The organism is Hansschlegelia zhihuaiae, from assembly GCF_004103825.1.
In the GTDB taxonomy this organism is placed as follows: Bacteria; Pseudomonadota; Alphaproteobacteria; order Rhizobiales; family Methylopilaceae; genus Methylopila; species Methylopila zhihuaiae.
The window spans coordinates 1-54757 of record NZ_RYFI01000012.1 but is presented as its reverse complement, the minus strand read 5'-3'; the positions used below and the strand labels follow the sequence as shown (position 1 = coordinate 54757).

Sequence of the window (54757 nt, the reverse complement as noted above, 5' to 3'; positions counted from 1 at the left end):
CGCGCCGTCTTGAGGACGATGGGCCGGAGGTCATCGGCCCCGGCTTCGAATGGCAGATGCCGCAGGGCGGGATCGACGAAGGAGAGGACGCCGAGGCGGCGGCCTTCCGGGAGCTCGAGGAGGAGACCGGCGTGACGCGCGCCCGGACTCTCGACGCCCATCCGGACTGGCTGACCTACGATTTCCCGCCTTATTCCGGTCCGCCGCACAGGCTCGCGGCGTTCCGGGGCCAGCGTCAGCGCTGGCACGCGATGCGCTTCGAGGGCGAGGATTCGGAGATCGAGGTGTCGCGCGCCTCGCCCGGCGCGCCGCCCGAATTCTCGGAGTGGCGGTGGGAGCGGCTGTCGACCGCCGTCGACCTCGTGGTCCCGTTCAAGCGCGCGATCTACGCCGAGGTCGCGCGCAGGTTCCGACCCTTCGCGGCCTGACGCGCCGCCGCTCGGCCTGGCCGATGGGCCGCCTGCGATGCGAAGCCGGCCCTGTTCCGGTCGCCGCGCCCGCTCACGCCGTCGGCGAAACGCCAGCGACCGGCTGAGGCAGGCCAATAGCGGGTTTTCAAACTGCTCAGCGCGTAAGGCTCAGATTCGCGAAAAAGGACTTCACGTGGTCGTTGAACGTCCTCACCGCACGGCGCGCCGCCGAACCGGACGGCGTCAGCAGGCAGATGCGCAGCGGCCGCAGCTTGTCGGTGAGCGTGACGTAACGGATTTGCGTGCCGTCATAGTTCATCGCCGTGCGGGTTTCGATGTTGAGGAGCGAGTAGCCAAGCCCATTGCCGGCGAAAGCGCGAATGGTCTCGAACGACGCCACGGGGATGACCTGGGCGGGATGCATGTCGAGCGTGTGGAAGAGCGAGAGGAAGTAGTCCCGGCTGTGCGGCAGGTCGAGGAAGATGAAGGTCTCGGACGCGACGTCGGCGAGCGAAGCCGTCGCCCGTTGCGCGAGCGGGTGACGGTGCGACACGACCAGCCGCGGCGGCAGTTCCGTAACGATGTCGACCGAGTGGTCGTTGGTGAGGTTGAGGTCGAAGGTCAGCGCCGTCTCGTAGAGGCCGCTGTCGATGCCCTCGAAGATGTCGCCCTGATCGACGACATGGCAACGCACCGCAACGTTGGGATGGCGCTCGTAGAACGAGCGTAGGATCGCCGCCAGATAGACCGAGGCGATGTTCACGAAGCACGCGACATGGATCTCGCCTGCGATCGCGTCGGCGAGGCTGCTCGCGGCGGCGTCGAACTCTTTGGCGTGGTTCAGCAGCAGCCGGGCGGCGCGCATCAGGTCGCGCCCGGCGGCGGTCGGGACGACGCCGACGGGCCGCTTGCGCAGCAGCAGTTCGACGCCGACCTCCCGCTCCAGATGATCGATCGCGGACGACACGGACGGTTGCGAGATGTTGAGGTCGCGGGCGGCCTGCGAGATCGAGCCCGCCTCCACCGCCGCCACGAAATATCTCAGATGCCGCAGCGTGTAGTTCATGGCGAGGCCCTGCTCCCGAGTGAGGCGATCATAGGCCGGCCCTATGGACAACCTCCAAACTTAATATTTTGCGTTGGTTCGACGGCCTTCCAGACTGCCCTCCTGTTCGAGGCGCACGAGGTCCGCGATGACGAAATACCGGCAGTTCAAGGCGGCGGCGATGCATGTCGCGCCGGTGTTCCTCGATACGCCGCGGACCGTGTCGAAGGCCTGCGCGCTGATCCGCGAGGCCGCCGATAACGGCGCCAAGCTGGTGGCGTTCTCCGAGACTTTCGTCTCCGCTTTCCCGATCTGGAGCGCCTTTGGGGCGCCGATCCACAACCACGCCTGGTTTCGCCGGCTCGCGGCGTCCGTGGTGGAGGTCCCCGGCCCGGAGATCGCGCGGATTCGCGCGGCCGCCCGCGACAATGACGTGATGGTCTCGATCGGGATCAACGAGGGTTCGGCGGCCAGCGTCGGCTGCATCTGGAACTCGAACCTGCTGATTGGTCAGGACGGCGCCATCCTGAACCACCACCGCAAGCTGGTCCCGACCTTCTGGGAGAAGCTGTCCTGGGCGAATGGCGACGGCGCCGGCCTCAGGGTGAGCGACACCGACCTCGGCAAGGTCGGCATGCTGATCTGCGGCGAGAACTTCAACCCGCTCGCCCGCTTCACGATGATCGCGCAGGGCGAGCAGGTCCACGTCTCCTCCTATCCGCCGGTCTGGCCAGCCTACGACCCGAAAGAGATCGCCTACGACGTCGCCGAGGGCATCCGCGTGCGGGCCAACGCCCACTGCCTCGAGGCCAAGGTGTTCAATATCGTGGTGTCGTCCTTCATGGACGAGGCGATGATCGAGGACATGGCCAAGGACGACCCGGAAGCGCGCCGGGTGCTCATGGACAGCCCGCGCGGCGTCTCGATGGTGATGTCGCCGACCGGCAAGGTGATCGCCGGACCGATGCAGAATGAAGAAGGCGTCCTCTACGCCGATATCGACACCGAAGCCTGCGTGGAGCCCAAGCAACTCCACGACCTCGCCGGCGCCTATAACCGCTTCGACGTGTTCAAGCTCACCGTCGACCGCTCCGCGAACCGCCCGGTGCGGTTCGAGGGCGTCGACGACGCCGACGACGCGCGACGACACGACAACGCTCCGCTCGCGGACGACCGCGGGATCGTCAGGGAGAGCGCCTGGGGCGCAGAACGCCTGCTGAACGGCGCGCCCTGACCGTTGAAGGTCCGGACCCCGCCGCTCCTCTCATTCGAGCACTGGGACATGAAGGGACGCCACCGATGACTTCGACGACGCGCCTGAGGACGAAATTCGCCGCCTGGACGCTGGCCGCGATGTCCGGCCTTCTCCCGCATGCCGCCGCCGCGCTCGACTACGGCAAGCCCGGGGAGCCGATCCACCTCGTTGTCGCGCATCCCTGTTGCTACGCCGAGGTGTGGTCTGTGTTCGCCAACGCCGGCAAGGAGCTTTGGAAAAAGTATCTGCCCGCCGGCTCGACCGTCGAATACATGGTCGGACTGCAGGGCGCGGTGGTCGTGAACCAGATGCTCGCCGGCAAGGCTCATGTCGGCTACATGGGCGACCTTCCGGCCTTCACAGCGACCACCAAGACCCAAGCCGCGGATGTGCGGATCGTGGCCTCCACCGCGATGGCCTACGACCAGTGCTACGCGTTTCTGGTGCGCAAGGACGCGCCGGAGTTCAAGACGGTCGACGAGGCGCTGAAGTGGGTCGACGGCAAGACCGTCGCGACGCCCAAGGGCAGCTGCACCGACGACTTCGTCCAGAAGCTGTTCAAGCGGACCGGGACGGAGCCCAGCTCCTACCTCAACCAGAACATCGAGGTGATCAGCTCCGGCTTCAAATCCGGCCGGCTCGACGCCGCTGCGGTCTGGGAGCCGAACGCGTCCAATCTCGTGGCTGAGGGCCTCGCCCGCCGGGTCGCATCCGGCGCCACCATCGGCGAGATGGGCGGCGGCTTCGTGGTGATGCAGGCCGATCTGATCAAGCAGCGCCCCGACGTGGCGAAGGCTTGGCTCGAGGCCGAGCTCGACGCGCAGCTCTGGATGGCGGAGGTGAAGAACGCCCGCGAGATGATCGGGATCATCAAGAGCCGCGTGAACGGCTTCACCGACAAGGGCCTGCACGACGCGATCTACGGGGCTTACCCGAAGGAGTGGGGCGGCAGCGACGTCCGGCTCTTCCTGCCCTACGCCATCACCAAGGACGTCACCGACCTCGTCGACCGCGGCGTGACCTTCCTCAAGGCCAACAAGGTCATCAACGTCGACAAGCTGCGCGACGACGCGATCGAGCCGACCCTCACCGCCGAAGTGTTGAAAGGTCGCGGCTTGGTCTCGCCGGTGGGCGAGGTGCGAGCCGCAGCCTCTAATTGAGGATGCGGGCGACGGCGGGCGGGAAGGTCCGCCGTCGCTCTACGAGACCCCGCATGGATCGAATGACGCATGACCGAGATTGACGCCAAGGCGCTGGGCGCGGACGGCGCCGTCAGGACGGCGAGCGCCTTCCCGCCTACTCCGACGACCGTGGCGCGGCGTCCGTTTCGGGCGTCGCCGAAACTGCCGTTGTCCCTTGTCGGCTTCGCTGCGTTCCTGCTCGCCTGGCATCTGGCGGTCGAGGTGTGGCGTCTGCCGCGTTTCGCGAAGCTGCCGGGCCTGGTCGAGGTCTTCGTCGAGTGGACGAGCACTGACCCGATGTATGGCGTCTCGCTGTTCACCGCCGAATATTACCAGCACATCCTCGTCAGCCTGAAACGGATCGTCGCGGCGTTCTCGGCCGCGACCCTGCTCGGCGTGCCGCTCGGGCTGCTGCTCGGCTGGTCGCAGCGGTTCCGGGAGTATGTCTTCCCGGTGTTCGAGACGCTGCGGCCGGTGCCGATCCTGGCCTGGGTGCCGATCTCGATCATCCTGTTCAGCGGCGCCGAGACCTCGGTCGTGTTCCTGACCTTCATCGCGGCCTTCTTCGTCACGACGCTAAACACAATGACGGGCGTGCAGTCGATCGATCCTTCGGTGGTGCGCGCTGCGCGCTGCCTCGGGGCCAGCCCCCGCCAGATCTTCCGCCACATCGTGGCGCCCGGCGCGCTGCCGCACATCTTCACGGGACTCCAGGTGTCGATGGGCGTGTCGTGGTTCTCGCTGGTCGCGGCCGAGATGGTGTCCGGCGAGTTCGGGCTCGGCTATCTGATCAACACCGCCTACGCCAAGATCCAGTATCCGACGATCGCCATCGGGATGATCACGCTTGGCGCGGTCGGCTATGCGTCCTCCGCGCTGGTGCGGTTGGTCGGCGCCCGGCTGATGGCGTGGCGGTTGCGCGAGATCGGAGTCGGGCGATGACCGACCTCGCTCTCGAGCCCGCCTCTCGGGGCGCCCCGCAGACCTCCTCCCGCGGCGCCATCAGCATTCGCAACGTGGTCAAGACCTATGGCTCGGGCGCCTCGCAGGTGACGGCCGTCGACGACTGCTCGTTCGAGGTCGCGGCCGGAGAGATCTGCATGGTGGTCGGCCCGTCGGGCTGCGGAAAGACCTCGCTGCTCAACGCCATCGCGGGCTTCCACGACATCACGTCGGGCGAGATCCTGATCGACGGCGAGACCATCTGCGGCCCAGACCGCCCGATGGCCGCGCCCGGCCCGGACCGCGTCGTGGTGTTCCAGAACGGCGCCCTGTTTCCGTGGAAGACCAACCTCGAGAACGTCGCCTTCGGCCCCACGATGCAGGGGACCATGACGGAGGCCGCCGCAAAGGCGCGAGCCCGGAGCCTGCTCGCGGAGGTCGGCCTCGACGATGTCGCGGAGCGCTTCCCGGGCGAGATCTCGTCCGGCATGCGGCGACGGGTGGAGATCGCCCGCGCGGTCATCAACGAGCCGCGCGTGCTGCTGCTGGACGAACCCTACCGCGCGCTCGACGCCTTGACCAAGCAGGTCATGCACGAGGCGCTGCTCGAGCTCTACTACCGCAACAAGGTCACGATCTTCTTCATCACCCACGACCTCGAAGAGGCGGTGTTTCTCGGCCACAAGCTGGTGATCTCGACGGCCCGGCCGTGCCGGCCCAAGACCATCATTGAGGTCGACATCCCACACCCGCGGGACCGTTCCGTCATCACCAGCCCGCGCTTTCGCGAGCTGATGGAGGCGGCCCACGAGGCCGTGCGGCAGGAGGCGGTCGCCGCCTTCCAGGCAGGCGACAAGGAGGGCTGACGCGATGGCCGCAGGACCCACCGGCGTCGCCGTCGCCCGCAGCCCCTACGCGCTCCGCCGCGCGGTCGTCGCGCTCGCCGCCTGCGCGGTGCTCTGGCAGCTCGGCGCGCGCCTCGACGACTGGACCGGGGTCGGGGCGCCGGGCGTCGGGGCGCTGCCGTCGCCGGTCGAGGTCGCGATGGCGGCCGGCCGCGTGGTGGTCGAGCCGGGGTACTGGATTAGCTCGGCGCTCAGCTTCGTGCGCGTCATGGGCGGCTTCCTGATCGCGCTCGCCGCCGCCGTGCCGCTCGGCCTGCTGTTCGCCACCAACCGAACCTTCCGGGCGATCGCCTTTCCGGTGTTCGAGGTGATCCGGCCGATCCCGCCGCTCGCCTGGGTGCCTGCGGCCATCATCTTCTGGCCGACGCAGGAAGCTGCGATAACCTTCATCACCTTCCTGGGCGCGTTCTTCACCATCACCATCAACGTGCTCTCGGGCGCGCTGTCGATCGATCCGCGCTTTGTCGAGGCGGCGCGCTCGCTTGGGGCCTCGCGCATGACGGTGTTCCGCCGCATCGTGCTGCCCGCGACGGCGCCGTCGATCGTGGTCGCCTCGTCGATCGCGATCGGCCTGTCCTGGGAGGTCGTGGTCGCCGCCGAGATCATCTCGGGCTCCTCGGCGATGGGCTCCAACAGCGGCGGCCTCGGCCACTTCATCTGGGCCTCCTATCTGGGCGGATCCTACGACGACATCATCGTGGGCATGATCAGCATCGGGATCGCGGGCTATCTGTGCAGCGCGGCGGTCCGCAAGGCGGGCGCGCTCCTCACCCCTTGGATCAACGCGCGATGAGCGCCGTCGCGGAACGCAGAGCCTCGGACCAGACGGCCGCGCCGCGCGGCCGGATCGATCTTCACCGCGTCGCCAAGACCTACGGCCAGGGCCGGCTGGCCAAGACGGTCATGGAGGACTGCAGCCTCACGATCGAACCCGGACGGCTCAATGTGGTGATCGGGCCATCGGGTTGCGGGAAGTCGACCCTGCTGCGGCTGATTGCGGGATTCGACCAGCCGGACGCTGGCGCCGTCACGGCTGACGGCTCGCCGGTCCGCGGACCGGCGTCCGACCGGCTCATGGTCTTCCAAGAATCCGCGCTGTTCGACTGGATGACGGTTTACGAGAACGTCGCCTTCGCGCTGCGCGCGGCCGGCCGTGGCTCCCGCGATATCGCGCCGCTCGCGAAGGACGTTCTGGAGCGGGTCGGCCTCGCGGCGTTCAAGGAGAAATATCCGGGCCAGCTCTCCGGCGGCATGCAGCGCCGCGTCGAGCTCGCGCGCGCCTTGATCAACGATCCCGCCGTGATGCTGCTGGACGAGCCGTTCCGCGGCCTCGACGCCATGACGAGGGGGCTGATGCAGGAGTATTTCCTGCGGCTTTACGCCGACAATCCGCGCACCGTCGTGTTCGTCACCACCGAGATCGACGAAGCGATCCTCATCGCGGATCGTTTGATCATCCTGTCGAACGTGCCGGCGCGCGTGCGATGGTTGGTGGAGATCGACCTGCCTCGTCCTCGCACGGTCGCCACGCTCTACGAGGATGACCGGGCGAACGACATCAAGCGCGAGGCGATCGAAGTTCTCCACGAGGAGGCGATGAAGTCATTTCGAGGCGCGTTTCGTGAGCGCGCTTCCAAAGAAGCGGTGACCGCTGGCTCCAAGTAGGCCGCCCAGCCCTGTGGGGAGCGGCGCACCACTCAGTCAGCCGCATCTACGCGCCGATTCCACGTTCTCGAAGAATCGCGACCACCGCTTCCATGAGGCGACCTCCTGCGCGGGCTGTTCGAGATCGCCGTCCGGCGACCGCGGTCCTGCCCTTGAGGCCCATTTCCGGCGTCCCTTGCTCCCGCGGCTCAGGAGCGCTCGTCAAAGTCGTCGTAGATCAGCTCGCGGAGCCGCCGTCTGAGAGCGATGTAGTCGGCGTGGTCCTCGTCGCGCGGCCGCTCGAGCCCGATCTCGACGACGTCTTTCACGCGGCCGGGCCGGCGCGACAGCACGACCACCTTGTCGGCGAGCTTGATCGCCTCGTCGATGCTGTGGGTGACCAGCATCACGGTCTTGGGCTCGCGCCGCCAGATGCGCACCAGTTCGTCCTGCATCGCGCCGCGCGTCTGGGCGTCGAGCGCCGCGAAGGGCTCGTCCATCAGCAAGACCTCGGGACACACCGCGAGCGCCCGGGCGATGGCGACGCGCTGGCGCATGCCGCCGGAGAGTTGGCGCGGATACTTGGTCTCGAAGCCCTGCAAGCCGACGAGGTCGACATAGGTCCGCCGCGCCTCCTCGCGCTCCTGCTGGGGCAGCTTCTTCATCTCGAGGCCGAACTCGATGTTCTCGGCCACGTTCATCCAGGGGAACAGCGCATATTCCTGGAAGATCATGGTGTTGCGCCAGCCCGGCCGCGACACCGGCTCGCCTCCGATCGACACCTCGCCGAAGGTCGGGCGCTCGAAGCCGGCGACCATGTTGAGAAGCGTGGTCTTGCCGCAGCCGGAATGGCCGAGAATGGCGCAGAAGGCGTGGTCCGGAATGTCGAGGCTGACGTCCCGGAGCGCCACCACGGCGCCCTCCGACGCCGGGTCGCCGTAGATCTTGCTGACGTTTTCGATCGATAGTCGTCCCATGGGGCCGGCCTCGCTTGGCGCTTCACTTGGCGTTCGAAACCGACCACGGCAGCAGCTTCCGGGTCGCGAACCGCAGCAGCATGTCGATGACAAGTCCGACGAAGCCGATCGTGATCATGCCGACCACGATGATGTCGGTCCTGAGCACGCTCCGCGCGTCGTTGATCATGAAGCCGAGACCGGAGCTCGCGCCGACGAGCTCGGCGGCGACCAGCGCCATCCAGCCGACGCCGAGGCCGACCCGCACCCCGGTCACGATCTGCGGCAGCGCGGCCTTGAGGACGACGCGCTTGATGACCTTCCACTCGCCGGCCCCCAGACTCCGCGCCGCGCGCACGAGCACCGGCTCGACCTTGGCGACCCCGTCGATCGTGTTGATCAGGATCGGGAAGAACATGCCGAGAAAGATGATGAACTGGTTCTGCGCGTCGCCGATGCCGAACCACAGGATGCTGAGCGGGATCCAGGCGAGCGGCGGGATCGGCCGCAGCACCTCGACGATGGGGTCGAGCTGGGCGTGGATCGGTCGAAACCAGCCCATCAGCAGTCCGAGAGGAACGGCCGCGAGCGCGAACAGGAACGCGACCGCCTCGCGCTTCAGGCTGGCGAGCAGATGGAAGCCGAGCTCGCCCGACCGGATGAGTTCGACCGCGGTCGTGAACACCTGCGTCGGCGGCGGCATCAGCGTCGCCAGGTAGGGATCGGAACGCGGCAGCCAGACGCTCGCCACGAACTCCCAGAGCAGGATCAGTCCGACGAGCGCCGCGAGGTTCGGCAACCGGAACAGCGCCCGGAGAAGCCAATGCCTCGCCGGATCGGGCGCCGTCACGACGGACGGCCCGGCGAGGGCGGCTGGAAGGGGGCGCGCCTCATGGAGCGAAGGACTTGCCGTCGAATGACCATGCCCGCGTCAGATCGCCGGCTTCCGGCCAGATCTGAGGCTCTTTCAGCGTCTCGGCATTGGGATAGGGCGGATAAGGAAGCTTGCCGATCTCGCCTTTCCAGTCCGCCGGGATGAACGGCGGCGCCTTGGGGATGGTCCAGCCCAGCTTCTCATACGTCTTGCGCATGAAGCGGTCGTCGAACGAGTTCGCGTAGTCCTCGGCGGTCAGGGGCCGCCGGATGCGGTTGCGGTCCTTCAGCCACTTGGCGATGCGGGCGTCCTCCTCGCCCCAGAACTTCGCGTGCGGGAAGCTGTAGGTCGGCTTGTAGAGGTTGTTGTAGGTCCTGACCTGTTTCACCAGCAGGTCACGCCCGTAATTCTTGAGCAGCGGCTCGGCGGCCAGCATGTCGGCCGCCTCGTCGGGCTTGAGACGGATCCAGAGCGAGGCCTCCATGAAGGCGTCGCTGATCGCCTGCGCGACGTCGGGCGCCTCGTCGATGATCTCCTGCCGTACGTAAAAGCGCCCCTCGTAGAAATTGTATGGGAAGATCGTGTCGATCTCCTTCCCGGCCTTGCGCTCCTCGGTGATGATGGTGACCGTCGGCTCCCAGGGCGCGACCGCCGCGACGCCGCGCGGCAGCGTGATCTGCTCGGAGGGCGGCATGTTCTTCAGCACGACGTCCGTGCCGATCTTCAGCCCGACCGTCTCGGCGGCCTGCGTGAAGTAGAACTCGCTCGACGAGCCGGTGACGATGCCGATCACCGCCGGCGGATTGCTGCCTTTGAGGTCGGCCAGCGATTTCAGCGGGCTGTCTTTCGGCGCGACGGTCGAGTGCTTCAGGTTAGGCGCGACGACCGCGAGCGCCTTGACCGGCAAGCCGCGGTCGATCAGCGACGTGAACGGGAAATTGCCGCCATTGCCCACCTGGACGCGGCCGGACGCGACCGCCTCATTGACGTCCGGGCCGGACGCGAAGGCCTGGAACTTGGTCTCGAGGCCGCGTTTCTGCAGCATGTCGGTCTTCGACAGCACGACGTTGATCGTGTTCTGGCCCGAGAACGGGCCCTGCCAGCCGAAGGTCAGCGGCCACCAGCCCTTCTCCTTCAGCCAGTCGACCGACTTCTGTGAGACCTTCTCATAGGGCTGCGGCCAGCCCCATTGCGTGAAGCCGCCGCCCTGCGCGACGGCCGGCGCGGCGAACGCGCCGGCGAAGCTGAACGCTATGAGCGCGGCCAGGACCGCGCGGCGAACATGATGGGTCATCCCCGTTTCCTCCCGGCGACATGATCTTGTTTTCGTTGGCGGTCATGCGATCCAGGCTTTCGGATCAGGCTCCTTCCGGCTCGATGACGAACAGCACGGCGCCGTATTCGACGAGCTCGCCATTGGCGGCGCCGATCTCGGCGATCGTGCCTGCGACTTCCGCATGCAGCGTGGTGAAGAGCTTCATCACCTCGATCACGCAGAGCGGCTGGCCCACCGTGACCCGATCGCCGAGATCGACGAAAGGCGGCGCCTCCGGTGACGGGGCCCGATAGAACGTTCCGACCATCGGAGCGCGCATCTCGCGACCCGCGCCGCCCGCGGCTGCTGGAGCGCCAGGCGGGGCCGCCGGCGAAGGCTCGCCGCTGGCGGGCGCCTGAGCGACTGCGGCCTGGCGGGCCGGCTCGGCCGGCCGCGCGGATAGGGCGGCGTCTCCCGCTCCACGACGCCTCAGCGACAGCTTGAGCTCGGCGGTCTCCAGCACGAAATCGTCGCACGCGCTGGCGTCGATGATCTTGATCAGTTCCGCGACCTGGTCGTAGCGCAGGCTCATTCTTCGCCTCCCCGACGCTTCTTACGTTCGTTGGCGCCCTGCGCGGTCCAGTCCCCGAAGGTCGCGCCAAGCTGCGCCGCGGCTTCGCGCAGCAGCGGCGCGCAGCCGCGAGCCTGTTCGATCGACATGCGCGCCACCGGGGCGGACACCGCAAGCCCGGCGACGACCTTGCCGTTCGGCGTGCGGACCGGCACCGCGGCGCACACCACGCCGGCCAGGAACTCCTGATTGTCGATCGAGAGGTCCTCGGCCCGGATGCGCGCGAGTTCGTCCTCGAGCGCGGCCGGATCGGTGACGGTGTTCTCGGTGTAGCGGTGCAGCGACGTGAGGCTGAGCAATCGGCGGCGCTGGGCGGTAGGCGTCGCGCTCAGGAACAGCTTGCCCATCGAGGTGCAGTGAAGCGGCACGCGCGAGCCCGGCTCGAAGCGCAGCCCGAACGGCCACTTGGCCTCGACGCGGTCGAGATACATCAGGTGGCCGCCGACCCGGATGCCGAAATTGCAGGTCTCGCCGATCTCCTTCGAGACAGCCTCGAGGATCGCGCGGCGTGGCGCGGTCCGGGCCGAGATCGCCACCACGCCGAAGCCGAGCCGCACGAGCCGCTCGCCGGGCGCATACTTCCGGACGCCCGGCTCGCGCTGAAGAAAGCCCTCGCTCTCGAGCATGTGGACGATGCGGTGCGCGGTCGGTTGGGGGACGTTCAGGAGCGCGCTCAGTTCGGAGACGCTCAGGGGCCGCTCCACCTGGGCGATGCATTCGAGAAACGCGAAATGCTTCAACGCCGTCGCGCCGCCGAGCGCCTCGTCGAGGCGCACGACGGAGCCGCCCTTCGCGGCGGCGGGCTCGGGATCGGTGGGTTGGGATGCGCCGCGTTTCGCCATCAAACTATCAAATGCCGATACGAAAAAACTTCCAATATGAATTTTCGGATCATAATGAAAGAGTGAACTGGCTCGAAAAGAGGCCCGAGGGAGTGAAACGCGTCCTCATCGCAAACCGGGGCGAGATCGCGCTCAGGGCGGCCAGGACCTGCCGCAAGCTCGGACTGGAGAGCGTCGCGGTCTATTCGTCCGCCGACGTCAACGCGCCGCATGTCTGGGCGGCCGACCGGGCGGTGTGCATCGGTCCTCCGCCCCCGAAGGCGAGCTATCTCAAGTCCGACGCGCTGCTCGAAGTGGCGCGGGCGACCGGATGCGACGCGGTCTATCCGGGATACGGGTTCCTGTCCGAGAAGGCCGACTTCGCGGTCGCCTGCGCCGATGCGGGCGTCGTCTTCGTCGGCCCGAGCGCCGAGGCGATCGCCACGATGGGCGACAAGGTCGCGGCGCGACGCGCCGCGGCGGCGCTCGGCGTCCCCGTGGTCCCCGGCTCGGAGACCGGCTTCGTGCGTGCCGAGGACGCCGAACCGCTCGCGCTCGAGATCGGTTTTCCGCTGCTCCTCAAGGCGAGCGGCGGCGGCGGCGGGCGCGGCATGCGGGTCGCAGCCCACGCCGGGGAGTTCCGCGCCCAGTTCGAGCAGGCGACCGCCGAGGCCGACGCGGCCTTTGGCCAGGCGGACGTCTATCTCGAGCGCTTCTTCCCGCGCGTCCGGCACATCGAGATCCAGATCTTCGGCGACCGCCACGGCGCCGCCGTGCATCTGTGGGAGCGCGATTGCAGCGTCCAGCGCCGACATCAGAAGCTCGTGGAGGAGGCACCGTCCCCGGCGCTGCGCCCGGAGACGCGCCGCCGCATGGCGGACGCCGCGCTTTCGCTGGTCCGGGCGCTCCGTTACGAGGGGGCCGGGACGGTCGAATTCATCTACGACGTCGAGACGGCTGAGTTCTTCTTCATCGAGATGAACACCCGCATCCAGGTCGAGCATCCGGTGACCGAGATGCTGACCGGGACCGACCTCGTGGCCGAGCAGTTCCGCGTCGCCGCCGGCGAGCCGCTGTCGTTCGGAGCCTTCCCCGAACCGGACGGCCGCTACGCGATCGAGTTCCGCATCAACGCCGAGGACGCCGCCCGCAACTTCCAGCCGGCTCCCGGGACCCTGACGCGCTGGCGGCCTCCGACCGGCGCCGGCGTGCGGCTCGACAGCCATGTCTACGAGACCTATCGCATCCCGCCCTTCTACGACTCGATGCTCGGCAAGCTGATCGTGACGGCCGAGAGCCGGGCCAGGGCGATCGAGACCGCGCGCGGCGCGCTGGCGCGCTTCGAGGTCGCGGGCGCGCCGACCACGATCCCGTTCCACGCCGCGCTCATCGGAACACGCGCCTTCGCCGAGGCGACGGTCCATACGCGCTGGGTCGAGACCGAATTCCAGACCATGGAGGCGGCCGCGTGAGCCAGAAAACCGTCAGGCTGATCGACGTCACGCTGCGCGACGCGCATCAGTGCCTCTGGGCGACGCGCATGACGACCGCGATGATGGCCGACATCGCGCCGCGGCTCGACCGGGCGGGCTTCGAGGCGATCGACCTCGCGGGCGGCGCGGTGTTCGACGTCTGCGTCCGCTACCTGCGCGAGGACCCGTGGGAGCGCATGCGCATCCTCAGCCAGTGGGTCACGCGGACCCCGCTGATTGTGATGACGCGCAGCCAGAGCCTCTTCACCTTCGAATTCTTCCCCGACGACATCGTGGCGCTGACCGCCGAGCGGATCTTCGCGAACGGGGTGCGCTACCACACCCCCTACGACGCGCTGAACGACATGCGGAACATGCAGGTGCCTGTCCGCGCGGCGAAGCAGGTCGGGCTTTATGTGGCGGGAGGCGTCGTCTACACGCTGAGCCCCGTCCACACCGACGAGTATTTCGCAAGAAAAACCAAAGAGCTGATCGCTCTCGGCGTCGACGCCATCTACATCAAGGACGCAAGCGGCCTGCTCACTCCCGAGCGCATCGAGACGCTCGCGCCCGCGATCAAACGCGTCTGCGGGGAGCTGCCGCTGCAGATCCACACGCACTGCCTGACCGGGCTCGCGCCCTATGTCGTGACGCGCGCCGTCGAGCTCGGCGTCGACGTCGTCCACACCGCGACCTCGACGCTCGCCAACGGCGCCTCGCATCCCGCGACCGAGCATTTCGTGGCGAACGCCCGCCGGCGCGGCTTCGACGTTCCGATCGATCTGACGGCGGTCGAGGAGGTCGCCGAGCGCTTGCGCTACATCGCTCGGCGCGAGGACAAGCCGCTTGGCGACATCGTCGAGTACGACGCCTTCCACTACGAGCATCAGATGCCCGGCGGCATGATCTCGAACATCAAGTCGCAGCTCGCGGCCATCGGGCTCGAGAACAAGCTGCCGGCCGTGCTCGAAGAGGCCGCTCGGGTCAGGGCCGAGCTTGGCTACCCGATCATCGTCAGCCCCTTCGCCCAGTTCGTCATGACCCAGTCGGTGCTGAACGTCATGGGCAAGGAGCGTTACGCGACCGTCCCCGACGAGGTGCGAAAATACGTGCTCGGCCATTATGGCGAGATCGCCGGGCCTGTGGACCAGAACGTGTTCGACCGCGTCACGCGGGGCGAGGCGCCGAACACGGAGCGTCCCGGCGACCTGCTCGAGCCTGCGATCCCGCGGCTGAAGCGCGAGCGCGGCCCCTTCGCGTCCGACGACGACCTCCTGCTCGCCGCGTTCTACGCGGAAAGCGAGGTCAAGGCGCTGCGCGCCGCCGGCCCGATCAGGACCGACTATCCGCTCGCCGAGACGCCGCTCGCGACGCTCCTGAAGGAGATCGCGCTGCGGCCCGACATCGCCTCCTTCCATCTCATCGAACGGGCCGCGTGAGCCCGTCAAAGGTCACGACATGAGCGAGCCCGTCATCATCACCGTCGCGATCACCGGCGCGCTGCCGCGGAAGATCGACTCCCCCGCGGTCCCGGTGACGCCGAGCGAGCAGATCGAGTCGACCCATGAGGCCTACGAGGCGGGCGCGACGCTCGCCCACATCCATGTGCGCGACGCCAACCAGAATCCGAGCTCGGACCCGGACCTGTTCGCCGCCGTGCAGGAGGGCGTGCGCAAGCATTGCCCGGGCATGATCGTCCAGCACTCGACCGGCGGGCGCGGCCGCGAGCAGCGCGAGCGCGGCCGCTGCGTCGCGCTGAAGCCCGACATGGCGTCGCTGTCGACCGGCTCGGTCAACTTCCCGAACCAGATCTACGAGAACCCGCCGCAGCTGGTGGAAGGCCTCGCCCAGAGCATGCTCGATCATGGCGTGAAGCCCGAGATCGAGGTGTTCGACTCGGCGATGCTCTACAACGCCAAGAACCTCCTCGACCGCGGCCTGCTGAAGGCGCCGCCCCATGTCCAGTTCGTGATGGGCGTGCCGAACGCGCTGCCCGCCCGACGCAGGATGCTCGAATTCCTCGTCTCCGAGCTCAAGGAGCTGATGCCTGACGCAACCTGGACGGGCGCGGGAATCGGCCGCCACCAGCTCGAGATGAACGAATGGTGCCTCGAGCTCGGCGGCCACTGCCGCACCGGGCTCGAAGACAATCTGCGCTTCGACAAGAATCGTCTCGCCAAGAGCAACGCGGAGCTGGTCGCGCGCGTCGCCGAGATGTCGGCGCGCTTCGGTCGCCGGCCGGCGACGCCCCAGGAGGCGCGGCGGATTCTGTCGCTCGCGGCATAGACAAAGATCGGGGGAGCAGCCGATGAGCGACGCGAGCGAGATGGACGAGGCCCCGCCTTCGATCAGGAAGGTCGCCTTCGCGAGCGCGATCGGCGCGACCATCGAGTGGTACGATTTCTTCCTCTATGGCGTGGTGACGCCGCTCGTCTTCAACAAGCTGTTCTTTCCGAACTTCGATCCGGTCGTCGGGACGATGCTGGCCTACACGACCTTCTTCGTCGGCTTCGTGTCGCGTCCCGTCGGCGGCGTCATCTTCGGCCATTTCGGCGACCGTTTCGGGCGCAAGAACGTGCTCGTGCTGACGCTGCTGATCATGGGCGTCGCGACCTGCCTGATCGGCGTGCTGCCGACCTACGAGTCGATCGGCGTCTGGGCGCCGGCGCTGCTGCTGCTTCTGCGCATCTTCCAGGGCCTCGGCATCGGCGGCGAATGGGGCGGCGCTGTGCTGATGGCGGTCGAGCACGCGCCCGAGAACCGCCGCGGCTTCTACGGCAGCTGGCCGCAGATCGGCGTGCCGGCGGGCCTGCTGCTCAGCGCCGGCGCGGTCTCGCTGCTGTCCTTCCTGCCCGACGAGCAGTTCTTGAGCTGGGGGTGGCGCGTCGCCTTTCTGATCAGCGCGGCGCTGCTCGCGGTCGGCCTCTATGTCCGGCTCAAGGTGCTCGAAACCCCCGCCTTCGCGCGGATCAAGGAGCGGGGCGAAGAGGCGGCCGTGCCGTTCCTCGCGCTGCTCAAGCATCATCCGCGCAACGTGCTGCTCGGCCTCGGCGCCCGCTACATCGAGGGCGTCACGTTCAACATCTTCGGCGTCTTCATCATCGCCTATGTCACGACCGCGCTCGCCCTGCCGCGGCAGACCGCGCTGCTCGGCGTCATCATCGCCTCCGCCCTGATGATTGTCATGCTGCCGATCTGCGGCCTGCTGTCCGACCGCTTCGGCCGCCGCGCGGTCTTCATCGCCGGCTCGCTCTCGATCGGGGCGCTGACCTTCCCGGCCTTCTGGCTGATGCAGACCAGAGAGCCGGAGATGATCTGGCTCGCGATCGCGCTGCCCTTCGCGTTCTGCTACCCGCTCGTCTACGGGCCTCAGGCGGCGCTGTTCTCGGAGCTGTTCGACACGCGGGTGCGCTACAGCGGCGTGTCGTTCGTCTACCAGTTCTCCGGAATCTTCGCGAGCGGACTGACCCCCCTCATCGCGACGGAGCTTCTGCGCGTCGGCGACAAGCAGCCCTGGCTCATCTGCTCTTACGTGCTGGGCGTGAGCCTCGTCAGCGCGGTCTGCGTCTTCATGATGCAGGAGACGCACCGGCGCGACATGGCGGTCGACGACGCTCGCGCCGCGCCCGGCGGCGCGCCGGGTTCTTAGGCGTGGATCTCGGATTGAAGGATCGCGTCGCCGTCGTCACCGGCGGCGCTGCCGGCATCGGCGCCGCGATCGCGGAGACGCTGGCTCTGGAAGGCTGCCGGGTCTGGATCGCGGACCGGGATTTCGACGCCGCCGGTCGGACCGCCGCCGCCCTGCCCGACGGAACCTCTGACCGGGCCGTCCGGCTCGACGTCGCCGAAGCGGTCGGCGTGGAGGAGGCGTTTCAGGAGATCCTGCGCGCAGAGAAGCGGCTCGACGTCGTGGTCTGCAATGCCGGCGTGCTGCGCACGCAGAGCTTCGTGGAGTCGTCCGCCGCGGACTGGGAGGCGGTCTCGGCCGTCAACCTCACGGGCGTGTTGAATTGCTGCCGCGCCGCCTCCAGGCCGATGCTGGCCGCGGGCCGGGGTCGCATCGTCAATATAGCGTCGATCTCCGCGGCGCGGGGCGGCGGTTCGGTCGGCAACGTGCTCTACGGGACGAGCAAGGCGGGCGTCGTGGCGTTGACGCTCGGGCTCGCCCGCGAGTTCGGCCCATCCGGCGTGACCGTGAACGCGATCGCGCCCGCCATCGCCGAAACCGCGATGACGCGTGAGAGCCTGACCGAGGAGACGCGGGCGCGCATCGTCGCGCGCGTGCCGCTGCGGCGCCTGGCGACGCCGTCGGACATCGCGGACGCGGTGGCGTTCCTTGCCTCCGATCGCGCGAGCTTCATCACCGGCGCCGTGCTGCCGGTCGACGGCGGGCTTCTGACCACGTGAGCGTCCCATGCCGTCGCAAGGCGGCAGTCAGCTCAGTCGCAGGCCGACCCGTAGCGGTCATGAGCTCGATCCCGGCTCCGACGGTCCCTACCGCCGCGGGTGCTCGCTCTTGTCGCCAAGATGTCGCTCATTGAATGACCGCAAAATCCAGCGTCGACCGTCGGCGACGAACTGCGACGCTCCCAGGGCGGTTGCGTCGACACGACCGAACGAGGTGGCCGGGGCCCCAAGGACTGCAATGAGGCTGGCCTTGACGAATGACGCCGGCGCGACAGCGACCGACATTCCCCTCAGCGCGCGGATTTCGGTGAGCCAATTGCCGACTCGATTGAGCAGATGCGCGATAGTTTCGCCGCCGTGGGGAGCAGAAAACGGGTCGTCGACCCACAGCTGGACCGCATCCGGTTGGGAGGTGGCGAGGTCGTCCAACGAACGTCCACGCCACGAGCCGTAGTCGACCTCGGCGAGCGCCTGCTGAAGCGTTGGGTCGAGGCCGAGCGCAGCCGCGCTCCTTCGCGTCATCGCGTCGGGCCCGCACCATGTCCGATCCGCCGCCCGGAGACGCGGGTCTGCGACGCCGATGCGCGCGATGGCGGTCTCGTCCAGACTTTCGGCGCCGGGGAACACCGGACGCCGCAGCCTGGCGGCGCAGATAAGTGTGAGCCTGTGCATCGAGCCGAATGTTCGGGCCATGCCGACCTTGCGTCGAGCGGCCTGGTTACGATGGTCGGAACTGCCGCTCCTTGCTCCGGCTCGTCTTCCGTCGGGTGGCGGTGAAGGCCAAGCCCAGCCCAAGCATGGCCAGGAGCCCTCCCGCTCCGACGAAGCGGGTCGCCGGATCCGCGACGACGTCCGAGAAGGCCGGCCTGACGATCGCCGACGTGTTGAAGCCTTGGTCGCTCGACGAACAGATCGCGCCGGCTTCCGGCATGGCCTGTCGGCGCTGTTCGAGGCGCGAAAGAATGTCGGCCGCCGGCCCCTGGCTCGCCGGTTCCTTGGCCATCATTAGGAGCAGCGCCTTTGCGGCGGCGAGATAGGCGTGAGCGCAGGGGTTGAACGGGCTCTCCTCGCGCAAGACGCCGCCGGGCGCCAGCCCCCAGAAACAGTAGGCGAGCTGGACGTTGTAGTAATTGAGGAGCCGCCGGACCGGCCCGTCGCTCGCGGTCTGGACCTTCGCAAGCGAGACGATCTCCTGCAGGTGCTCGTCGATCAGCGCCATCTCGCCATGAGAGATCGCGGCGATCGCCAGCCCCGCTCCTCCCGCCGGCGACGCGCCGCCCGAATGGGCGAGCGCGAATGTCGGAGCCGTCAGCGACAGAACGAGCGCGACGACCTGAGCCAGACGCTCAGGCCGTTTGAACAGCCCGCTGAGGATCGAACCGGTCGTCATCGCGAGGCGGCCGCTCCGACGACCTTGCCCGGAACGCTTCTGTGACGGGCGCTGAACTCGGCGACCGCGCCAAAGCCAAGCCCGATGGACGCCCAGAGCACCGTCTGGACGCCGATCGACGCCACCCGGAAGTTCCAGAGCGCCCCGGGCGAGAAAGACGCCGGGATCTCCTCGATGTTCGGAAGGGCGGCGAACATCACGGTCATGATGGCGAGGTAGACGCCCGCCGCCACCGTGGCGCCGTTCCATCCGCCGAAGCGTTCCGAAAGGCGCCGGCCGAACATCGCCGCCGCGATCATCAGCGCGACCGAAAAGGCGAGCATCACGAAGAAGAGCTCCGTGCGCGCGACGATGGTGTCGGCGCTGCCGACCGCCGGCGGATTGGCCGGATATTTGAGCTGGGGGACGAGCACGATCGCCACATACCCAAGCGCTGCGATGACGGCCGCGACGGACCGCGAGCTGAGCCGCCCGAGCCGCCCGTCGGCGAAGGCGAAGGCGAGCGCCAACAGGCCCCCGATCGCTGCGCCGTAGACGAGCAGGCCGGTCAGGAGCCCGAAGCCCGCCTGGGTCTGCCGGCTCACGATCTCGGGCTCTTCGGCCGCGCCAGCCGCGGCGTGGCTCGGGTGCTCCTCGAAGGCGATCGCGTAGTCGACCCACGGTTCGCCGAAGGTCTTTGCGAAGCAGAAGGCGAGAAGGCCGGCGAGCACGCCGATCATCATGCCCCTTAGCAGGAGATTGCCGACCATCTCGCCCTCCTTCAGTGACAGGGGAAGCCGAGGAGGTGGCGGCCGTCGTGCACGAATTCGTGCACGTAGGATCCGCCGATCAGCGACGTCGCGCCTTCCTCGGCGCCGACGAAGTAGACGGCGAGGAGAAGCATGAGACTGGCGAAGACCGCCCAGGGCAGGATCGTTCCGACAGGGATCGGCTCTGCGCGGGACGTCGCCGGCGCGGTGGTTGCGAATGCGGCGTTGCTCATTGTCGAACTCCGGAATGTTGCGTTGCAGGTGACCACGCGAGCTCGCGCCGGTGGGCGACGCGAGTTTTGCGTCAGGAGGCGCCGGCGGTTCCCTTCGGCGCGAACTGGTGGATCTTCGCGGCGAGGAGGGCCGAGGCGTAGGCGAAGCAGGCCCCGATGATCATGGAGAAGGGCACGATCAGCAGCGCGTTCCGGCCGGAAGCCGAAAGCATGACGGCAGGCGTGAAGGCGTCGGCGTTCTGCGTGAGAAACGAGAACGTGCAGGCGTAGCCGTAGGTCACGGCCGGTATCGACGAGAACGCGGGGATATAGGCGGCGAGGATGTAGATCGCGATCGAGGCGGCGACGATCGTCGCGCCGAGCGCAGGCCCCGGGGCGACCGTCGCAAGAACCAGTCCGGCCGCCCAGGCGATGAATACGCCGAAGAGGTTCGAGACGATGGTCGTCCGGAACGCCGCGGCGTCGCCGCCCGAATGATAGAAACACGCCCAGGCCGCGAAGGCCGCCCAGATGAGGAAGGCGTCGGTCGCGAGGAACAGCCAGGTGCAGACGCCCCCGAGCAGGCCCACGCTGATGGCGAGAGGAATGATCATTGCGGTGCGCCTTTCCAGGCTGCGAGAGGGCAAGGTGCTCCCGTTCCGGCGCGCGCGCGGCGCGCCGGTTGGAAGAAGCCGGAGCGCCGAGCTCCGGTCGGTTCAGATCACTTCGTCGCGGGTCCGGCGCAGGAACTCTTCGGTCCGGCGATCAAGCTCGTCGGAATTGATCAGGCCCTTGTCGAGCGCGAGCTTCTCGAACGCCGCGAGCCACTGCTGGTAGTAGCTCCAGGTCTCGTCGCCGGGCTCATGGGTTTTGTCCCAATCGCCGATCGTGCTGATCAGGCTCTGGCGGAAGTCTTCGTACGGGTAGGACTTGGCCTCCGCGAGCGCGAGCACCATGCCGAAGGCGCGGCCCTGCCACGGCTCGTCGAACTTCAGGCTCTCGCAGTTCCGCGGAATGGCCTCGCGGCCGGTGAGCTCGTCGACATAGGCGTCCATGACTGTTCCTCCCGTCAGGCCGTCGCCAGGCCGAGACCCTGCATGGCCTCGGTCGAGACCAGGGCGGCGAGCTTCTCCTCGGTCCAGCCTTCAGTGCCGGCGGGACGCTCCGGGATCACGAAATAACGGACCTGCGCGCTCGAATCCCAGATCTCGATCTTGTGGTCGTCCGGCAGCGTCACGCCGAAGTCGGACAGGACGCCGCGCGGCTCGCGGACGACGCGGGCGCGGAACACCGGATCCTTGAACCAGTAAGGCGGAAGGCCGAGCAGCGGCCATGGCCAGCAGGAGCACAGCGTGCAGCAGACCACGTTATGCGTGCCCGGCTTGTTCTCGACGACCTTGAGGTTCTCTCCCTCGATGCCGTCGCGCATGCCGAGCTCCGCGATCGCCTTGTTGGCGTCGGCGAGCAGGCGGCCCTTGAAGGCCGGATCGGTCCAGGCCTTGGCCACGACCTTGGCGCCGTTGAACGGCCCCATTTCGTGTTCGAAGAAGTTGATGACCCGGTCGACAGTGTCGGTCCCGATGAGCCCCTTCTCACGGAACAGGGACTCCAGCGCCTTGGTGCGCGCGGCGTAGTAGCTCTCGCTTTCGCGAAGGTGGTGATGGTGGTCGTGGTCGTGATCGTCACTCATGGATCTGGCCTTGTTCGACGGATAGTATCCGCCTGCGTTCACTGGATGAGGTGATGTAAGGGGACCGGTTACGCCGCCTCGAGGTAGACCTCGAAGCAGTCGTTGTAGAGAACGTCCCCCTTGTCCGGGATGTCGTTCCACAGGTCGCGGGTCTTGAACTTGATGAGATAGACCGGCTGGGCGGTGCAGATGCCGTCGGTGGGCACATTGTCCGCGTAGAGATACGCGCCTTTGTAGACGGTCTCGACGACGCCGACCTTGTTGCGGAGGTAGCCGGGCAGCCGGGTGTGCACGACCGGCGGCATGTCCTTGACCCGCACAGTGTCGCCGACCTTGAAGATCGGGTTCACCGCGACGTCGCGATAGGGGTTGGCGCCCGTATAGAAGTAATTGATCACCTTCTCGGTGATATCGCCATTTCCGGCGTTCGGCTGCTTCGCCTCTGGATTGTCCAGATAGTATTTCGTTTTTTCCTCGAGCTCCTTCTCCGAGATATAGTTTTTGGAGACGAGGAAGTGGCACATGCCGCCCAGCCATTTGATATAATAGCGATACTTGAAGTAATCGAGCGGATTCATCGATTCCGCCAGGACGCGCAGGTCGGGCCAAGCCCAGATGCCCGTGCCCATCATGGTCGTGTGGACCGCGAAGAGCTGGGCCTCCCAGGGCTCCACGAACACGCGTTTTTCGACAGAGACGGGTCCGAGGTTTTCGATGCCCCCAAGGAAATGCTGGATTTTCACGCTGTAGCCTCCGCGGTCGATCGGCGCTGAACGGATCCCACCGGAGCCGCCGCCTCACTTGAAACAGGACTGCGGCCGAGCGCATTGGGCGCTGCCGGACGCAGGCGAGTAAAATCCAAGATGCCCGGCTCTCTTGCGGCGGTGCTTGCGACCGTCAGACGCAAAAAAGCCCGTCAGCATCTAGCTGCGGGCGACTGTGCCGAATTCCTATGATGAGCATGACTTGCGTCTACATGAGCAGCCTTGCTCGACGCATGAAATGAGATTGGCGGCGGCTCAAAAAACTGTCAAGCACATATTTTAACCCGATCTGCGCAGGACCTTGTCGTCTGTCGGCGCGATCGGCGCTTGACAAGTCGAACGCGTGGGTGGAGCCTAAGTGTTAGGCGCAGAGCAAAGCTGCTCAAATGAGCGCCAATTCTTCGAGAATATCATCGGCGCGAGCTTCTGCTCGCGTTAGGCAGCGACGCCCTCAAGCCTCACCGGCTCGAGGGCTTTTTTGTGCGACGCGCAATGACAAACCCGACGTTCCGCATCGGTCTGATGTTCTCGACGACCGGGCCTTACAGCACCGTGGCGTGCTCGATGCTGAACGGGGCGTTGCTCGCGGTCTCCGAAGTCAACAGGGGCGGCGGCGTCCGGCTTGAACCGGAGATCGTCAATCCGGAAGGCGACCTCGCGCGCTACGGATCTCTGAGTTCGAAGCTCCTGACAGGCGGCATCCGTCAAGTCGTCGGCTGCTACACCTCGTCGAGCCGGAAGGAAGTCATCCCCGTCTTCGAGAAGCACGATGGAATGCTCTGGTACCCGTCTCATTACGAGGGGTTCGAGAGCTCGGACAATGTCGTCTACACGGGCGCAGCGCCGAATCAGCACATCCTGCCGCTAATCGATCATTTGATGTCGTCTTTCGGGGACCGGGCCTTCTGCGTCGGCTCGAACTATATCTGGGCTTGGGAAAACAACCGGATCCTGCGTGAGGTCGTCGCCGCCCGAGGCGGCGTCGTGGTGGCGGAGCGCTATCTGTCGGTCGGCGAGACTGATTTCGACAAGACTGTCGATGCGATCCTGGCGGCCCGGCCGAGCTTCGTGTTCTCGTCCCTGATCGGCGTAAGCAATTACGTTTTCATCCGCAGGCTCCGCGAGGCCTGCCTTGCCCAGGGGATCGACCAGCCGTCGGTCATGCCGATCGCGAGCTGCAACCTCTCCGAGCCGGATCTCATCGATATCGGCCTCGGAGCGATGGACGGCCATATCAGCTCAAGCGTCTATTTCTCGTCGCTGGCGACCCCGGAGAACGACGCGTTCGTCGCGAACTACGCCGCCGCCTATCCGGACAAGCCATGGACGTCGGCTGACGGCGAAGCCTCGTACATCGCGGTGAAGCTCCTCGCGGCGGCGGTGGCGCAAGCCGGCTCCGACGAAGTCGGACCGGTGCGCCGGGCCCTGGCGAGCCAGCGTCTCAATGCGCCACAGGGCGAAGTTCTCGTCGATGGCGAAACGATGCACCTCCACCTGACGCCCAGAATTGGTCGTTCGCGCTCCGACGCGACCTTCGACGTGATCAGGCAGCAGCCCATAGCGATCCGACCGGACCCGTACCTTGTCCGGTTCAACGCGACAGACGCATGGGGCGCGCCCGCGTCCCGCCTGCGGGTGGTGAGCTCATGACCCCGGCGCTTCTCCAGAATTTTCGCGGCATGAACGCCACCATCTTCGCGTCTCGCGAAGGCGGAATCGACACCCTGGCGTCCGTGCTGACGAAGCTCGGCCTTGTCGTACACGGGCCGGCGCTTCCTTCGGTCGAGGGCGCCGTGCGCGTCGCGGACTTCGCGTTCGATCGTGACGTTCTTTTCATCGACGGCGATCTCGCCGCGGTGCTGTCGCCGGACCGGTTCGTCAACGGGCTGCCGCCCGCGGCCGTCATTGGACTTGTGGGCGTCGAAGCCCCGAGCCGCCTGAAGGCGCTAATGAACCAAGGCGCGACCGCCTTCCTGCGCAAACCGGTCTATGCCGGCGCTGTCTACACCACGCTCTTTCTCGGCGTGAACCAGTTCCTTCAGCGCAAGACCGTCCTGGACCAGCTCGGCGAGCATCGGGATCGGCGCCGACGGCGCCGGTTGGTGATCAAGACGATCGTCCGGATCATGGAGTTGCGCGCCGTCGACGACGACGAGGCGTACGCGATCCTGAGACGGGACAGCATGCGGAGCCGTCTCAGTCTCGAGGACTACTGCGAACAGCATCTCGCCTGCCGATCAGAGCCGACCGGAACTGCCCCGGACGCCGACGAACCGACGCTCGCGCGGCGCTGACGTTCACCGAAAACGACGACGCAGTCGCCTGACGCCCGTGGTCCGCACGGGGCGGCGTTCTTGCGCTTCAAGGACGACGGCTGCCACCGACGCCAGCCCGCCCTCCCCAACAGGAGACCGGTCAAATGAACTGGCTTGAAACATCGATCATGACCAAGCGCGGCCTGGCCAAGGGACAGCCCGGTCAGAGCTTTTCAATCACGGAGACCTCACAGGGCAAATACCATTACGTCTACGGCCCCTACGTGGAGCCCGTGCTGCGGGTTGATCCGGGAGCGGTGGTTTCCGCTGAAACCCACGACGCCATGGAAGGGCGGATCAAGACAGAGAGCGACAGCCCGAGCGCGATCCTGAACTTCCCCTTCCTCAATCCGCAGAACGGTCCGATCCACGTCAACGGCGCCGAGAAGGGCGACTGCCTCGCGGTCCACATCCAGAAGATCATCCCCCGCGGTCCGCAGCCTGTCGGCACGACATGCATCATGCCGGAGTTCGGCGGCCTCGTCGGCACTGGCGACACGGCGATCCTCAACCCGCCGCTGCCCGAGATCGTGAAGAAGGTCGAGGTCACGACGGAGAGGGGCGTGGTGTGGAACGAAAAGATCACCCTACCATACCAGCCCTTCATCGGGACGATCGGGACTTCGCCTGAGATCGAGGCGATCTCGTCGCTCGTCCCGGACTATTACGGCGGCAACATGGACCTGCCGGACGTCGCGCCGGGCGCGGTCATCTATCTTCCAGTCCACGCGCCAGGCGGGTTGCTCTACCTCGGCGACTGCCACGCAACGCAGGGCGACGGCGAAATCTGCGGTTTCGCAATCGAGCACCCGACCGTAACCACAATCCAGATCGACCTCATCAAGAACTGGACGTTTCGTTGGCCACGGCTCGAAACCGAAGGATCGATCATGACGATCGGATCAGCCCGCCCGATGGAGGACGCCGCAAGAATCGCCTACCGCGAGCTCGTCCGTTGGATGGCGGCCGATTACGGGTATGACGAACTGGACGCCTATATGCTGCTCACCCAGGCCGGTAAGCTGCGTGTCGGGAACATGGTGGATCCCAAATACACTTTGGGCGCTTCCGTATCAAAAACCTTGCTGGTTTAGAACGTCGAACAGCGTCGGCGAGGGCTCCTCGGCCCAGGCGGCAAAGCCCATGCTGACAGAGAAACTGCGCTGCCGAGCCGCCGAGCGATCGGCATGCTCGGCGCTTTGCATGGCGGTCGCGCTTCGGTAGCCCTTTGAGCGCTAGCTTACCTATTCGAAACTGCGACATGCAGGTCGTTCGTGCTTCTGGGTCTGTTTCTCCTTCTTTTCTGTCAGCTCATAGGCGAGGCGGCCGCGCGCGCCCTTGGCCTGCCGGTTCCAGGGCCGGTGATTGGCGTTCTGCTGCTGCTGTCGGCCCTGTTCGTCCGAAACCGTCTTGTCCGTGGCCGTGACGACGAGACCGTCGCCGATGATCGCCAGGGCGCGGTGGGCGAGGCCGCGGACGGGTTGCTGCGTCATCTCGGTTTGCTGTTCGTGCCCGCTGGCGTCGGGATCGCGCAGAGCTATCAGGCGCTCGACGGCCAACTGATCGCGGTGGCGGCCGCGCTGGTCGGCTCTACGGTCATCACCCTCATCGTCACGGTCGCGACCTTCCGGCTGGTGGCGCGGCGCCTGCACAAGGACGGGCGCCCATGACGAGCCCGACCCCGGAGCGGTTCTTCGAGCTGTGGGTCTTCCTCTCCACGAACCCGCTGCTGTGGCTCACCGTCACGATCGGGGTGTTCCTGGCCGCCCAGCGGCTCGCGGCGCTCGCGCGCTTCAATCCGCTCGTCAATCCGGTGCTGCTGTCGATCATCGCGATCGTCATCGTGCTGCGGCTCACCGAGACGGACTACCGGACCTATTTCGAAGGCGCGCAGTTCGTGCATTTCGCGCTCGGCCCCGCGACTGTCGCGCTGGGCGTCTCGCTCTACCGCAACCGCCATCTGGTGCGGCGCGACGCGCTTCCGATCGCAGCGGCGCTGCTGGTCGGCGCGCCGGTCGCGTGCCTGTCCGTGATCGGGCTCGCCACGCTCTGTGGCCTCGACGCCGGCATCGTGGCGGCGCTTGCGCCCAAGTCCGTGACGGTCAGCATCGCGCTCGGAATCGCGGAGCAGATCCGGGCGGATCCGGGCCTCACGGCCGTCTTCGCGATCTCGACCGGCGTCACGGGAGCGATCATCGTGACGCCGTTGATGAACGCGCTCCGGATCAAGGACTTCGCGGCCCGGGGCTTTGCGGCGGGGCTCGCCTCGCACGGCATCGGCACGGCGCGCGCGTTCCTGGTGAACGACGCTGCTGGCGCCTTTGCGGGGCTCGCCATGGCGCTGAACGCGGTCCTGACCGCGCTGATCGCCGCGCCGCTGATGAAGCTGCTCGGTCTCTAGAGATCGCCGTCCGATCAAGTCTGTTGGCCGCTGTCGCTCACTTGCCGCCGGTGACATCGAGGAACGTGTTGGTGACGAACGAAGCCTCGGCGCTCGCCAGCCACAGGATCGCGCGCGCTACCTCTACAGGCTGACCGCCTCTTCCCATGGGGATCGAGTCCTTGATGCGATCCACCCGTCCCGGCTCTCCGCCGCTCGCATGCATGTCGGTGTAGATGTGCCCAGGGCGAATGCAGGCGACGCGTATCCCCTCCCGCGCGACTTCCTTGGCGAAGCCGACAGAGAATGTCTCAAGGGCGCCCTTCGAGGCGGCGTAGTCGACATATTCGTTCGGACTGCCGAGCCGGGCCGACGCCGAGGAGATGTTGATCACGACGCCGCCCCGCCCGTTGTGACGATACGACATGCGCTTCGCCGCCTGCTGCGCACAGAGGATGGGGCCGATCGCGTTGACCGCGAAGATGCGCTGCAACCGCTCGAATTCGAGATCTTCCAGCCGGGACTGCCGTGCGATTATCGCCGCGTTGTTCACCAGCACGTCGATCCGGCCGAACGTCCGGTCGATCGCGGCGAACAACTGGGCGACCTGCTCCGGATCCGCGCTGTCTGCGCGCACGGCCAACGCCCGGCGCCCGACAGCCTCCACATCTGCCGCCACCGCAAGGGCGGCGGACTCGTTGGAGACGAAGCTGATCGCCACGTCGTAACCTCGTGCGGCGGCGAGCCGCGCAGTCGCCGCGCCGACGCCACGACCTCCGCCCGTGATCAGAATGAGCGGCGCCTCCGGGACGGTGTTCATCTAGCGAACCTTCGTGCGGTTGGGGGGACGACTGGCTGAATGCCGGCGGCTCATTGCCGGCTTTTCGGCGCCGCCGGCTTCGAGATCGTGGCGATCGTTCCTCCGAGCATGAGAGCTGCGGGCAATGTCAGCAGCGCGGTTCCGCCTGCGCAGGCCATGCCCCAGCCCCAACCGCCGGCGTCGCCGACCACGCCGAAGAGCACCGGCGCGAGCGCGCCCGCGCCGATGACGGCCGTGTAGAAGACCGCAAAGGCGTTCTCGACCCGCCCGGCCGGCGAAAGCTCGGGCACGGCGCCGTAGAGGACCGACGACGTCCCGTTCAGCGCGACGCCGACCACCGGCAGCAGGAAAAGCGACGGCGCCAGAGGCAGGGCCATGGCGGCGAATATCAGGACCACCGTCGCGCCTTCGGTCAGCAGCACGGTGCGCGTGACGCCGAGGCGCGCCCCGAGCCAGCCGCAGGCGAATTTGCCGAGCGCGCCGCCGATGAACACCGCCGTGAACGCGGCCCCGATGGTCGGCAGCGTCGCGCCCTTCGACTGGAGCATGAACGGCAGGAAAGTCAGGAAGCCCATTCGCGCGGCGGTGTCGAGCGAGCCGATGAAGCAGAGAAGCGCGAAGCCGCCCCGGACCTCGACGCCGCCCTGAGAAGACGTGGAGGTTTCGCCGCCGGTGGAGCGAATGGCCGGCATGAAGGCGATGGCGGCGGCCGCGATCAGCCCGAGCACGCCAATCAGCCAGAGCGCATGCCGCCACGGCGTCAGCGTGACCAGCAGGGCGGTCAGCGCCGGCAGCGCCGCCTTGCCGAGATCTCCGCTGAAATTGTAGGTCCCGATCGGTCCGCGAGCCGCCGCTCCCCCATAGGCGCGCGACACCGCGGCGGACGCGATGGGATGCTGCGCGCTCGACCCCGCTCCGGAGAGCGCCAGACTTGCGCAGAGCCCGATCGCCCCGCCGGACAGGCCCGCGAGCATGTATCCGAGAGCCGCCAGGATCGTGCCGGCCGCGAGAATGGCGCGGCCGCCGAACCGCTCCGAGAGCCGCGCCGCCGGCACCTGGAGCAGCGCCATCGCGCCCGCATAAAGGCCCCGAAGCAGCGCGAGCAGGCTGTAGCTCAGCCCGAACTCGGCCTGCCAGACCGGCAGGAGGACGTAGATCAGGTCCGTGTAGCCGTCGTGCAGGGCGTGCACGAGGCCCGCCACGACCAGCGTGCGACTCGCGTCTCGCCGCCGCGGCGCGCCGGCGGTCGACAGGGGCAGGGTCATGGGCTTCAACTGCGATGACGATTCGTCACACGATGCGCTGCGCCCGAGCCTCGGACAAACGATGAATTCTGACCCAATGCGTGAGAAAAGCTGACGCAGATGGACCGCCGCCTCCCGCCGCTGAACGCCCTTCGCGTTTTCGAAGCCGCCGGCCGGCGCCAGAGCTTCACCCTGGCGGCGCGGGAGCTGAACCTCACGCATGGCGCCGTCAGCCGACAGATCCGGGCGCTCGAGGACTGGTTCGGACGACCGCTGTTCGTCCGCAGCCATCGGCGCGTCACGCTGACCGAGAGCGGCGTCGCCTATCTCGCCGAGATCGGCGCCGCGCTCGATCGGATCGCCGCCGCGACCGCGCGGCAGATCGAGCAGCGCTCCCGTCGCGTGCTGCATGTGAACGCCCTCGCGACGTTCACGCTGCGCTGGCTGATCCCGCGCCTTTCGGCGTTCCAGCTCGCGCATCCGAGCATCGAGATCCGGCTGACGACCTCGAACGCGCCAATCCGTGATCTGAACGATCCTTACGACGTGGCCATCCGCGGCGGGCCCGAACAAATCCCCGGCCACGTCGCCCACCCGTTCCTGTCGGAAACCCGCATACCCGTCTGCAGTCCCGGGCTGCTGGAGCGTCTGCCGCTGACGACCCTCCACGATCTCAGGCGACACACTCTGCTGCACGCCGCCACGCTGCCGGACGTGTGGTCGCAATGGCTTGTGGCCGCGCGCGTTCCCGACCTGACGACGGCCGGCTCCGTGACGTTCGAGCACTTCTACCTGACGCTGCAGGCGGCTCTCGACGGCATAGGGGTCGCCATGGGTCCGACGGCCCTCACCGAGGACGACGTCAAGGCCGGCCGTCTGGTCTTCCCGTTCGAGGGGCCGGCGCTGCCCGCCAGGAGCTATTTCGCCTATGTGCCGGACGCCCGCGCCGACGATCCTGCGGCGCGATCCTTCTGCAATTGGCTTCGCAGAGGCGATTGGGCGGCAAGAAACGGCGCCGACCGCTGAACCGGTCTTGAACCTCCCCCACGATCTTGACGTCCGGCGCGACTGCGGCCGCGGCCCGCAAAGGATCGCCGGGGAAATGGCGGAAGGATTTCCAAAGCCAGGCCGTTTCCCGCCCCAGAGCGATTTTCGGCCTTTGAGCCGAAACCATGACGCCAGGAAAGTCTTGGCGTCCCGGAAGGGATTCGAACCCCTGACCTACGGTTTAGGAAACCGTTGCTCTATCCTGCTGAGCTACCGGGACACTGGAGCCGTCGGCCCCGTGGGGCGTAGGCCCTGAAGGCCGTCGCTGACCTATCATGGCTCGCCTCCCGCTCCAAGCGCAGGCGCGCCTCAATTGCGAACGCCTCTCAGCCGCGAAGATATCGGTTGCCGGGGGCGTTCCGGCCCGCTAGTCGCACGGCCGACGGGGATTTCGGCTCGCGAGGTGGAGCATGGACGGCGCGCAGAGGATCGCGCTGGGCAGCGTCGCGGTCGGTCTCGTGGTGCTGGCCCTGAAGACCGCGGCCTTCCTGCTTACCGGCTCGGTCGCGCTCTATTCTGACGCCGCCGAGAGCATCGTGAACGTCGCCGCCGCCGCCGCCGCCTTCATGGCCGTCCGGCTCGCCGCCGCCCCGCCGGACCGCAACCACCCCTACGGTCACCACAAGGCGGAGTATGTCTCCGCCGTGGTCGAGGGCGCGCTCATCATCGTGGCCGCGGCGGCGATCCTCCACGAGGCCTGGGACGCCTTCCAAAATCCGCGAGAGCTCGCCCTGACGCCGCTCGGGATCGGCGCGAACGTCGCGGCGAGCGCGATCAACGGGCTGTGGTGCCTCGTGCTGTTCCGTAAGGGTCGTACGCTGCGCTCGCCTGCGCTGGTCGCCGACGGACGTCATCTCATGACCGACGTCGTGTCCTCGGCGGGCGTGCTCGCGGGCGTCGGCGCGGTCGCGGTCACCGGCCTGCAGTGGCTCGACCCCGCGCTCGCCTGCCTCGTCGCGATCAACGTGCTGTGGTCCGGCGCCGTGCTGGTGCGCAGCTCGGTCGGCGGACTGATGGACGAGGCCGCGGCTCCCGAGACGCTCGATCGCATCCGCGAGGTGATCGCGGTCAACGCCGACGGCGCGATCGAGGCGCACGATCTCAGGACCCGCAACGCCGGCCGCCTCACCTTCCTCGACTTTCATCTCGTGGTGCCGGGCGACATGCGGGTCTCGGCCGCCCACGACATCTGCGACCGGATCGAGCGCGCGCTCCAGGACGAGGACGGCGACATGGTCGTCACCATCCATGTCGAACCGGACGACAAGGCCAAGCACGCCGGCATCGTGGTTCTGTGACCGGCGCTTAACCGCTCGTCCACCATAGGCCCGTCACCATCGGGCGGCGCCGGATGGGCGCTCATCGGGTCGCCCGGATGGCCCTCGGCCTTCGCATATGGACATGCTCGACGCTCGCGGCGCTCGCCGCGGCGCCGGCGCACGCCGCGCCCTGTTCGCTCGCCGCCGCGCCCGAGGCGGTTGCGGTCGAGCGGGCGCTCGACGGCGACACGGTCCGGCTGGACGACGGACGCGAGGTCCGCCTCGCAGGGGTGGCCGCGCCCAAGGCGCCGCTCGGAACGAGAGATGACGACTGGCCGATCGCGGCCGCCGCGCGTGAGGCGCTCGAAGCGCAGGCGGGGGGGCGCGTGCTCGAGCTCAGGCTCGCGTCGGCCTCGCCCGACCGCCACGGCCGCGCCGTCGGCTATCTGGCCGAGATCGACGAACGCGACCATGCGGGTCTTGCGGTCAGACTGTTGGCGCTGGGCCATCTCAGGGTCCTGGCCGACGCCGCAGGGCGTGACTGCGGCGCCACGCTCGCGCAGGCGGAGAGCGCGGCGCTCGGCGCGCGCCTTGGTTTGTGGTCCGATCCGTATTACGAGGTCCGGAACGCTCATGACGGCGCGGCGCTGGCTTCGCTCTCCGGGCGGTTCGTCGTCGCGGAGGGCCGCGTGGCGAGCGTGAGGACGTCGGCCGGGCGGGCCTATGTCAATTTCGGGAGGCGCTGGCGCGAGGCGCTGTCGCTGTCCCTCTCGGAGGCGGCCCTGCGCAAGCTTGGCGGATTCGAGCGTCTGGGCGTCAGATCGGGCATGCTGGTCAGGGCGAGAGGCGTCGTCGAGATCCGGCGCGGCCCAGTGATCTATGTGACGGACGCCGCCCAGGTCGAAAGCCTCGACGGTCGGAAGCGGTGATGCGGAAGCTGTTCGCGTTGTCTCGGTGGGGTTTGCGGCTCGCGGCGGCGGGCGGCATGGCGGCGCTCGCCGGCTGCGCCAGCGTGACCCAGCAGGAGCGCGCCGCGCCCGAGACCACGGCGGCCGCGCCGCCGGCGGCCCCAAAGGTCGCCCCGCCGCCGCCGAGCGCCGTCACCCAGGAGCAGGCGCGCATCGCCGGCGCCTATGGCGGCATCTACGACAAGCCGCTCCTGACCGCGCATCTCAACCGGATCGCCGACCGGCTCGCCACGGCCTCCGAGCGCCCGGACCTGCGCTACCGCGTCACGCTGCTCAACTCGCCGCTGGTCAACGCCTTCGCGTTGCCGAACGGCAATCTCTACGTCACGCGCGGGCTGCTCGCGGTCGCGAACGACTCGTCCGAGGTCGCGGCCGTGCTCGCCCACGAGATGGCGCATGTCACCGCGCGCCACGCCATCCAGCGCGCCGACGAGGAGCGCAAGGCGCTGCTCGTCAGCCGCGTCGTGTCGGACGTGCTGCAGGACCAGCAGGCCGGCCAGGTCGCGCTCGCCAAGGGCAAGCTCTCGCTCGCGAGCTTCTCGCGGGCGCAGGAGCTCGAGGCCGACCGGATCGGCGTCCAGAACGTCGCGCGCGCCGGCTTCGACCCCTACGGCGCCTCGCGCTTCCTGCTGTCGATGGGACGCCAGGCGGATCTCAGGATCGCGGCGCTCGGCCAGAAGCCGTCGCAGCCGGGCCTCGACTTCCTGTCCACGCACCCGTCGACGCCGGAGCGCGTTCAGCTTTCCGTCGCCGCCGCGCGCCAGGTCGCGGCGCCGGGCCTCGGCGACCGCGACCGCGACGGCTTTCTCGACGCGATCGACGGCATGACCTATGGCGACGATCCAAGCCAGGGTTTTGCGCGCGGCCGGCGGTTCCTGCATCCGCGGCTCGGCTTCTCGTTCGAGGCGCCGGAGGGCTTCGCGTTCGACAACGGGACCGAGGCGCTGCTCGGCGTCGCGCCGGACGGGCGGGCGCTCCGAATGGACGCGGCCAAGCTCGCGCCGGGGCAGTCGCTCGAAAAATACGTCTCGGAGAACTGGATCGACGGCACCGAGCCCGGCGAGGTCGAGCGCCTCAACCTCAACGGCATGGAGGCCGTGACGCTGCTCGCCAAAGGGCGCGAATGGACGTTTCGCTTCGCGGCGATCCGCTTCGGGCCGGATATCTATCGCCTGATCTTCGCGGCCCGCGACCTCACGCCCGAGATCGACCGCGGATTCCGCGACTCGCTCCTGAGCTTCCGGCGGCTCTCCCAGGAAGAGATCAACGCCGCGCGCCCGCTCAGGCTCTCGATCGAGCGCGTCCGCGACGGCGACACCGAGGAGTCGGTCGCGGCCCGCATGGCGGTGTCCGACCGCGCGGTCGAGCGCTTCTCGGTGCTCAACGGCTTCGCGCCCGGCGAGTCCCTGCCGCAGGGGCTCAAGGTCAAGGTCATCGACGAGTAAGGCGCCTCTATCCCTCCCCTTTGCAAGGGGAGGGATAGGCTGCTCCGACGCGACTTCTCCGCCCGCGGACCTCGGCGCCGAAAGCTTGACCGGCGGCCGATCAATTTTTGCTGTCCGCCGAGGGTCTTGAGCGGCTTTAATGGGCTCCGCCGTCCCCGGACGGCTCCCCGCGCCTCTGAGAACGTCTGGACCGCTTGATGCCGCACGCCACGCCGCTGATCTCGACCATCGTCGCGGGATTGGTGCTGGCCTTCATCCTCGGGGCGATCGCCCATCGACTGCGGCTGCCGCCCCTTGTGGGCTATCTCATCGCCGGCGTGCTGGTGGGGCCCCACACCCCGGGCTACGTCGCCGACCAGCAGCTCGCGCCGGAGCTCGCCGAGATCGGCGTGATCCTGCTGATGTTCGGCGTCGGGCTGCACTTCTCGGTCAAGGATCTGCTCTCGGTCCGCGGAGTCGCGATCCCGGGCGCCGTCGTCCAGATGGCCTGCGCGACGGCGCTCGGCTGGGGCCTCGGGCGGCTGATGGGCTGGACCGACGGCGGCGGGCTGGTGTTCGGCCTTGCGCTCTCCGTCGCCTCAACGGTCGTGCTGCTGAAGGCGCTGCAGGAGCGCCGGATGATCGACAGCGAGCGTGGCCGGATCGCGGTCGGCTGGCTGATCGTCGAGGACCTCGCGATGGTCCTGGCGCTGGTGCTGATCCCGGCGGTCGCAGGCGCGGCCGGTGGGGCTCACGGTCCCGATCCCGTCGCCGCCATGGTCGCCGAGGCTCTCGGCCTGGAACTCGGGGTCGCGGGCCTTGTCGGCGTCACGCTGCTCAAGGTCGCGATCTTCGTGGGCCTGATGATGGCGGTGGGCCGACGGCTGATCCCGATGCTGCTGCATTTCATCGCGCATACCGGCTCGCGCGAGCTGTTCCGGCTCGGCGTGCTGGCGATCGCCCTCGGCGTCGCGTTCGGTTCGGCGAAGCTGTTCGGCGTGTCGCTCGCGCTGGGGGCCTTCTTCGCCGGGATGATCCTGTCGGAGAGCGAGCTCAGCCACCGCGCCGCGCAGGAAAGCCTGCCGCTCCGTGACGCCTTCGCGGTGCTGTTCTTCGTCTCGGTCGGCATGCTGTTCGACCCGACCGTGCTGCTGCGCGATCCGGGGCCGGTCATCGCGACGGTGTTCATCATCGTGATCGGCAAGTCGGTCGCGGCCTTCCTGATCACGCTCGTCTTCAGACGAACGGTCGGCACGGCGTTGACGATCTCGGCGAGCCTCGCGCAGATCGGCGAGTTCTCCTTCATTCTGGCCGAGCTCGGCGTCGGGCTGAAGCTGCTGCCCGAGGCCGGCCGCGACCTGATCCTGGCCGGCGCGCTGATCTCGATCATCCTGAACCCGCTGGTCTTCATGGCGGCCGAGCGCATCAAGCCGGGACTCGAGGCGCGGCTGCTACGGCGCGCGCCGCAGGCCGCCGCTGAGCCGACCGACGAGCCCCACGAACTCGCGGTCGACCGCACGATCCCCCCGGCCGAGATTCCCGCCGCCTCGGCCCAGCAGCAGGCCGAACCCGAGCCCGCCGCCGAGCCGAGGAAGGCCGAGGAGGACGGCGATGTCCGCCCGACCGAGCTCGTCGATCACATCGTGGTCGTGGGCTACGGCCGCGTCGGGAGCGTCGTCGGTCAGGAGCTGAAGGCTGCGGGGCGCCCCTACCTCGTCATCGAGGACGCCGATACCCGAGTCGCGGCGCTACGCGCCGAGGGCGTCGAGACCATCGTGGGCAACGCCGCGAGCGGCGACGTCCTGAAGCTCGCCAATCTCGCCAAGGCCAAGGCGCTGCTGGTCGCGATCCCCGAGGCCTTCGAGGCCGGGCAGGCGGTCGAGCAGGCCAAGGCCCTGAACCCCACCATCGTGGTCGTGGCGCGCGCCCATTCGGACGCCGAGATCGAGCATCTGACGAAGCTCGGCGCAGACGAGGTGATCATGGGCGAGCGTGAGATCGCGCTCGGAATGGTCGAGTTCGTGACGCGAAATCCCGCCGGCGCCGGCGCCGGCGCCGCGCCGGCCAAGGTCTCGCCAGAAGAGCCGTCTCCGCCGGCCGACCCTGCGTCGCCGCAAGCCGAAACTGCGCGAACGGAGGAGGACCCGGCGCGTTGATGGCGCGAGCCAATGCGCGGGGAGACCTCACATGATCGTCGGATTCATCGGACTGGGCGGCATGGGCGCGGGCGTCGCCCGAACCCTGCTCAAGGGCGGCGAGTACAAGCTCAAGGTTTGGAACCGGTCGACCGGGCCGGTCGAGGCGCTGGTCGCCGAGGGAGCGGAAGCAGCGGCCGACCCCGCCGAAGCGCTCGACGCCGACGTCACCTTGTCGATGCTGAGCCAGGACGACGTCATCGAGGAGGTCGTCGTCTCGTCGGGGGCGCTCGACCTCGCGCGCAACGGCGTCGTCCACGTCAATCTCTCGACCGTCTCGGTCGCCTTCGCGGACCGCATGGAGCGGGTGCACAGGGAGCGCGGCCTCTTCTATGTTGCCGCGCCGGTCCTTGGGCGTCCCGACGTGGCCGCGGCCGGCCAGCTCAATGTGATGTGCGCCGGCGCGCCTGAGGCGGTGGCGAAGGCGATGCCGATCCTGGAGACCTTCTCCAAGAAGGTCTGGCCGCTCGGCGACGAGGCGAAGCGCGCCAACGTCGTCAAAATCGCCGCCAATTTCGCGCTCGCCAGCATGATCGAGACGCTGGGCGAGGCCGGCGCGCTGGTCGACGGCCACGGCGTGCCGCCGGCTGCGCTCTACGAGGTGATGACCAATTCAGTGTTCGCGTCGCCGGCCTACAAGACCTATGCGGGGCTGATTGCCGATAAGGCGTTCGAGCCGGCCGGCTTCAAGATGCCGCTCGGGCTCAAGGACGTGCGGCTCGCGCTCGCCGCCGGCGAGGCCGGCGGGACGCCGCTGCCGATCGCCTCCCTGCTGCGCGACGCCTTCATCGAGGCGATCGCCTCCGGCGACGGGGCCAAGGACTGGAGCGCGCTCGCCAGAGGGTCGTTCAGGCGGGCCGGTCGGAGCTGGGGATGATCAGCTCTCGCCTCCCTCGGAGATGAAGGCGGGCGCGGCGATCGTGACCGCAGGCCCGTCCGCCATATGCCTTCGGGCGCGACCGCGGGCCGGGCCCCGCTCCGGCTTCGCGGCGCCGGTCTTTTCAGCCATTATAGCGCTCCGAATTGTCTCCGCCTTGTCACCAAGGGGGCGTCAACTGGCCAGTCCAGAGATTCGTCGAGGGGGCGCGAAGCGGCCGTCATGCCAGATGCCGAGGGTCCGGAACGTAAGCCGAACGCGCTGAGAGAGGCGCGGACGCGGTTTCACGAGCTCAGATGGCCGCTCGGCGCCGCGGCTTTCGTGCTGCTCGTTTTCGTCGGGGCCGGCCGCATCGGGCCGGGCGAGGGCGCGCTCGCCGCGGCGCTGATCGCGCTCGCCGTGATCGTGGCGCCGCGCCCTCACGTGTCGAAGGAAGACTCGGCCGGCGGCGCGGCGCTCTCGACGGTCGTCACGCCCATCCTGTCCGGCCTTCCCGATCCCGTTCTGGTGCTCGACCGCCGCGGCGCGGTCGCGGCCTTCAACGAACAGGCGCTCGCCGTGCTCGGCGAGATCAAGGTCGGCGAGCCGGTCTCATTCGCGCTTCGCGCGCCCGAGGTGCTGGCGGCGGTCCGCGGTGCGGGGGCCGTCCCGCGCACCGTCCTTTATGTCGAGCGCGTGCCGGTCGAACGCTGGCGCGAGGCGCATGTGGCCCGCGTGAAGCTGACGCCCGAAGGGCCCGAGGCGATCGTGATCGGGCTTCGCGACCTGACGGAGCAGCGCCGCTCCGAGCGGATGCGCGGCGATTTCGTCGCGAACGCCAGCCACGAGCTCAGGACGCCGCTCGCCTCCCTGCTCGGCTTCATCGAGACGCTGCAGGGCCCGGCGCGCAACGACCCCGGCGCGCGCGACCGTTTCCTCGAAATCATGCGCGCCCAGGCCAACCGGATGTCGCGGCTGATCGACGACCTGCTGTCGTTGTCGCGCATCGAGCTGAAGGCGCATGTTCGGCCGCGCGCGGTCGTCGACCTCACGGCGGTCGTGAGCGGCGTCGTCGACGCGCTCGGGCCGCTCGCCCACGAGCGCGCCGTCGAGATCAAGGTCGGAGCCGGCGAGCCGCCCGTGCTGGTGCGCGGTGATCGCGACGAACTCATCCGCGTCGCCGAGAACCTGATCGAGAACGCGATCAAATACGGCCAGTCCGGCGGGCGGGTCGACGTCACGGTCAGCGGCGGGACGGGCGAGGAGGCGGCCCGCCTCGTCGTCCGCGACTACGGGCCGGGCGTCGCGCCCGAGCACCTGCCGCGGCTCACCGAACGTTTCTACCGGGTCGACGTCTCCGACAGCCGCGACAAGGGCGGCACCGGACTCGGGCTCGCGCTGGTCAAGCACGTCGTCCAGCGCCACGGGGGACGGCTATCGATCGACAGCGCGGCGGGCGAGGGCGCGACCTTCACGGTCGTGCTCGACGGCGCCGAGGCCGACGGCGAGCCATTGCGTCGGGTAGGTTGACCCGCGAAATCAGCGGCGAAGCGCAGTCATCCAACTGTCATGGAGGCGTCATAGAAGGTCATCCGCGGGCCGATAGGTTTCGCCGCGTGACCCGCCGCGAAGAGCGAGCTCGAGCTTCTTCATGGCCGCCCGAGGCGTGCGGCGCATGACCGACAAGACAGTCTCAAACAGGAGAGACAACCGTGAAATCCCTCACGCTCACCAGCGTCGCCGCGCTCGCGCTCGCGTGCGGCATGCTGACGTCCGGCGCCGCGAACGCGCAGTCGCGCGACCAGATCCGCATCGTCGGCTCCTCGACCGTCTATCCGTTCACCACCGCGGCCGCCGAGCAGTTCGGCAAGGGCGGTCAGTTCAAGACGCCGGTCGTCGAGTCGACCGGCACCGGCGGCGGCTTCAAGCTGTTCTGCGCCGGCGTCGGCGCGGGCCATCCCGACGCCTCGAACGCCTCGCGCGCGATCAAGAAGAGCGAATACGACGACTGCAAGAAGAACGGCGTGACCGACATCGTCGAGCTCAAGGTCGGCTTCGACGGCATCGTGATCGCGAACTCCAAGAAGGGTCCCGACTTCAAGGTCACCCGCCAGCAGCTCTTCCTGGCGCTCGCCAAGGAAGTGCCGGGCAAGGACGGCAAGCTCGCCGCCAACCCCTACAAGAGCTGGAACGACATCGACCCGTCGCTGCCGGCCGAGAAGATCGAAGTGCTCGGCCCGCCCCCGACCTCCGGCACCCGCGACGCCTTCCTCGAGCTCGTGATGGAGAAGGGCGCCGAGAAGGTCGAGGCCGTCGCCGCGCTGAAGAAGGCCGACGCCAAGGGCTTCGAGAAGGTCTGGAAGACGCTGCGCGAGGACGGCGCCTATATCGACGCCGGCGAGAACGACAACCTGATCGTCCAGAAGCTCGAGGCCAACCCGAAGGCCGTCGGCATCTTCGGCTACTCGTTCCTCGAGGAGAACGCCTCGCGGATCAAGGGCGCGAACGTCGAGGGCAAGGCTCCGACCTTCGAGGCGATCGCCGACGGCTCCTACAAGGTCTCCCGTCCGCTGTTCGTCTACTTCAAGAAGCAGCATGTCGGCGTGATCCCGGGCCTCAAGGAGTTCCTCGCTGAGTACGCCTCCGACAAGGCGATGGGCGAAGAGGGCTACCTGGCCGAGAAGGGACTGGTGCCGCTTCCCGCCGCCGAGGCCAAGAAGGCCGAGGACGCCGCGAAATCGCTCAAGACCATCGACGCCCCGGCGTCGTAAGGTCCAGCGAAGCCTTGAAAGGGCCGCCCGGAACGCGCATTGCGTGCTTCGGGACGGCCCTTCGGGCCTCCTCGGCATGAGGAGCGTTGGCGGGAGCTTCGCGCTCTCCGCCAGGCCGAACCTGCCTCATGCCGGGGAGCTCCGGCTCTTGCCGGAGCGTCTCGAAGCACGCAGGCGGCGTCCGCCACCCGTCTACGGTTTTCTCGAGCGCCGATCGGAGCGTTCCTCTCCATGATGCTCATCTACGTCATCGGCATGCTGCTCGTCGCCGCCGGCGCCTATATGGCCGGGCGCCAGCGCAGCGCGAGCTTCGCGGTCGCCGGCGGCGGCCTCGCGCGGCTCCATTCGCTGCCGAGCTATCACGGCTTCTACGTCGCGCTCGCCGCCGTCGCGCCGATGCTGGTCTGGCTCATCGTCTGGCTGTTCGCCGCGCACCGCATCGTCGACGCCCAGGCGATCGCGGCGCTGCCGGACAATCTGACGCCCGTCGATCCGCTGACCTACGGCGCGCGCATGCGCGAGATCTACCAGGCGGCCTCCGGCTCGACGCAAGGGCTCGAGCCAGGCGTGGTCGCGGCCGGCGAGACGCTCGACCTCTGGCGCACGGTCGCCGACTGGGCGCTGCTGATCGTCGGCTTCGCGCTCGCCGTGCTCGGGTTCTTCTGGGGCGCCCGCCAGCTTTCCCCCGAGTTCCGCGCCCGCAACGGCGTCGAGCGGTGGGTCAAGGTGATGCTGATCGCCTGCGCCTCGGTCGCGGTGCTGACCACGGTCGGCATCGTGTTTTCGGTGCTGTTCGAGACGCTGCGCTTCTTTTCCAAGGTGCCGTGGTACGAGTTCCTGTTCGGCCTCCAGTGGTCGCCCCAGACCGCGATCCGCGCCGACCAGATCGGCTCGTCGGGCGCGTTCGGCGCTGTGCCGCTGTTCGCCGGCACCACGCTGATCATGCTGATCGCCATGCTGGTGGCCGGTCCCGTCGGCCTGTTCGCGGCGATCTACATGGCCGAATACGCCTCGCCCAAGGTGCGGGCCGTCGCCAAGCCGGTGCTCGAGGTGCTGGCCGGCGTGCCGACCGTGGTGTTCGGCTTCTTCGCGGCGCTCACCGTCGCGCCTTTCATCCGCTCGACCGGCGAGTCTCTCGGGCTCAACGTCGCCTCAGAGAGCGCGCTCGCCGCGGGCCTCGTGATGGGCGTGATGATCATCCCCTTCGTGTCGTCGCTCTCCGACGACGTCATCAACGCGGTGCCGCAGTCGCTGCGCGACGGCTCCTACGGCATGGGCGCGACCAAGTCGGAGACCATCAAGCGGGTGATCCTTCCGGCGGCGCTGCCCGGCATCGTCTCGGCCTTCATGCTGGCGATCTCGCGGGCCGTCGGCGAGACCATGATCGTGGTGATGGCCGCGGGCCTCGCCGGCAACCTCACCTTCAATCCGCTTGAGGCGGTCACCACCGTCACCGTGCAGATCAAGACGCTGCTGGTCGGCGATCAGGAATTCGACAGCGCCAAGACGCTGTCCGCGTTCGCGCTCGGCTTCGTGCTCTTCTTCTTCACGCTGGTGCTGAACTTCATCGCGCTCCGGATCGTCCAGAGATATCGGGAACAGTATGACTGACGCGACCGCCAACGGCCTCGCCTCGGCCCGCAGCCTCGAAACGGACGCAGCCCGCGCCCGCATCAGGAAGCGCTACCGCGCGGAAGCCCGCTTCAAGGCCTACGGGATCGGCGCCATCGCCTTCGCGGCGGCTTTCCTGGTGGTGCTTATGGCCGACATCGTCGGCAAGGCCTGGCCGGCCTTCACCACGACGCATCTCGCGTTGACCGTCACGCCGTCGGCCGAGGAAGTGGATCCCGACGGCTCGAAGCAGCCGGCCTCGCTCGCCCGCGGCGACTATGCGAAGCCGCTGCGGGACGCCTATCAGGCGCTGTTCCCGCAGGTGAGGGCGCGCGCCGAGCGGCGCGAGCTCAACGGCCTGCTGTCGAGCGGCGCCGCGGACGATCTGCGCGACAAGGTGATGGCGGATCCGAGCCTGATCGGTCGCGCGGTCCAGACGCGCGCGCAATTCTCGGACGACGCCGATCTCTATCTCAAGGGGTCGGTCACCTCGGTCGAGGAAGAGACCGGCGAAGGCGTGGCGACGCCGAGCGCGATCTCCGGCGACCTCGTGATCGAGACCTCGAACCCTGCCTTCCAGAGCGATCTCGAGGAGATCAAAGCCGACCTCTCGGAGAAGGCCCGCGAGCGCCGTTTCACCGTCGAGCGCCTGAAGTCGCTGCGCGACGGCTTCCTTGCCGACCGCCCGGCGGCGGAGACGGAACTGAAGGCCGCCCAGGGCACCGGCGACCCAGCCAGAATCGCGGTCGCGCAGAACGCGCTTTCCAAGGTCGAAAGCGACGTCTCGAGCCTCGACAACCAGATGCAGACGCTCGCCGGCGAGGCCGCCGACTTCGAAAACCGCTTCAGGGATTCTTCCGGCGCGGAAAAGCTCGACGAGAAGCTGCCGAGCGTCATCGTCGCCATCAATGGCGGCCTCGTGAAGGTCACGAGCCTCGCGGCGAACCGCGTCGAGGGCGTCGCTCTGACGCCGCTCGAAGGCCAGCAGGCGGCGCAGGCCGGACAGTGGAAGGTCCTGACCTTCGAAACGCCCGAGTCCGAGCGGCGGGTCGGCGACCAGCAGATCGCCTGGCTCGAAACGCTCAAGGCCAAAGGGTTGGTCGAGACCTCGTTCAACACCGGATTCTTCACCGGCGGGGACTCGCGCGAGGCCGAGCAGGCCGGCATCCTCGGCGCCCTTGTCGGCTCGCTCCTGACGATGTTCGTGACGCTGGTCTTCTGTCTGCCGGTCGGCGTCGGCGCCGCGATCTATCTCGAGGAGTTCGCGCCGAAGAACCGCTGGACCGACATCATCGAGATCAACATCAACAACCTCGCGGCGGTGCCCTCGATCGTCTACGGCCTGCTCGGACTTGCGGTGTTCCTCAACTTCTTCGGCATGCCGCGGTCCTCGGCGCTGGTCGGCGGCTTCGTGCTAGCTTTGCTGGTGCTGCCCACCATAATCATTGCGTCGCGCGCCGCTCTCAAGGCCGTGCCGCCCTCGATCCGCGAGGCTGCGCTCGGCGTCGGCGCGTCGCACCAGCAGGCGGTGTTCCACCACACGCTGCCGCTCGCGATGCCCGGCATCATGACCGGTACGATCATCGGCATGGCGCACGCCCTCGGCGAGACGGCGCCGCTGCTGCTGATCGGCATGGTGGCGTTCATCGTCGACGTGCCGGGCGGCTTCACCTCGGCCGCGACCGCGCTGCCGGTCCAGATCTACCTGTGGTCCGACCTGCCCGAGGTCGCGTTCCAGGCCAAGACCTCGGCCGCGATCCTTGTGCTGCTGATGTTCCTGTTCGCCATGAACGGGCTCGCGATCCTGCTCCGCAAGCGCTTCGAGCGGCGCTGGTGAGCGAGGCCCAGAGGAGTTTTTCCATGGACGTGTCCGCAGCCTCCGTCGCGAAATCCGCGCCGGGACGGGCGGTCGCCGGCCAGCCCGGCGTCTCTCCCGACCCCAAGATCATCGCGCGCGACGTCAACGTGTATTATGGCGAGAAGCACGCGCTGAAGAACGTCACCGTCGACGTTCCGGAGAAGGCGGTGATGGCCTTCATCGGGCCCTCGGGCTGCGGAAAGTCGACCTTCCTGCGCTGCATCAACCGGATGAACGACACCGTCGCTTCCGCGCGGGTCACCGGCCTGATCCAGATCGACGACCAGGACATCTACGATCCGTCTCTCGACGTGGTGCAGCTCCGGGCCCGCGTGGGGATGGTGTTCCAGAAGCCGAACCCGTTCCCGAAGTCGATCTACGAGAACGTCGCCTACGGGCCGCGCATCCACGGCCTCGCGCGCTCGAAGGCCGAGCTCGACGAGATCGTCGAGAGCTCGCTCAAGAAGGCGAGCCTCTGGAACGAGGTGAAGGACCGGTTGGGCGACACCGGAACGGGCCTTTCGGGCGGCCAGCAGCAGCGGCTCTGCATCGCCCGCGCGATCGCTGTGAGCCCGGAAATCATTCTCATGGACGAGCCCTGTTCGGCGCTCGACCCGATCGCGACGGCACGCGTCGAGGAACTGATCGAAGAGATCCGCCGCAATTACACGATCGTCATCGTGACGCATTCTATGCAGCAGGCCGCGCGCGTCTCGCAGCGCGTCGCCTTCTTCCATCTCGGCGTTCTGGTCGAGACCGGTCAGACCGAGAAGATCTTCACCAGTCCCGAGGACAAGCGGACCCAGGACTACATCACCGGACGCTTCGGCTGAGCGAGGAGGGCGCGAACATGACTCTCGCCGACAACCACATCGTCTCGTCCTTCGACGACGACCTGAACGAGCTCTCCGACAAGCTCGCCGAGATGGGCGGGCTCTGCGAGAAGCTGGTCGGGGAGTCGGTCGACGCCCTGATCCGCCGCGACATCCCGCTCGCGCGGCGCGTGATCGACTGGGACCGTCAGATCGACCGGCTGCAGCACGAGATCGAGGAGCATGGCATCCTCACCATCGCCAAGCGAGCCCCGGTCGCGATCGACCTCCGCCAGGTGGTGGCGGCGCTGCGCATCGCCAACGACCTCGAGCGGATCGGCGACCTCGCCAAGAACATCGCGAAGCGCGTCGTCGCGCTCGACGGCGCGTTCCAGCCGCCGAAGCTTGCGGCCGGAGTGGCGCATATCGCCGACCTCACGCTCGCGCAGCTCAAGGAGGTGCTCGACGCCTACACGCGGCGCGACGACAAGCGGGCGCTCGAGGTCTGGAGCCAGGACGGCGAGATCGACGCGCTTTACAATTCGCTGTTCCGCGAACTGCTGACCTACATGATGGAGGATCCGCGCAATATCGGGTTCTGCGCCCACCTCCTGTTTTGCGCCAAGAACATCGAGCGGATCGGCGACCACGCCACCAACGTGGCCGAGACCGTCTACTACGTGGTCCACGGCACGGCGCTGACCGAGGATCGGCCGAAGGCCGAACTGATGAGCGCCGAACTCGGCGATTGACGGAGAGCAGGCGATGAGCCCTCGCGTGATGATCGTCGAGGACGAGGAGCCGCTCACCATGCTGCTCCGCTACAATCTCGAGGCTGAAGGCTATCAGGTCGACGCCGTCGCGCGGGGCGACGAGGCTGAGATCCGGCTGTCCGAGGCCACTCCCGACCTGGTCCTCCTGGACTGGATGCTGCCTGGGGTCTCGGGGATCGAGCTCTGCCGCAGGCTACGGGCGCGTCCCGAGACCCAGCGGCTGCCGATCATCATGCTGACCGCCCGCGGCGAGGAGGCCGAGCGCATCCGCGGCCTCGCGACCGGCGCGGACGACTATGTGGTGAAGCCGTTCTCGGTCCCCGAACTGGTGGCGCGGGTGCGCGCGCTGCTCCGCCGCACCAAGCCCGAACACGTCGCCCAGACGCTCAAGGCCGGCGACATCGAGGTCGACCGCGTCAACCGTCGCGTCCGCCGTCAGTCGCGCGAGATCCATCTGGGCCCGACCGAGTTCCGCCTGCTCGAATTCCTGATGCAGTCGGCGGGCCGCGTCTTCACCCGCGAGCAGCTGCTCGACGGGGTCTGGGGCCGCGACGTCTATATCGACGAGCGCACGGTGGACGTCCATGTCGGCCGGCTCCGCAAGGCGATCAACCGCGGCCGCAAGCCCGACCCGATCCGCACCGTGCGCGGCTCGGGCTACTCCTTCGACGAGACCTTCGCCCGGGCCTGACGGACCAGGCGCGGCGAGCGCCGCCGCGATGTCCCGGCCCTGAGCCGGACCCATCCGGCTCGACGGCCCCGAAGGCGACGGAACGCGCGACCCTGTTCCTGGGTCGCGCGGCGCTTAAGGGGTCCCGGCTCAGGACCGGGACATGAGCGGCTTGCTCAATGCGCCGGCGCGCTGATCCGCCGGTTCCGGCGGTCGTTCGCCGGCTGGTAGGCGACCTGTGAGTGGTGCGGGCAATAGGCCGCGCCGGGCGTCGAACGGCCGCCGCAGAAGCGGAACTCCGGCTGGCTCGGGTCGCCCAGCGGCCAGCGGCACATGTTCTCGCGGAGCTCCATGATGGTCACGCGCTCGCAGACCAGCGCGGTCTCCACCACCTCGATCGGCACGATGCGCGGGGCCGGCGTCGGCCGCGGCGCCGGCGCGTGGCTCACCGCGAGCGCGGCGTTGCCGCGTGTCGCGAAGCTCGGCTGCCGCGGCGCCGCCGTGGGCGCCGGGCGGCGCGGCTGGCCGGCGGGCTTGGCGCGCATGCGCGAGACCGAAGAGGTCGCCGACTTGGCGCGCCCCGACAGGCCGAGGCGGTGCACCTTGCCGATGACGGCGTTGCGCGTGACGCCGCCGAGCTCCGCGGCGATCTGGCTGGCGCTCAGGCCGTCCCCCCACCGCTTCTTGAGAAGCTCGACGCGCTCATCGGTCCATCCCATCGGGTCCTCCAGGACTTGGCCTTGCGGCGTGCCATGCGCGGAATCCGGAACCCTTCGCCAAAGCGCGCTTGGGAGCGCCTTGGCGTCGCCGCCGCCGTAATCCGCTTGGAAACGAACGCGCACGACATGTCGTGCTTAACGAGGGGTAAATTACGATATGCAGCGACTCAGCGTAAAGAGTCCGGAATGCAACAGTGGGGTTTTCCCCAAGCATCTCGGCCGGCCGTCCCCACCCCGGGGCTGGCCGGAAGCGGCGGAACCGTCAAGATTTCGAGCAGTCGCAACGATTGACAGGGCGTCGGTCGCTCATATTATCCCGCCAGTGGAGGGCCGCCCGGCTGGAGCGGCTCTTTTCTTTTTTCATCGCCGGGATCGCCCGGCGCAGACGCTTGCAAGGAACTGACCCGTGTCTCCCCCTTCCGCGCTGATGCCTGTCTTCGCCCGCGCCGGCGTCGCCTTCGAGCGCGGCGAAGGCTGCTGGCTGATCTCGGACAAGGGCGAGCGCTATCTGGATTTCGCGTCGGGCGTCGCGGTGAATTCGCTCGGCCACGCCCATCCGCATCTCGTCGAGGCGCTGAAGCGCCAGGCCGAGACGCTGTGGCACGTCTCCAACCTGTACACGGTCCCTGAGGCCGAGCGGCTCGCCGGGCGGCTTGCGGACGCCTCCTTCGCCGACGTCGTGTTCTTCTGCAATTCGGGAGCCGAGGCGCTCGAAGCCTCGATCAAGCTCGCGCGCAAGCATTTCCACGCCAAGGGCGAGCCCGAGCGCTACCGGCTGATCACCTTCGAGGGCGCGTTCCACGGCCGCACGCTCGCGACCATCGCGGCCGGCGGGCAGCAGAAATATCTCGAGGGCTTCGGCCCGAAGGTCGAGGGCTTCGACCAGGTGCCGTTCGGCGATCTCGATGCGCTGAAGGCCGCGATCGGGCCTGAGACCGCCGGCGTGCTGGTCGAGCCGCTGCAGGGCGAGGGCGGGGTGCGCTCCCTGCCGCCCTCGACGCTGAGGGCGATCCGCGAGATCTGCGACGCCGAGGGTCTGCTGCTCGTCGTCGACGAGGTCCAGACCGGCGTCGGTCGCACCGGGACGCTGTTCGCCTATGAGCATTCCGGGATCCGGCCCGACGTCATGGCGATCGCCAAGGGCATCGGCGGCGGCTTCCCGATGGGCGCCTGCCTCGCGACCCGCGAGGCCGCGGACGGCATGACGGCCGGCGTCCACGGCTCGACCTTCGGCGGCAACCCGCTCGCCATGGCGGTCGGCAACGCCGTGCTCGACGTGGTTCTGGCGCCCGGCTTCCTGGAGCATGTCCGGCGCATGGGCCTGCTGCTCAAGCAGAAGCTCGCGGGCGTCGCCGACGGCCATTCGGACGTGGTCGCCGAGGTCCGGGGCGAGGGCCTGCTGACCGGCCTGCGCTGCAAGGTCCCCAACACGGAGGTCGTCGCGGCGCTGCGCGACGCCAAGCTGCTGACCGTCGGCGCGGGGGACAACGTCGTGCGGCTGATCCCCCCCTTGATCGTCACCGAGGCCGAGCTCGACGAGGCCATGGAGCGCCTCGATCGCGGACTGTCGGCGGTCGAGGCGAAGCTGCCGGCTTCCGCGCGGAGCGCCGCGGAATGAGCGCGAACGGTCTCCGCCATTTCCTCGACCTGTCGGATTTCGCGACGCCGACGCTGCGCGCGATGCTCGACGCCGGCTGCGCGATGAAGGCGCGCCGCCGGACCGCTGAGGCCGCGGACGACAGGCCGCTCGCCGGCAAGGTCGTGGCCATGGTGTTCGAACAACCGTCCTTGCGGACCCGCATGTCGTTCGACGTCGGCATCCGCGAGCTCGGCGGCGAGAGCGTGATGGTGACGGGCAAGGAGATCGAGCTCGGCGAGCGCGAGGCGATCGCCGACACCGCCCGCGTCCTGTCGCGCTTCGTCGACGCCATCATGATCCGCATGCTGAACCACGACCAGCTCGCGGAGCTCGCGCGCCACGCCACGGTGCCGGTCATCAACGGCCTGACCAAGCGCTCGCATCCCTGTCAGGTGATGGCCGACCTCATGACCTTCGAGGAGCGCAAGGGGCCCATCGCGGGGCGGCGGGTCGCCTGGACGGGCGATTTTAACAATGTGCTGGCCTCCTGGATTCACGCCGCGGCGCGTTTCGACTTCGAGCTCGCGATCGCGACGCCGCCGGAGCTCGCGCCGCGCGAAGACCTGATCCGCTGGGCGAAGGACGAGGGCGCGCGGCTCGATCTCGGCCACAGGGCCGAGGCCGCGGTCGAGGGCGCGGACGCCGTGATCTCCGACAGCTGGGTCTCCATGGGCGACGCCGACGGCGAGCGCCGCCACAATCTGCTGAAGCCCTTCCAGGTCAACGCCGCGCTGATGAAGCGCGCGGCGCCGGACGCGATCTTCCTGCACTGCCTGCCGGCGCATCGCGGCGAGGAGGTCACCGACGAGGTGATCGACGGCCCGCAATCGGCGGTGTTCGACGAGGCAGAGAACCGCCTCCACGCCCAGAAGGGCGTGCTGGCCTGGTGCTTCGGGGCGGTCGGCCAGTAGGGGCGCCCCGCCGCGCGTGGTCGCCGTCAGGCATGACGGCTGAATTCCAGCGCGAAAATCGCTAGACTGGCGTTGATCGCTGGAGCGATCAGCTGGGGAGACGGCCAATGTCCGATTTCGCGCACAAATGGGCGGAGTCCATCGCCCTTCCGTTCGCCCAGCGTTGGTGGGTGGTGGCCCTGCGGGGCCTTTTCGCCCTGCTGTTCGGCATGATCGCGCTATTGGCGCCGGGCGCGACCATCCTGTCGCTGGTGCTGCTGTTTGCGGCCTACGCCTTCGTGGACGGGGTGGCCGAGCTCTTCCTCGCGGCCCAGTGCGTTCGCGCCGGGTGGCGCCGTTGGCTCCCGCTGCTGGTCGGCGGGCTCGCCAGCATCGCGGCCGCGGTCGTCGCGTTGCTGTGGCCGGGCCTCACCGCGATCGTCTTCGTTCTGCTGCTTGCGGCCTGGTCGTTCGTCTCGGGCGTTATGATGATCGCATCCGCGTTCCGGCTCGACGCAAGCCATGGCAAAGTCTGGTTCATCCTGGCGGGGGTCGCATCCATCCTGTTCGGGCTCGCGCTCGTGGTCGCGCCGCTCCTTGGCGCAGTCGTGCTGACATGGTGGATCGGCGTGTACGCGCTGATCCTGAGCGGCGCGCTGTTCGCAATGGCGTACCGGCTACGGTCGCGCCGGCTCAAGGGCTAAAGGGAGCGCCGTCAGGCTCGCTATCTTCCGTTTGGGCGCCGTGGGGCCTAAATATGCCCCATCATGACAGACCACGCCCCATCCGCCCTCCGCGAGGACGGCGACGACCGCATCCTGCCGTTCCAGATCGAGGCGCTCGACGTCCGCGGCCGCGTGGTGCGGCTCGGGCCCTCGATCGACGCCGTGATCGAGCGTCACGCCTATCCGCCCTCGGTCTCGAAGCTGCTCGGCGAGGCGGTGGCGCTCACCGTTCTGCTCGGCTCGGCGCTCAAGATCGACGGCCGCTTTCAGCTCCAGACCCGTTCCGACGGCCCGGTCGGCATGCTGGTGGTCGACTTCGAGGCCCCGGACAGGGTCCGGGCCTGCGCCCGCTTCGACAAGGACCGGCTCTACGACGTCCGCGGCTCCGGGGCGCTGCTCGGCTACGGCCATATGGCGCTGACCATCGACCAGGGGCCGGACATGTCGCGCTATCAGGGCGTGGTCGCGCTCGAAGGCGGCGGCCTCGAGGAGGCGGCGCACGCCTACTTCCGGCAGTCCGAGCAGATCCCGACCAAGGTGCGGCTCGCGGTCGCCGAGACGCTGTCGCCCGGTGCGAGCCATTCCTGGCGCGCCGGCGGGCTGCTGGTGCAGTTCCTGCCCGAGGCGCCGGAGCGCATGCGCACGCCCGACCTCGATCCCGGCGACGCGCCGGACGGCGCCGAAATCCCCGAGAGCGCCGAGGACGACGCCTGGGTCGAGGCCCAGACGCTGGTCTCGACCGTCGAGGACCACGAGCTGATCGACCCGACGCTGGAACCCGAGCGGCTGCTGATCCGCCTGTTCAACGAGCGCGAGATCCGGGTGTTCGAAAGCCGCGGGGTTCGCGAGGCCTGCCGCTGCTCGCGCGAGCGCGTGCTCGGCATGCTGAAGAGCTTCACGGCCGACGACCGCCGCGACATGCGCGCCGACGACGGCTCGATCGAGGTGACGTGCGACTTCTGCTCGACGAAATACGCCTTCTCGGCCGAGGAGGCGGCGGAGTTGGACGCCTCCACGGAAGGCGAGGCCTGACGCGGCTGCAGGGCCGTCATCCCGCCTCGAGCGAAGAGCGGAGACGGGATCGGCCCCCGAAGCGCGCCTTGTCCTGAGGACGATCCCGGATCGGCCTTACGGCCGTCCGGGATGACGGTCGTCCCCGCTATTGCGCCCCGCCGCCATACATGTAGTTCGGCAGCCAGAGGCCGATCGCCGGAAAGGCGTAGTACAGCGCCATCGAGAAGATCACGATGAACAGGAAGGGCATCACCCCGGCGAAGATCTCGTTGATCGAGACATGCTTGGGCGCCACGCCCTTCAGGTAGAACGGCGCCATCGCGACCGGCGGCGACAGGAACGACGTCTGGATGTTCAGTGCCACCAGGATGCCGAAGAACAGCGGGTCGATGTTGAAGTGGCTCAGCAGCGGCAGAAAGATCGGCAGGAAGATGACGATGATCTCGGTCCATTCGAGCGGCCAGCCCAGCACGAAGATGATGATCTGGGTCAGGATCAGGAACTGGATCGGGGTCAGGTCGAGCCCGATGATGAAGTTCTCGACGACCGACTGGCCGCCCAGATAGGCGAATACGGCCGAGAACACGAAGGAGCCGACGAACAGCCAGCACACCATCGCGGAGGCGCGGGCGGTGAGATAGACGCTCTCCCTCAGCTTCTCGAAGGTCAGCTGCCGGTAGGCGACCGCGAGCAGGAACGCGCCCATCGCGCCGACGGCCGCGGCTTCGGACGGCGTCGCGTAGCCGCCGATGATGGCGCCGAGCACGCCGGAGATCAGCAAGGCGAGCGGCAGGAACGAGGTCGCGAGCGCCCACAGCACCGCGAAATAGGACGACGCGCGCTCCGAGGGCGGCAGCTTCGGCGCGAGCGACGGGTTCAGCAGCACGCGGATGATGACATAGGCCATGTAGAGCGTGGCGAGCATCAGCCCGGGGAAGAAGGCGGCGGCGTAGAGCTTGACGACCGAAACGCCCGCGGTCGCGCCATAGAGGATCAGCATCACGCTTGGCGGGATCAGAATGCCGAGGCAGCCGCCGGCGCAAACGACGCCGGCCGACAGCCGCGTGTCGTAGCCGGCGCGCAGCATCGCCGGGAAGGCGAGCAGGCCCATCAGCGTGACGACCGCGCCCACGATCCCGGTCGCGGTCGCGAACAGCGCGCAGGTCGCGAGCGTGGCGAGCGCGAGCGAGCCCGGAAGGCCGCCGGCCGCGAGCTGGATCGACTTGAACAGCCGGTCGAGGATGTTGGCGCGCTCGACCAGATAGCCCATGAACAGGAACAGCGGCACCGAGATCAGCACGTCCGAGGACATCACGCTGTAGGTGCGCTGGACGAACAGCTGGAACACCGTGTCGCCCATGGCGTAGTAGCCGAAGCCCACGCCGAGGGCCATCAGCGTGAAGGCGATCGGGAAGCCGAGCAGCAGCAGCCCCACGAACAGGGCGAGCATGATGACGCCCATCGCGGGATCGGAGATGTAGGCGCTCACAGCTTGGCCTCGTCGACGGAGATCTGGGAGCGGTCGACGTCGACCTTGTTGGCCTCGGCTTCGGCGAGGATCAGATGCTCGGTCTCCTCGACGTCGCTCTGGCGCTGCGGCCACTCGCCGGTGCGGATGCAGATCACGCAGCGCAGCACCTCGACCACGCCCTGCATCGCCATCAGCACGCCGGTGATCGGGATGATCATCTTGAACGGCCAGAGCAGCAGGCCGTCGGGCGAGAACGAGCTCGTCTCCTTGGTCTGGTAGGAGAGGTCGAAGAACACGTAGCCGGCGTAGACCAGCGCCAGGATGCCGGGAAAGAAGAAGAAGATGTAGAGCACCAGGTCGAGCCAGGCCTGGGTCCTGGGCGCCCATTGGCGGTAGAGGAAGTCGCCCCGCACATGCCCGTTGCGCGACAGCGTGTAGGCCCCGGCCGACATGAAGAGCAGCCCGTAGAGCATGTAGCTCGCGTCGAACGCCCAGGTGGTCGGCGCGCCCATGACGCGGCGCGAGATGACCTCGAAGGTGATGACCAGCGTCAGGACGACGATCGACCACGCGAAAATCTTGCCGATCGCGGAATTGAAGCGGTCGACCGCGAGAAGATAGGACTGCATCCGGCCCCCGGGACTCTGACGCTGAATTGGCCGCCTCGCCCGCGGCTACGTCCGGCCGATATTACGGCGAAACGCTGAAAGTGACCGAGGCTTCGCGACTTGTTCGGCGGGCGGCCGGCCCCGAGGAGCCGGCCGCCCGTCGCTTTACGCTTGCTTGAAGAAGTGCTCGTAGGCGAGGTCGCGCGGCGCCTCCATCTCGCGCGTCATGCCGACGACGCGCTTGGCGAAGGATTTCTGGCTCTCGATGACCTTCTGGAAGAAGGGGTCCGGGTTGGCCGCGATCACCTTGTCCCAGGCGGCGAGCTGCGCCTCCAGGATCGACTTCGGCGTCTCGATCACCTTGACCCCCGCGGCCTTGATGGCCTCGAGATCCTTCGAGTAGCGGTCCTGCGCCTTCCAGGACATGTCGGCCGAGGCGGCCTCGGAGGCGTATCTGACGATCGCCTGCACTTCCGCCGGCAGGCCCTCGAACTTCCGCTTGTTGAACAGGATCTCGAAGCACTCCAGCGTCTGATGGTAGCTCTGGACCATGTAGATCTTCGAGACGTCCGGGAAGCCCAGGATCTTGTCGGACGAGGGGTTGTTGAACTCCGCGCCGTCGATCAGGCCGCGGTCGATCGCGGGCACGATCTCGCCGCCGGGCAGGATCGTGACGGCCATGCCCATTTCCTTGCCGAGGTCGGCGCCGAGGCCGACCGTGCGGTACTTGAGGCCCTTGATCGCGTCCGGCCCGGCGATCTCCTTCTTGAACCAACCGAAAGGCTGCGTCGGCATCGGCCCGGTGAGGAGGCCGACGACGTTGAGCTTCAGAACCTGCTGGGTGAGCTCGTCATAGAGCGCCTGGCCGCCGCCATACTTCACCCAGGACAGCAGCTGGTTGGCGTTCCAGCCGAAGGGCGGCGCGGTTCCGAACAGCGAGAAGGCCTTGTTCTTGCCGTACCAGTAGGCCGAGACGCCGTGGCCGCCGTCCAGGACGCCGGTCGAGACCGCGTCGAGGAGCTGGAAGGCCGGGACGACGGCGCCCGCCTGCAGCAGCTCGATCTGAATGCGGCCGGCGCCCATTTCATTCACGCGCTTCACGAAATCGGATGCGAATTCGTGGAAGATGTCTTTGTTGGGCCAGGTCGACTGGAACTTCAGACGAACCGCGGCCTGCGCCCGCACCACGGCGGGCGCGGCGACGGTGGCGGCGGTCGCGACCGCCGCGCCGGCGAGGAAGCGGCGTCGGGCGGGGCTGCTGGCCTCGCCTCCGTCCGCAAGCGTGTCAGGCGATTTCTTCACGGAAGTCTCCCCTTGTCGGCCGAACGGACGGCGGGCGCCGCAGGCCGAATCTGACGCGCGTCTTCTTTTCGAACGCGCTGGCGTTTCCCGAGCCCTTCTTGATTTTGGTTCGTCCAGGCTCCGTCTGGAGTTAATTCGACCGCCCGGTCGTGATCAAGACGATTCTGGGGCGCCAAGCCATTTCCGCGCCGCAACAGTTCACGTCTGCGGCGCCCGACGGCCGGCCGCGCCTCTCGTCGCCCTTGACGCTCCGGAGCTTCGGGCGCTTAAGCTTCAAGGATCATGACCGAAGCGAGCGCCGAGACGGCCGACGAGGGCCCCTGCTGGACCGCAGTGACGCGCGCGATCCGCGTCACCGTCACGCCGCGCTACCTCGCTGCTGAATCCGATCCTGAGGAAGACCGATACGTCTTTGCATACACGGTCGAGATCGTGAACGAGGGCGAGGAGACGGTTCGGCTCATCGCGCGGCACTGGCGGATCACGGACGGCCGCGGCCGCACCGAAGAGGTGAGGGGGCCGGGCGTGGTGGGCGAGCAGCCGACCCTCGGCCCGGGCCAATCCTTCACCTATACAAGCGGCGCGCCATTGCCGACGCCGTCCGGCATCATGGTCGGCGACTACCACATGATGACGGACGCCGGTCAGCCCTTCGACGTCGCGATCCCGGCCTTCGCGCTCGAAAGCCCGCACACGGTCCGCACGCTGCATTGACGCGGCGGCGGGGCGCCATGCCCGGACTCGATCGGGGCATCTTCCGTGTTTTGGGTCAAGTTACGCTGC

Annotated in this window: 57 protein-coding genes and 1 tRNA gene (1 of these 58 cut by a window edge); 35 read left to right on the top strand and 23 right to left on the bottom strand. The window is 68.1% G+C overall.

The genetic code is table 11. The annotated features are described in order from the left end of the window. Positions 1-428, top strand: partial view of an RNA pyrophosphohydrolase gene (locus tag EK403_RS13245; protein WP_245479686.1) — the 3' portion only. 73 nt of this gene lie to the left of the window's left edge; only the last 428 of its 501 coding nucleotides appear in the window; the start codon falls outside the window, past its left edge; its stop codon occupies positions 426-428. Positions 429-564: 136 nt separating this feature from the next. Here the strand turns inward: EK403_RS13245 and EK403_RS13240 are convergent, their stop codons facing one another. Next, positions 565-1476, bottom strand: coding sequence for a LysR family transcriptional regulator (locus EK403_RS13240; RefSeq protein WP_128777959.1), 912 nt, complete (start codon positions 1474-1476; stop codon positions 565-567). Between the two features lie 127 nt (positions 1477-1603). On the opposite strand from EK403_RS13240, the gene EK403_RS13235 reads away from it, so the two are divergent. The 6 genes from EK403_RS13235 (at position 1604) to EK403_RS13210 (ending at position 7403) form a co-directional block, all read left to right on the top strand. Next, positions 1604-2689, top strand: a complete 1086-nt coding sequence (locus EK403_RS13235) for a carbon-nitrogen hydrolase family protein (protein WP_128777958.1) — start codon at positions 1604-1606, stop codon at positions 2687-2689. Between the two features lie 65 nt (positions 2690-2754). Then, the gene (locus EK403_RS13230; protein ID WP_128777957.1) at positions 2755-3870 is read left to right on the top strand and encodes an ABC transporter substrate-binding protein; all 1116 of its coding nucleotides are present in this window, start codon (positions 2755-2757) and stop codon (positions 3868-3870) included. A gap of 69 nt (positions 3871-3939) precedes the next feature. After that, on the top strand, positions 3940-4833 hold the full coding sequence (locus EK403_RS13225; protein WP_128777956.1) for an ABC transporter permease: 894 nt from the start codon (positions 3940-3942) through the stop codon (positions 4831-4833). Next, the gene (locus EK403_RS13220; RefSeq protein WP_128777955.1) at positions 4830-5699 is read left to right on the top strand and encodes an ABC transporter ATP-binding protein; all 870 of its coding nucleotides are present in this window, start codon (positions 4830-4832) and stop codon (positions 5697-5699) included. The genes EK403_RS13225 and EK403_RS13220 overlap by 4 nt, the downstream gene beginning before the upstream one ends. A gap of 4 nt (positions 5700-5703) precedes the next feature. Then, positions 5704-6531, top strand: a complete 828-nt coding sequence (locus EK403_RS13215; RefSeq protein WP_128777954.1) for an ABC transporter permease — start codon at positions 5704-5706, stop codon at positions 6529-6531. Beyond that, the gene (locus tag EK403_RS13210) at positions 6528-7403 is read left to right on the top strand and encodes an ABC transporter ATP-binding protein (protein ID WP_128777953.1); all 876 of its coding nucleotides are present in this window, start codon (positions 6528-6530) and stop codon (positions 7401-7403) included. The genes EK403_RS13215 and EK403_RS13210 overlap by 4 nt, the downstream gene beginning before the upstream one ends. 188 nt (positions 7404-7591) lie before the next feature. On the opposite strand, the gene EK403_RS13205 is transcribed toward EK403_RS13210, so the two are convergent. From EK403_RS13205 to EK403_RS13185, 5 genes are all read right to left on the bottom strand, one after another. Further along, entirely contained in the window at positions 7592-8359 is a 768-nt protein-coding gene (locus tag EK403_RS13205; RefSeq protein WP_128777952.1) for an ABC transporter ATP-binding protein, read from the bottom strand. Positions 8360-8381: 22 nt separating this feature from the next. Beyond that, positions 8382-9188 (bottom strand): ABC transporter permease, encoded by an 807-nt coding sequence (locus tag EK403_RS13200; RefSeq protein WP_128777951.1) that lies wholly within the window; start codon positions 9186-9188, stop codon positions 8382-8384. A gap of 40 nt (positions 9189-9228) precedes the next feature. Beyond that, on the bottom strand, positions 9229-10506 hold the full coding sequence (locus tag EK403_RS13195) for an ABC transporter substrate-binding protein (protein WP_128777950.1): 1278 nt from the start codon (positions 10504-10506) through the stop codon (positions 9229-9231). 64 nt (positions 10507-10570) lie between these two features. Next, positions 10571-11059 carry an acetyl-CoA carboxylase biotin carboxyl carrier protein gene (gene accB / locus EK403_RS13190; RefSeq protein ID WP_128777949.1) on the bottom strand — a complete coding sequence of 163 codons (489 nt, stop codon included), beginning with the start codon at positions 11057-11059 and terminating at the stop codon, positions 10571-10573. Next, positions 11056-11940: an IclR family transcriptional regulator gene (locus EK403_RS13185; RefSeq protein WP_128777948.1), complete on the bottom strand. Its 885-nt coding sequence runs from the start codon at positions 11938-11940 to the stop codon at positions 11056-11058. Before EK403_RS13185 ends, accB begins: the two co-directional genes overlap by 4 nt. A 92-nt stretch (positions 11941-12032) precedes the next feature. Between EK403_RS13185 and EK403_RS13180 the strand changes: the two genes are divergently transcribed. Genes EK403_RS13180 through EK403_RS13160 form a run of 5 tightly spaced genes read left to right on the top strand, consistent with a single transcriptional unit; the run spans position 12033 to position 17798 of the window. After that, positions 12033-13391: an acetyl-CoA carboxylase biotin carboxylase subunit gene (locus EK403_RS13180; RefSeq protein WP_206659545.1), complete on the top strand. Its 1359-nt coding sequence runs from the start codon at positions 12033-12035 to the stop codon at positions 13389-13391. Further along, entirely contained in the window at positions 13388-14830 is a 1443-nt protein-coding gene (locus EK403_RS13175; RefSeq protein WP_128777946.1) for a pyruvate carboxylase subunit B, read from the top strand. The genes EK403_RS13180 and EK403_RS13175 overlap by 4 nt, the downstream gene beginning before the upstream one ends. 19 nt (positions 14831-14849) lie before the next feature. Continuing rightward, entirely contained in the window at positions 14850-15677 is an 828-nt protein-coding gene (locus EK403_RS13170; protein ID WP_128777945.1) for a 3-oxoadipate:acetyl-CoA acetyltransferase, read from the top strand. 22 nt (positions 15678-15699) lie between these two features. After that, a complete protein-coding gene (locus EK403_RS13165; protein ID WP_245479685.1) occupies positions 15700-17040 on the top strand; it encodes an MFS transporter in 1341 nt (446 codons plus the stop codon). 14 nt (positions 17041-17054) lie between these two features. Next, complete coding sequence (locus tag EK403_RS13160; protein WP_164919597.1) at positions 17055-17798, top strand: SDR family NAD(P)-dependent oxidoreductase; 744 nt, start codon at positions 17055-17057, stop codon at positions 17796-17798. Positions 17799-17885: 87 nt separating this feature from the next. On the opposite strand, the gene EK403_RS13155 is transcribed toward EK403_RS13160, so the two are convergent. The 8 genes from EK403_RS13155 to nthB form a co-directional block, all read right to left on the bottom strand. Then, entirely contained in the window at positions 17886-18491 is a 606-nt protein-coding gene (locus EK403_RS13155; RefSeq protein WP_128777944.1) for a histidine phosphatase family protein, read from the bottom strand. Positions 18492-18516: 25 nt separating this feature from the next. Beyond that, entirely contained in the window at positions 18517-19188 is a 672-nt protein-coding gene (locus EK403_RS13150) for a hypothetical protein (protein ID WP_128777943.1), read from the bottom strand. Next, positions 19185-19937, bottom strand: coding sequence for a CbtA family protein (locus EK403_RS13145; RefSeq protein WP_128777942.1), 753 nt, complete (start codon positions 19935-19937; stop codon positions 19185-19187). The genes EK403_RS13150 and EK403_RS13145 overlap by 4 nt, the downstream gene beginning before the upstream one ends. 11 nt (positions 19938-19948) lie before the next feature. Next, on the bottom strand, positions 19949-20170 hold the full coding sequence (locus EK403_RS13140; protein ID WP_128777941.1) for a CbtB domain-containing protein: 222 nt from the start codon (positions 20168-20170) through the stop codon (positions 19949-19951). 71 nt (positions 20171-20241) lie between these two features. Then, positions 20242-20763 carry a DUF1097 domain-containing protein gene (locus EK403_RS13135; RefSeq protein WP_128777940.1) on the bottom strand — a complete coding sequence of 174 codons (522 nt, stop codon included), beginning with the start codon at positions 20761-20763 and terminating at the stop codon, positions 20242-20244. Between the two features lie 102 nt (positions 20764-20865). After that, the gene (locus EK403_RS13130) at positions 20866-21204 is read right to left on the bottom strand and encodes a nitrile hydratase accessory protein (RefSeq protein WP_128777939.1); all 339 of its coding nucleotides are present in this window, start codon (positions 21202-21204) and stop codon (positions 20866-20868) included. Between the two features lie 14 nt (positions 21205-21218). Continuing rightward, positions 21219-21839, bottom strand: coding sequence for a nitrile hydratase subunit alpha (gene nthA / locus EK403_RS13125; RefSeq protein WP_128777938.1), 621 nt, complete (start codon positions 21837-21839; stop codon positions 21219-21221). A 68-nt stretch (positions 21840-21907) separates the two neighbouring features. After that, entirely contained in the window at positions 21908-22582 is a 675-nt protein-coding gene (gene nthB, locus EK403_RS13120) for a nitrile hydratase subunit beta (RefSeq protein ID WP_128777937.1), read from the bottom strand. 513 nt (positions 22583-23095) lie between these two features. Between nthB and EK403_RS13115 the strand changes: the two genes are divergently transcribed. The 3 genes from EK403_RS13115 to EK403_RS13105 all read left to right on the top strand — a co-directional run bounded on the left by EK403_RS13115 (position 23096) and on the right by EK403_RS13105 (position 26012). Beyond that, on the top strand, positions 23096-24253 hold the full coding sequence (locus EK403_RS13115) for a transporter substrate-binding domain-containing protein (RefSeq protein WP_128777936.1): 1158 nt from the start codon (positions 23096-23098) through the stop codon (positions 24251-24253). Then, positions 24250-24897: an ANTAR domain-containing response regulator gene (locus EK403_RS13110; RefSeq protein WP_128777935.1), complete on the top strand. Its 648-nt coding sequence runs from the start codon at positions 24250-24252 to the stop codon at positions 24895-24897. Before EK403_RS13115 ends, EK403_RS13110 begins: the two co-directional genes overlap by 4 nt. A 125-nt stretch (positions 24898-25022) precedes the next feature. Further along, positions 25023-26012, top strand: coding sequence for an acetamidase/formamidase family protein (locus tag EK403_RS13105; protein WP_128777934.1), 990 nt, complete (start codon positions 25023-25025; stop codon positions 26010-26012). On the opposite strand, the gene EK403_RS23640 is transcribed toward EK403_RS13105, so the two are convergent. Beyond that, positions 25992-26123, bottom strand: a complete 132-nt coding sequence (locus EK403_RS23640; RefSeq protein ID WP_280986670.1) for a hypothetical protein — start codon at positions 26121-26123, stop codon at positions 25992-25994. The two genes, EK403_RS13105 and EK403_RS23640, sit on opposite strands and share 21 nt — an antisense overlap. A gap of 69 nt (positions 26124-26192) precedes the next feature. Here EK403_RS23640 and EK403_RS13100 point away from each other — a divergent pair, with 69 nt between their 5' ends. Continuing rightward, a complete protein-coding gene (locus EK403_RS13100) occupies positions 26193-26588 on the top strand; it encodes a CidA/LrgA family protein (protein WP_128777933.1) in 396 nt (131 codons plus the stop codon). Then, positions 26585-27319, top strand: coding sequence for an LrgB family protein (locus EK403_RS13095; protein WP_128777932.1), 735 nt, complete (start codon positions 26585-26587; stop codon positions 27317-27319). The genes EK403_RS13100 and EK403_RS13095 overlap by 4 nt, the downstream gene beginning before the upstream one ends. A 37-nt stretch (positions 27320-27356) precedes the next feature. On the opposite strand, the gene EK403_RS13090 is transcribed toward EK403_RS13095, so the two are convergent. Further along, on the bottom strand, positions 27357-28118 hold the full coding sequence (locus EK403_RS13090; RefSeq protein WP_128777931.1) for an SDR family oxidoreductase: 762 nt from the start codon (positions 28116-28118) through the stop codon (positions 27357-27359). A gap of 50 nt (positions 28119-28168) precedes the next feature. After that, positions 28169-29383 carry an MFS transporter gene (locus EK403_RS13085; protein ID WP_128777930.1) on the bottom strand — a complete coding sequence of 405 codons (1215 nt, stop codon included), beginning with the start codon at positions 29381-29383 and terminating at the stop codon, positions 28169-28171. Positions 29384-29482: 99 nt separating this feature from the next. Here EK403_RS13085 and gcvA point away from each other — a divergent pair, with 99 nt between their 5' ends. After that, a complete protein-coding gene (gene gcvA, locus EK403_RS13080) occupies positions 29483-30388 on the top strand; it encodes a transcriptional regulator GcvA (RefSeq protein ID WP_128777929.1) in 906 nt (301 codons plus the stop codon). A 164-nt stretch (positions 30389-30552) separates the two neighbouring features. Here the strand turns inward: gcvA and EK403_RS13075 are convergent. Next, positions 30553-30629 (bottom strand) — tRNA-Arg (locus tag EK403_RS13075). 190 nt (positions 30630-30819) lie between these two features. Between EK403_RS13075 and EK403_RS13070 the strand changes: the two genes are divergently transcribed. The 5 genes from EK403_RS13070 to EK403_RS13050 all read left to right on the top strand — a co-directional run bounded on the left by EK403_RS13070 (position 30820) and on the right by EK403_RS13050 (position 37132). After that, positions 30820-31707 (top strand): cation diffusion facilitator family transporter, encoded by an 888-nt coding sequence (locus tag EK403_RS13070; RefSeq protein WP_128777928.1) that lies wholly within the window; start codon positions 30820-30822, stop codon positions 31705-31707. Positions 31708-31784: 77 nt separating this feature from the next. Continuing rightward, positions 31785-32597, top strand: a complete 813-nt coding sequence (locus EK403_RS13065) for a thermonuclease family protein (RefSeq protein WP_128777927.1) — start codon at positions 31785-31787, stop codon at positions 32595-32597. Continuing rightward, the gene (locus EK403_RS13060) at positions 32597-34081 is read left to right on the top strand and encodes a M48 family metalloprotease (protein WP_128777926.1); all 1485 of its coding nucleotides are present in this window, start codon (positions 32597-32599) and stop codon (positions 34079-34081) included. Before EK403_RS13065 ends, EK403_RS13060 begins: the two co-directional genes overlap by 1 nt. A gap of 197 nt (positions 34082-34278) precedes the next feature. Continuing rightward, entirely contained in the window at positions 34279-36216 is a 1938-nt protein-coding gene (locus tag EK403_RS13055; RefSeq protein WP_128777925.1) for a cation:proton antiporter domain-containing protein, read from the top strand. A 31-nt stretch (positions 36217-36247) separates the two neighbouring features. Further along, positions 36248-37132 (top strand): NAD(P)-dependent oxidoreductase, encoded by an 885-nt coding sequence (locus EK403_RS13050; protein WP_128777924.1) that lies wholly within the window; start codon positions 36248-36250, stop codon positions 37130-37132. Here the strand turns inward: EK403_RS13050 and EK403_RS23635 are convergent, their stop codons facing one another. Beyond that, positions 37133-37264: a hypothetical protein gene (locus tag EK403_RS23635; protein ID WP_280986669.1), complete on the bottom strand. Its 132-nt coding sequence runs from the start codon at positions 37262-37264 to the stop codon at positions 37133-37135. Between the two features lie 90 nt (positions 37265-37354). On the opposite strand from EK403_RS23635, the gene EK403_RS13045 reads away from it, so the two are divergent. From EK403_RS13045 to phoB, 7 genes are all read left to right on the top strand, one after another. Then, positions 37355-38641: an ATP-binding protein gene (locus EK403_RS13045; RefSeq protein WP_128777923.1), complete on the top strand. Its 1287-nt coding sequence runs from the start codon at positions 37355-37357 to the stop codon at positions 38639-38641. Positions 38642-38823: 182 nt separating this feature from the next. Further along, positions 38824-39882, top strand: a complete 1059-nt coding sequence (locus EK403_RS13040) for a PstS family phosphate ABC transporter substrate-binding protein (RefSeq protein ID WP_128777922.1) — start codon at positions 38824-38826, stop codon at positions 39880-39882. A gap of 231 nt (positions 39883-40113) precedes the next feature. After that, the gene (pstC, locus tag EK403_RS13035; RefSeq protein WP_128777921.1) at positions 40114-41493 is read left to right on the top strand and encodes a phosphate ABC transporter permease subunit PstC; all 1380 of its coding nucleotides are present in this window, start codon (positions 40114-40116) and stop codon (positions 41491-41493) included. Then, positions 41486-43330, top strand: a complete 1845-nt coding sequence (pstA, locus tag EK403_RS23775; RefSeq protein ID WP_128777920.1) for a phosphate ABC transporter permease PstA — start codon at positions 41486-41488, stop codon at positions 43328-43330. Before pstC ends, pstA begins: the two co-directional genes overlap by 8 nt. Positions 43331-43353: 23 nt before the next feature. Next, a complete protein-coding gene (pstB, locus tag EK403_RS13025; protein WP_128777919.1) occupies positions 43354-44184 on the top strand; it encodes a phosphate ABC transporter ATP-binding protein PstB in 831 nt (276 codons plus the stop codon). A 17-nt stretch (positions 44185-44201) separates the two neighbouring features. Then, the gene (gene phoU, locus EK403_RS13020) at positions 44202-44915 is read left to right on the top strand and encodes a phosphate signaling complex protein PhoU (protein ID WP_128777918.1); all 714 of its coding nucleotides are present in this window, start codon (positions 44202-44204) and stop codon (positions 44913-44915) included. A gap of 13 nt (positions 44916-44928) precedes the next feature. Then, complete coding sequence (gene phoB, locus EK403_RS13015; RefSeq protein WP_128777917.1) at positions 44929-45627, top strand: phosphate regulon transcriptional regulator PhoB; 699 nt, start codon at positions 44929-44931, stop codon at positions 45625-45627. Positions 45628-45782: 155 nt separating this feature from the next. On the opposite strand, the gene EK403_RS13010 is transcribed toward phoB, so the two are convergent. Beyond that, on the bottom strand, positions 45783-46325 hold the full coding sequence (locus tag EK403_RS13010; RefSeq protein WP_128777916.1) for a GcrA family cell cycle regulator: 543 nt from the start codon (positions 46323-46325) through the stop codon (positions 45783-45785). 427 nt (positions 46326-46752) lie between these two features. On the opposite strand from EK403_RS13010, the gene EK403_RS13005 reads away from it, so the two are divergent. From EK403_RS13005 to EK403_RS12990, 4 genes are all read left to right on the top strand, one after another. Then, positions 46753-47943 carry an aspartate aminotransferase family protein gene (locus EK403_RS13005; RefSeq protein ID WP_128778033.1) on the top strand — a complete coding sequence of 397 codons (1191 nt, stop codon included), beginning with the start codon at positions 46753-46755 and terminating at the stop codon, positions 47941-47943. After that, a complete protein-coding gene (argF, locus tag EK403_RS13000; protein WP_128777915.1) occupies positions 47940-48875 on the top strand; it encodes an ornithine carbamoyltransferase in 936 nt (311 codons plus the stop codon). Before EK403_RS13005 ends, argF begins: the two co-directional genes overlap by 4 nt. A 107-nt stretch (positions 48876-48982) precedes the next feature. Further along, positions 48983-49558: an HdeD family acid-resistance protein gene (locus EK403_RS12995; protein ID WP_128777914.1), complete on the top strand. Its 576-nt coding sequence runs from the start codon at positions 48983-48985 to the stop codon at positions 49556-49558. 63 nt (positions 49559-49621) lie between these two features. Continuing rightward, a complete protein-coding gene (locus tag EK403_RS12990) occupies positions 49622-50611 on the top strand; it encodes an Hsp33 family molecular chaperone (RefSeq protein ID WP_128777913.1) in 990 nt (329 codons plus the stop codon). Between the two features lie 127 nt (positions 50612-50738). Here EK403_RS12990 and EK403_RS12985 read toward each other — a convergent pair whose 3' ends face one another. From EK403_RS12985 to EK403_RS12975, 3 genes are all read right to left on the bottom strand, one after another. After that, on the bottom strand, positions 50739-52055 hold the full coding sequence (locus EK403_RS12985; protein ID WP_128778032.1) for a TRAP transporter large permease: 1317 nt from the start codon (positions 52053-52055) through the stop codon (positions 50739-50741). A gap of 23 nt (positions 52056-52078) precedes the next feature. Continuing rightward, a complete protein-coding gene (locus EK403_RS12980; RefSeq protein WP_128777912.1) occupies positions 52079-52693 on the bottom strand; it encodes a TRAP transporter small permease subunit in 615 nt (204 codons plus the stop codon). Between the two features lie 144 nt (positions 52694-52837). Beyond that, a complete protein-coding gene (locus EK403_RS12975) occupies positions 52838-53974 on the bottom strand; it encodes a TRAP transporter substrate-binding protein (protein WP_128777911.1) in 1137 nt (378 codons plus the stop codon). 282 nt (positions 53975-54256) lie between these two features. On the opposite strand from EK403_RS12975, the gene apaG reads away from it, so the two are divergent. Beyond that, positions 54257-54688, top strand: coding sequence for a Co2+/Mg2+ efflux protein ApaG (gene apaG / locus EK403_RS12970; protein WP_128777910.1), 432 nt, complete (start codon positions 54257-54259; stop codon positions 54686-54688). The last annotated feature ends 69 nt before the right edge of the window (positions 54689-54757 follow it).

Excerpts from the sequence above, each read along its gene's own strand:
- EK403_RS13240 (WP_128777959.1), bottom strand. The coding sequence starts at position 1,476 with ATGAACTACACGCTGCGGCATCTGAGATATTTCGTGGCGGCGGTGGAG.
- EK403_RS13235 (WP_128777958.1), top strand. The coding sequence starts at position 1,604 with ATGACGAAATACCGGCAGTTCAAGGCGGCGGCGATGCATGTCGCGCCG.
- EK403_RS13230 (WP_128777957.1), top strand. The coding sequence starts at position 2,755 with ATGACTTCGACGACGCGCCTGAGGACGAAATTCGCCGCCTGGACGCTG.
- EK403_RS13225 (WP_128777956.1), top strand. The coding sequence starts at position 3,940 with ATGACCGAGATTGACGCCAAGGCGCTGGGCGCGGACGGCGCCGTCAGG.
- EK403_RS13220 (WP_128777955.1), top strand. The coding sequence starts at position 4,830 with ATGACCGACCTCGCTCTCGAGCCCGCCTCTCGGGGCGCCCCGCAGACC.
- EK403_RS13215 (WP_128777954.1), top strand. The coding sequence starts at position 5,704 with ATGGCCGCAGGACCCACCGGCGTCGCCGTCGCCCGCAGCCCCTACGCG.
- EK403_RS13210 (WP_128777953.1), top strand. The coding sequence starts at position 6,528 with ATGAGCGCCGTCGCGGAACGCAGAGCCTCGGACCAGACGGCCGCGCCG.
- EK403_RS13205 (WP_128777952.1), bottom strand. The coding sequence starts at position 8,359 with ATGGGACGACTATCGATCGAAAACGTCAGCAAGATCTACGGCGACCCG.
- EK403_RS13195 (WP_128777950.1), bottom strand. The coding sequence starts at position 10,506 with ATGACCCATCATGTTCGCCGCGCGGTCCTGGCCGCGCTCATAGCGTTC.
- accB (WP_128777949.1), bottom strand. The coding sequence starts at position 11,059 with ATGAGCCTGCGCTACGACCAGGTCGCGGAACTGATCAAGATCATCGAC.
- EK403_RS13185 (WP_128777948.1), bottom strand. The coding sequence starts at position 11,940 with ATGGCGAAACGCGGCGCATCCCAACCCACCGATCCCGAGCCCGCCGCC.
- EK403_RS13170 (WP_128777945.1), top strand. The coding sequence starts at position 14,850 with ATGAGCGAGCCCGTCATCATCACCGTCGCGATCACCGGCGCGCTGCCG.
- EK403_RS13165 (WP_245479685.1), top strand. The coding sequence starts at position 15,700 with ATGAGCGACGCGAGCGAGATGGACGAGGCCCCGCCTTCGATCAGGAAG.
- EK403_RS13155 (WP_128777944.1), bottom strand. The coding sequence starts at position 18,491 with ATGGCCCGAACATTCGGCTCGATGCACAGGCTCACACTTATCTGCGCC.
- EK403_RS13150 (WP_128777943.1), bottom strand. The coding sequence starts at position 19,188 with ATGACGACCGGTTCGATCCTCAGCGGGCTGTTCAAACGGCCTGAGCGT.
- EK403_RS13145 (WP_128777942.1), bottom strand. The coding sequence starts at position 19,937 with ATGGTCGGCAATCTCCTGCTAAGGGGCATGATGATCGGCGTGCTCGCC.
- EK403_RS13140 (WP_128777941.1), bottom strand. The coding sequence starts at position 20,170 with ATGAGCAACGCCGCATTCGCAACCACCGCGCCGGCGACGTCCCGCGCA.
- EK403_RS13135 (WP_128777940.1), bottom strand. The coding sequence starts at position 20,763 with ATGATCATTCCTCTCGCCATCAGCGTGGGCCTGCTCGGGGGCGTCTGC.
- EK403_RS13130 (WP_128777939.1), bottom strand. The coding sequence starts at position 21,204 with ATGGACGCCTATGTCGACGAGCTCACCGGCCGCGAGGCCATTCCGCGG.
- nthA (WP_128777938.1), bottom strand. The coding sequence starts at position 21,839 with ATGAGTGACGATCACGACCACGACCACCATCACCACCTTCGCGAAAGC.
- EK403_RS13115 (WP_128777936.1), top strand. The coding sequence starts at position 23,096 with ATGACAAACCCGACGTTCCGCATCGGTCTGATGTTCTCGACGACCGGG.
- EK403_RS13110 (WP_128777935.1), top strand. The coding sequence starts at position 24,250 with ATGACCCCGGCGCTTCTCCAGAATTTTCGCGGCATGAACGCCACCATC.
- EK403_RS13105 (WP_128777934.1), top strand. The coding sequence starts at position 25,023 with ATGAACTGGCTTGAAACATCGATCATGACCAAGCGCGGCCTGGCCAAG.
- EK403_RS23640 (WP_280986670.1), bottom strand. The coding sequence starts at position 26,123 with ATGCAAAGCGCCGAGCATGCCGATCGCTCGGCGGCTCGGCAGCGCAGT.
- EK403_RS13095 (WP_128777932.1), top strand. The coding sequence starts at position 26,585 with ATGACGAGCCCGACCCCGGAGCGGTTCTTCGAGCTGTGGGTCTTCCTC.
- EK403_RS13090 (WP_128777931.1), bottom strand. The coding sequence starts at position 28,118 with ATGAACACCGTCCCGGAGGCGCCGCTCATTCTGATCACGGGCGGAGGT.
- EK403_RS13085 (WP_128777930.1), bottom strand. The coding sequence starts at position 29,383 with ATGACCCTGCCCCTGTCGACCGCCGGCGCGCCGCGGCGGCGAGACGCG.
- gcvA (WP_128777929.1), top strand. The coding sequence starts at position 29,483 with ATGGACCGCCGCCTCCCGCCGCTGAACGCCCTTCGCGTTTTCGAAGCC.
- EK403_RS13070 (WP_128777928.1), top strand. The coding sequence starts at position 30,820 with ATGGACGGCGCGCAGAGGATCGCGCTGGGCAGCGTCGCGGTCGGTCTC.
- EK403_RS13065 (WP_128777927.1), top strand. The coding sequence starts at position 31,785 with ATGGCCCTCGGCCTTCGCATATGGACATGCTCGACGCTCGCGGCGCTC.
- EK403_RS13060 (WP_128777926.1), top strand. The coding sequence starts at position 32,597 with ATGCGGAAGCTGTTCGCGTTGTCTCGGTGGGGTTTGCGGCTCGCGGCG.
- EK403_RS13055 (WP_128777925.1), top strand. The coding sequence starts at position 34,279 with ATGCCGCACGCCACGCCGCTGATCTCGACCATCGTCGCGGGATTGGTG.
- EK403_RS13050 (WP_128777924.1), top strand. The coding sequence starts at position 36,248 with ATGATCGTCGGATTCATCGGACTGGGCGGCATGGGCGCGGGCGTCGCC.
- EK403_RS23635 (WP_280986669.1), bottom strand. The coding sequence starts at position 37,264 with ATGGCTGAAAAGACCGGCGCCGCGAAGCCGGAGCGGGGCCCGGCCCGC.
- EK403_RS13045 (WP_128777923.1), top strand. The coding sequence starts at position 37,355 with ATGCCAGATGCCGAGGGTCCGGAACGTAAGCCGAACGCGCTGAGAGAG.
- pstC (WP_128777921.1), top strand. The coding sequence starts at position 40,114 with ATGATGCTCATCTACGTCATCGGCATGCTGCTCGTCGCCGCCGGCGCC.
- pstA (WP_128777920.1), top strand. The coding sequence starts at position 41,486 with ATGACTGACGCGACCGCCAACGGCCTCGCCTCGGCCCGCAGCCTCGAA.
- pstB (WP_128777919.1), top strand. The coding sequence starts at position 43,354 with ATGGACGTGTCCGCAGCCTCCGTCGCGAAATCCGCGCCGGGACGGGCG.
- phoU (WP_128777918.1), top strand. The coding sequence starts at position 44,202 with ATGACTCTCGCCGACAACCACATCGTCTCGTCCTTCGACGACGACCTG.
- phoB (WP_128777917.1), top strand. The coding sequence starts at position 44,929 with ATGAGCCCTCGCGTGATGATCGTCGAGGACGAGGAGCCGCTCACCATG.
- EK403_RS13010 (WP_128777916.1), bottom strand. The coding sequence starts at position 46,325 with ATGGGATGGACCGATGAGCGCGTCGAGCTTCTCAAGAAGCGGTGGGGG.
- EK403_RS13005 (WP_128778033.1), top strand. The coding sequence starts at position 46,753 with ATGCCTGTCTTCGCCCGCGCCGGCGTCGCCTTCGAGCGCGGCGAAGGC.
- argF (WP_128777915.1), top strand. The coding sequence starts at position 47,940 with ATGAGCGCGAACGGTCTCCGCCATTTCCTCGACCTGTCGGATTTCGCG.
- EK403_RS12995 (WP_128777914.1), top strand. The coding sequence starts at position 48,983 with ATGTCCGATTTCGCGCACAAATGGGCGGAGTCCATCGCCCTTCCGTTC.
- EK403_RS12990 (WP_128777913.1), top strand. The coding sequence starts at position 49,622 with ATGACAGACCACGCCCCATCCGCCCTCCGCGAGGACGGCGACGACCGC.
- EK403_RS12985 (WP_128778032.1), bottom strand. The coding sequence starts at position 52,055 with ATGGGCGTCATCATGCTCGCCCTGTTCGTGGGGCTGCTGCTGCTCGGC.
- EK403_RS12980 (WP_128777912.1), bottom strand. The coding sequence starts at position 52,693 with ATGCAGTCCTATCTTCTCGCGGTCGACCGCTTCAATTCCGCGATCGGC.
- apaG (WP_128777910.1), top strand. The coding sequence starts at position 54,257 with ATGACCGAAGCGAGCGCCGAGACGGCCGACGAGGGCCCCTGCTGGACC.